This is a genomic window from Sphingomonas sp. Leaf30 (genome assembly GCF_001422525.1).
Classification (GTDB): Bacteria; Pseudomonadota; Alphaproteobacteria; order Sphingomonadales; family Sphingomonadaceae; genus Sphingomonas; species Sphingomonas aerolata.
The window spans coordinates 324,003-379,420 of the sequence record NZ_LMKZ01000002.1 but is presented as its reverse complement, the minus strand read 5'-3'; the positions used below and the strand labels follow the sequence as shown (position 1 = coordinate 379,420).

At 66.5% G+C, this 55,418-nt stretch carries 48 protein-coding genes and 2 riboswitches (1 of these 50 only partly in view); of the genes, 26 read left to right on the top strand and 22 right to left on the bottom strand.

Translation table 11 applies throughout. The annotated features are described in order from the left end of the window. Positions 1-238: 238 nt before the first annotated feature. The 5 genes from ASE89_RS08435 to ASE89_RS08415 all read right to left on the bottom strand — a co-directional run bounded on the left by ASE89_RS08435 (position 239) and on the right by ASE89_RS08415 (position 6,388). On the bottom strand, positions 239-1,834 hold the full coding sequence (locus ASE89_RS08435) for an isocitrate lyase (RefSeq protein ID WP_056676025.1): 1,596 nt from the start codon (positions 1,832-1,834) through the stop codon (positions 239-241). 144 nt (positions 1,835-1,978) lie between these two features. Then, positions 1,979-3,271, bottom strand: a complete 1,293-nt coding sequence (locus tag ASE89_RS08430; protein WP_056676021.1) for a dicarboxylate/amino acid:cation symporter — start codon at positions 3,269-3,271, stop codon at positions 1,979-1,981. A gap of 110 nt (positions 3,272-3,381) precedes the next feature. Beyond that, positions 3,382-3,609 carry a hypothetical protein gene (locus ASE89_RS08425; RefSeq protein ID WP_052380834.1) on the bottom strand — a complete coding sequence of 76 codons (228 nt, stop codon included), beginning with the start codon at positions 3,607-3,609 and terminating at the stop codon, positions 3,382-3,384. Between the two features lie 94 nt (positions 3,610-3,703). Beyond that, positions 3,704-4,693, bottom strand: coding sequence for a cell wall hydrolase (locus tag ASE89_RS08420; protein WP_081874118.1), 990 nt, complete (start codon positions 4,691-4,693; stop codon positions 3,704-3,706). A gap of 60 nt (positions 4,694-4,753) precedes the next feature. Next, positions 4,754-6,388 (bottom strand): NAD(P)/FAD-dependent oxidoreductase, encoded by a 1,635-nt coding sequence (locus ASE89_RS08415; protein ID WP_056676015.1) that lies wholly within the window; start codon positions 6,386-6,388, stop codon positions 4,754-4,756. Positions 6,389-6,543: 155 nt separating this feature from the next. Here ASE89_RS08415 and ASE89_RS08410 point away from each other — a divergent pair, with 155 nt between their 5' ends. Further along, positions 6,544-9,867, top strand: coding sequence for a hybrid sensor histidine kinase/response regulator (locus tag ASE89_RS08410; protein WP_056676013.1), 3,324 nt, complete (start codon positions 6,544-6,546; stop codon positions 9,865-9,867). Positions 9,868-9,885: 18 nt separating this feature from the next. Here ASE89_RS08410 and ASE89_RS08405 read toward each other — a convergent pair whose 3' ends face one another. The 3 genes from ASE89_RS08405 to acs form a co-directional block, all read right to left on the bottom strand. Next, positions 9,886-10,674: a hypothetical protein gene (locus ASE89_RS08405; protein ID WP_056676009.1), complete on the bottom strand. Its 789-nt coding sequence runs from the start codon at positions 10,672-10,674 to the stop codon at positions 9,886-9,888. 82 nt (positions 10,675-10,756) lie between these two features. Continuing rightward, positions 10,757-11,383, bottom strand: a complete 627-nt coding sequence (locus tag ASE89_RS08400) for a response regulator transcription factor (protein ID WP_056676004.1) — start codon at positions 11,381-11,383, stop codon at positions 10,757-10,759. Next, positions 11,380-13,335: an acetate--CoA ligase gene (gene acs, locus ASE89_RS08395; RefSeq protein ID WP_056676001.1), complete on the bottom strand. Its 1,956-nt coding sequence runs from the start codon at positions 13,333-13,335 to the stop codon at positions 11,380-11,382. Before acs ends, ASE89_RS08400 begins: the two co-directional genes overlap by 4 nt. Positions 13,336-13,482: 147 nt before the next feature. Here acs and ASE89_RS08390 point away from each other — a divergent pair, with 147 nt between their 5' ends. Then, on the top strand, positions 13,483-14,910 hold the full coding sequence (locus tag ASE89_RS08390; RefSeq protein WP_156363365.1) for a DcaP family trimeric outer membrane transporter: 1,428 nt from the start codon (positions 13,483-13,485) through the stop codon (positions 14,908-14,910). Positions 14,911-14,960: 50 nt separating this feature from the next. Then, the gene (locus ASE89_RS08385; protein ID WP_056675998.1) at positions 14,961-16,628 is read left to right on the top strand and encodes an MFS transporter; all 1,668 of its coding nucleotides are present in this window, start codon (positions 14,961-14,963) and stop codon (positions 16,626-16,628) included. A 54-nt stretch (positions 16,629-16,682) separates the two neighbouring features. Here ASE89_RS08385 and poxB read toward each other — a convergent pair whose 3' ends face one another. Beyond that, positions 16,683-18,431, bottom strand: a complete 1,749-nt coding sequence (gene poxB / locus ASE89_RS08380) for a ubiquinone-dependent pyruvate dehydrogenase (RefSeq protein WP_056675995.1) — start codon at positions 18,429-18,431, stop codon at positions 16,683-16,685. Positions 18,432-18,959: 528 nt separating this feature from the next. Here poxB and ASE89_RS08375 point away from each other — a divergent pair. Continuing rightward, positions 18,960-21,350: a TonB-dependent receptor plug domain-containing protein gene (locus ASE89_RS08375; protein ID WP_236701676.1), complete on the top strand. Its 2,391-nt coding sequence runs from the start codon at positions 18,960-18,962 to the stop codon at positions 21,348-21,350. A 48-nt stretch (positions 21,351-21,398) separates the two neighbouring features. Here the strand turns inward: ASE89_RS08375 and ASE89_RS08370 are convergent, their stop codons facing one another. Next, positions 21,399-22,691: a glycoside hydrolase family 130 protein gene (locus ASE89_RS08370; RefSeq protein ID WP_056675991.1), complete on the bottom strand. Its 1,293-nt coding sequence runs from the start codon at positions 22,689-22,691 to the stop codon at positions 21,399-21,401. A gap of 278 nt (positions 22,692-22,969) precedes the next feature. Here ASE89_RS08370 and ASE89_RS08365 point away from each other — a divergent pair, with 278 nt between their 5' ends. Genes ASE89_RS08365 through ASE89_RS08355 form a run of 3 tightly spaced genes read left to right on the top strand, consistent with a single transcriptional unit; the run spans position 22,970 to position 25,105 of the window. Beyond that, complete coding sequence (locus tag ASE89_RS08365; protein ID WP_056675986.1) at positions 22,970-23,224, top strand: hypothetical protein; 255 nt, start codon at positions 22,970-22,972, stop codon at positions 23,222-23,224. Continuing rightward, complete coding sequence (locus tag ASE89_RS08360) at positions 23,221-24,774, top strand: PepSY-associated TM helix domain-containing protein (RefSeq protein ID WP_056675983.1); 1,554 nt, start codon at positions 23,221-23,223, stop codon at positions 24,772-24,774. Before ASE89_RS08365 ends, ASE89_RS08360 begins: the two co-directional genes overlap by 4 nt. Beyond that, complete coding sequence (locus ASE89_RS08355; protein ID WP_056675980.1) at positions 24,767-25,105, top strand: hypothetical protein; 339 nt, start codon at positions 24,767-24,769, stop codon at positions 25,103-25,105. Before ASE89_RS08360 ends, ASE89_RS08355 begins: the two co-directional genes overlap by 8 nt. An 85-nt stretch (positions 25,106-25,190) precedes the next feature. Here the strand turns inward: ASE89_RS08355 and ASE89_RS08350 are convergent, their stop codons facing one another. Beyond that, positions 25,191-25,814: a hypothetical protein gene (locus tag ASE89_RS08350; RefSeq protein ID WP_082451340.1), complete on the bottom strand. Its 624-nt coding sequence runs from the start codon at positions 25,812-25,814 to the stop codon at positions 25,191-25,193. Positions 25,815-25,924: 110 nt separating this feature from the next. On the opposite strand from ASE89_RS08350, the gene ASE89_RS08345 reads away from it, so the two are divergent. Then, the gene (locus ASE89_RS08345; protein ID WP_056675974.1) at positions 25,925-26,593 is read left to right on the top strand and encodes a response regulator; all 669 of its coding nucleotides are present in this window, start codon (positions 25,925-25,927) and stop codon (positions 26,591-26,593) included. After that, complete coding sequence (locus ASE89_RS08340; protein ID WP_056675971.1) at positions 26,590-27,906, top strand: sensor histidine kinase; 1,317 nt, start codon at positions 26,590-26,592, stop codon at positions 27,904-27,906. Before ASE89_RS08345 ends, ASE89_RS08340 begins: the two co-directional genes overlap by 4 nt. Here the strand turns inward: ASE89_RS08340 and ASE89_RS08335 are convergent. The 9 genes from ASE89_RS08335 to ASE89_RS08295 all read right to left on the bottom strand — a co-directional run bounded on the left by ASE89_RS08335 (position 27,903) and on the right by ASE89_RS08295 (position 37,390). Further along, positions 27,903-28,745, bottom strand: coding sequence for a glycosyltransferase family 2 protein (locus ASE89_RS08335; protein WP_056676466.1), 843 nt, complete (start codon positions 28,743-28,745; stop codon positions 27,903-27,905). The two genes, ASE89_RS08340 and ASE89_RS08335, sit on opposite strands and share 4 nt — an antisense overlap. Next, positions 28,742-29,320, bottom strand: a complete 579-nt coding sequence (locus tag ASE89_RS08330) for an SAM-dependent methyltransferase (RefSeq protein WP_056675968.1) — start codon at positions 29,318-29,320, stop codon at positions 28,742-28,744. Before ASE89_RS08330 ends, ASE89_RS08335 begins: the two co-directional genes overlap by 4 nt. Next, the gene (locus ASE89_RS08325) at positions 29,304-29,996 is read right to left on the bottom strand and encodes a PIG-L deacetylase family protein (RefSeq protein WP_236701675.1); all 693 of its coding nucleotides are present in this window, start codon (positions 29,994-29,996) and stop codon (positions 29,304-29,306) included. The genes ASE89_RS08330 and ASE89_RS08325 overlap by 17 nt, the downstream gene beginning before the upstream one ends. Continuing rightward, entirely contained in the window at positions 29,993-31,096 is a 1,104-nt protein-coding gene (locus tag ASE89_RS08320) for an acyl-CoA dehydrogenase family protein (protein WP_056675962.1), read from the bottom strand. Before ASE89_RS08320 ends, ASE89_RS08325 begins: the two co-directional genes overlap by 4 nt. Next, positions 31,093-32,016: a glycosyltransferase gene (locus tag ASE89_RS08315; protein ID WP_056675960.1), complete on the bottom strand. Its 924-nt coding sequence runs from the start codon at positions 32,014-32,016 to the stop codon at positions 31,093-31,095. The genes ASE89_RS08320 and ASE89_RS08315 overlap by 4 nt, the downstream gene beginning before the upstream one ends. Further along, positions 32,013-33,125 (bottom strand): glycosyltransferase family 4 protein, encoded by a 1,113-nt coding sequence (locus tag ASE89_RS08310; RefSeq protein WP_056675958.1) that lies wholly within the window; start codon positions 33,123-33,125, stop codon positions 32,013-32,015. The genes ASE89_RS08315 and ASE89_RS08310 overlap by 4 nt, the downstream gene beginning before the upstream one ends. Positions 33,126-33,239: 114 nt before the next feature. Then, positions 33,240-33,881, bottom strand: a complete 642-nt coding sequence (gene maiA, locus ASE89_RS08305) for a maleylacetoacetate isomerase (RefSeq protein WP_056675955.1) — start codon at positions 33,879-33,881, stop codon at positions 33,240-33,242. After that, the gene (gene hmgA / locus ASE89_RS08300; RefSeq protein WP_056675952.1) at positions 33,878-35,176 is read right to left on the bottom strand and encodes a homogentisate 1,2-dioxygenase; all 1,299 of its coding nucleotides are present in this window, start codon (positions 35,174-35,176) and stop codon (positions 33,878-33,880) included. The genes maiA and hmgA overlap by 4 nt, the downstream gene beginning before the upstream one ends. A gap of 87 nt (positions 35,177-35,263) precedes the next feature. Then, positions 35,264-37,390, bottom strand: a complete 2,127-nt coding sequence (locus ASE89_RS08295) for a malate synthase G (protein ID WP_236701674.1) — start codon at positions 37,388-37,390, stop codon at positions 35,264-35,266. Positions 37,391-37,482: 92 nt separating this feature from the next. Here ASE89_RS08295 and ASE89_RS08290 point away from each other — a divergent pair, with 92 nt between their 5' ends. Next, positions 37,483-38,370, top strand: coding sequence for a LysR family transcriptional regulator (locus ASE89_RS08290; RefSeq protein WP_056675949.1), 888 nt, complete (start codon positions 37,483-37,485; stop codon positions 38,368-38,370). On the opposite strand, the gene ASE89_RS08285 is transcribed toward ASE89_RS08290, so the two are convergent. Further along, positions 38,325-38,822 (bottom strand): MarR family winged helix-turn-helix transcriptional regulator, encoded by a 498-nt coding sequence (locus tag ASE89_RS08285; protein WP_056675947.1) that lies wholly within the window; start codon positions 38,820-38,822, stop codon positions 38,325-38,327. The genes ASE89_RS08290 and ASE89_RS08285 overlap by 46 nt on opposite strands. A gap of 88 nt (positions 38,823-38,910) precedes the next feature. Between ASE89_RS08285 and hppD the strand changes: the two genes are divergently transcribed. The 10 genes from hppD to cobO all read left to right on the top strand — a co-directional run bounded on the left by hppD (position 38,911) and on the right by cobO (position 49,923). Beyond that, a complete protein-coding gene (gene hppD, locus ASE89_RS08280; RefSeq protein WP_056675945.1) occupies positions 38,911-39,981 on the top strand; it encodes a 4-hydroxyphenylpyruvate dioxygenase in 1,071 nt (356 codons plus the stop codon). A 16-nt stretch (positions 39,982-39,997) separates the two neighbouring features. After that, entirely contained in the window at positions 39,998-40,429 is a 432-nt protein-coding gene (locus ASE89_RS08275) for a Rieske (2Fe-2S) protein (protein WP_197979416.1), read from the top strand. Positions 40,430-40,497: 68 nt separating this feature from the next. Continuing rightward, positions 40,498-41,664 carry an isovaleryl-CoA dehydrogenase gene (locus ASE89_RS08270; protein ID WP_330219048.1) on the top strand — a complete coding sequence of 389 codons (1,167 nt, stop codon included), beginning with the start codon at positions 40,498-40,500 and terminating at the stop codon, positions 41,662-41,664. Positions 41,665-41,695: 31 nt separating this feature from the next. Next, positions 41,696-43,297, top strand: a complete 1,602-nt coding sequence (locus ASE89_RS08265; RefSeq protein ID WP_056675940.1) for a carboxyl transferase domain-containing protein — start codon at positions 41,696-41,698, stop codon at positions 43,295-43,297. 4 nt (positions 43,298-43,301) lie between these two features. Then, positions 43,302-43,787: a nuclear transport factor 2 family protein gene (locus tag ASE89_RS08260; RefSeq protein ID WP_056675938.1), complete on the top strand. Its 486-nt coding sequence runs from the start codon at positions 43,302-43,304 to the stop codon at positions 43,785-43,787. Further along, entirely contained in the window at positions 43,784-45,619 is a 1,836-nt protein-coding gene (locus ASE89_RS08255; RefSeq protein WP_056676455.1) for an acetyl/propionyl/methylcrotonyl-CoA carboxylase subunit alpha, read from the top strand. The genes ASE89_RS08260 and ASE89_RS08255 overlap by 4 nt, the downstream gene beginning before the upstream one ends. Next, positions 45,619-46,071 (top strand): MaoC family dehydratase, encoded by a 453-nt coding sequence (locus tag ASE89_RS08250; protein WP_056675935.1) that lies wholly within the window; start codon positions 45,619-45,621, stop codon positions 46,069-46,071. The genes ASE89_RS08255 and ASE89_RS08250 overlap by 1 nt, the downstream gene beginning before the upstream one ends. Next, the gene (locus tag ASE89_RS08245; RefSeq protein ID WP_056676452.1) at positions 46,068-46,892 is read left to right on the top strand and encodes an HpcH/HpaI aldolase/citrate lyase family protein; all 825 of its coding nucleotides are present in this window, start codon (positions 46,068-46,070) and stop codon (positions 46,890-46,892) included. Before ASE89_RS08250 ends, ASE89_RS08245 begins: the two co-directional genes overlap by 4 nt. Before the next feature lie 58 nt (positions 46,893-46,950). Further along, a riboswitch (cobalamin riboswitch) is annotated at positions 46,951-47,183 on the top strand. A gap of 182 nt (positions 47,184-47,365) precedes the next feature. Further along, the gene (locus tag ASE89_RS08240) at positions 47,366-49,324 is read left to right on the top strand and encodes a TonB-dependent receptor plug domain-containing protein (RefSeq protein WP_056675931.1); all 1,959 of its coding nucleotides are present in this window, start codon (positions 47,366-47,368) and stop codon (positions 49,322-49,324) included. Next, a complete protein-coding gene (gene cobO, locus ASE89_RS08235; RefSeq protein WP_197979401.1) occupies positions 49,324-49,923 on the top strand; it encodes a cob(I)yrinic acid a,c-diamide adenosyltransferase in 600 nt (199 codons plus the stop codon). Before ASE89_RS08240 ends, cobO begins: the two co-directional genes overlap by 1 nt. Here cobO and ASE89_RS08230 read toward each other — a convergent pair. Continuing rightward, positions 49,920-50,768 (bottom strand): ABC transporter substrate-binding protein, encoded by an 849-nt coding sequence (locus tag ASE89_RS08230; RefSeq protein ID WP_056675925.1) that lies wholly within the window; start codon positions 50,766-50,768, stop codon positions 49,920-49,922. The two genes, cobO and ASE89_RS08230, sit on opposite strands and share 4 nt — an antisense overlap. A 67-nt stretch (positions 50,769-50,835) precedes the next feature. On the opposite strand from ASE89_RS08230, the gene ASE89_RS08225 reads away from it, so the two are divergent. The 6 genes from ASE89_RS08225 to cobS form a co-directional block, all read left to right on the top strand. Then, positions 50,836-51,831, top strand: coding sequence for a FecCD family ABC transporter permease (locus tag ASE89_RS08225; RefSeq protein WP_056675922.1), 996 nt, complete (start codon positions 50,836-50,838; stop codon positions 51,829-51,831). After that, the gene (locus ASE89_RS08220) at positions 51,825-52,610 is read left to right on the top strand and encodes an ABC transporter ATP-binding protein (protein WP_056675919.1); all 786 of its coding nucleotides are present in this window, start codon (positions 51,825-51,827) and stop codon (positions 52,608-52,610) included. Before ASE89_RS08225 ends, ASE89_RS08220 begins: the two co-directional genes overlap by 7 nt. A 21-nt stretch (positions 52,611-52,631) precedes the next feature. Beyond that, a riboswitch (cobalamin riboswitch) is annotated at positions 52,632-52,818 on the top strand. A 97-nt stretch (positions 52,819-52,915) separates the two neighbouring features. Beyond that, a complete protein-coding gene (locus ASE89_RS08215; protein WP_056675917.1) occupies positions 52,916-53,332 on the top strand; it encodes a DUF1636 domain-containing protein in 417 nt (138 codons plus the stop codon). Then, the gene (cobT, locus tag ASE89_RS08210) at positions 53,329-54,342 is read left to right on the top strand and encodes a nicotinate-nucleotide--dimethylbenzimidazole phosphoribosyltransferase (protein ID WP_056675914.1); all 1,014 of its coding nucleotides are present in this window, start codon (positions 53,329-53,331) and stop codon (positions 54,340-54,342) included. The genes ASE89_RS08215 and cobT overlap by 4 nt, the downstream gene beginning before the upstream one ends. After that, positions 54,339-54,917, top strand: a complete 579-nt coding sequence (locus tag ASE89_RS08205) for a histidine phosphatase family protein (protein WP_056675911.1) — start codon at positions 54,339-54,341, stop codon at positions 54,915-54,917. The genes cobT and ASE89_RS08205 overlap by 4 nt, the downstream gene beginning before the upstream one ends. Next, a protein-coding gene (gene cobS / locus ASE89_RS08200) for an adenosylcobinamide-GDP ribazoletransferase (RefSeq protein WP_056675908.1) crosses the window boundary here: on the top strand, positions 54,914-55,418 show its 5' portion. It continues 212 nt past the right edge of the window; 505 of the gene's 717 nt are visible here — the first part of the coding sequence; its start codon is at positions 54,914-54,916; the stop codon falls past the right edge of the window. Before ASE89_RS08205 ends, cobS begins: the two co-directional genes overlap by 4 nt.

The following is a 55,418-nucleotide window of genomic DNA, read 5'->3' as shown; positions in this document are numbered from 1 at the left end:
CGAAGGCCGGGGTCCAGTTAGAGAGGTGGGAGTAACGAAAGGCGACGCCTGCCATAACCGTCCCTCAACTGGGCCCCGGCCTTCGCCGGGGAGGTGTCTTTGGGTAGGCATGCGCGTCTTTACTGGGCGTTGGAACAGGCCAGCGCCGCGGCGAAGCCGCGGCGTCGGACGGGGCTTTTGGCCCCGCCGGCCGGGCCTGACGCTGGTCCGCGCCGGAGCTTGCGCTCCGGTTTGGGCGTCAGGCCGCGAACTGGTTCATCGTGTTGTGGACGCCGCCGGCCTTCAGCGCCGCCTCGCCCGCGAAATACTCCTTGTGATCGTCGCCCAGGTCGGAACCGGACATGTTCTGGTGCTTCACACAGGCGATGCCCTCGCGGATTTCCTTGCGCTGGACGCCCTTCACATAGCCGAGCATGCCTGCATCGCCGAAATACTCCTTGGCGAGATTGTCGGTCGAGAGCGCCGCGGTGTGATAGGTCGGCAGCGTGATCAGGTGATGGAAGATGCCGGCGCGCTTTGCCGAATCCGCTTGGAAGGTGCGGATGCGCTCGTCCGCCTCGTCGCCGAGCGGCGTGCCGTCATAGTCGACACTCATCAGGCGCGTCCGGTCATAGGCCGACACGTCGCGACCCCCTTCGCTCCACGCATCGAAGACCTGCTGGCGGAAGTTCAGCGTCCAGTTGAAGCTGGGCGAGTTGTTGTAGACGAGCTTCGCGTTGGGCACGACCTCGCGGATGCGGTCGACCATCCCGGCAATCTGCTCGATGTGCGGCTTCTCGGTCTCGATCCAGAGCAGATCCGCGCCGTTCTGCAGGCTTGCAATACAGTCCATCACGCAGCGATCCTCGCCGCTGCCGGCACGGAACTGAAACAGGTTGGAGGGCAGGCGTTTCGGGCGGAGCAACTTGCCGTCGCGGTTGAGGATGACGTCGCCATTCTGCGCGGTCGCGGGGTCGATCTCCTCGCAGTCGAGATAGGAGTTATACTGGTCACCAAGATCGCCGGGCGCCTTGCTGACCGCGATCTGCTTGGTGAGGCCAGCCCCGAGGGAGTCGGTGCGCGTGACGATGATACCGTCCTCGACGCCGAGCTCGAGGAAGGCGTAGCGGCAGGCGCGAACCTTGGCGAGAAAGTCCTCGTGCGGGACGGTGACCTTGCCGTCCTGATGCCCGCACTGCTTCTCGTCGCTGACCTGGTTTTCGATCTGGAGTGCGCAGGCGCCCGCCTCGATCATCTTGCGCGCGAGCAGGTATGTCGCCTCGGCATTGCCGAAGCCTGCGTCGATATCGGCGATCACGGGGACGACGTGAGTCTGGTGGTTCTCGATCGCATTGAGCAGGCGCTTTTCCTCGATCGCGTTGCCCGCCGCGCGTGCCGCGTCGACGTCGCGGAACAGCATGCCGAGCTCGCGCGCATCGGCCTGACGCAGGAAGGTGTAGAGTTCCTCGATCAGCGCAGGCACGCTCGTCTTCTCGTGCATCGACTGGTCGGGAAGGGGCCCGAATTCACTGCGGAGCGCGGCGACCATCCAGCCCGAGAGGTAGAGATAGCGGCGGTCGGTCGTGCCGAAATGCTTCTTGATGCTGATCATCTTCTGCTGCGCGATGAAGCCGTGCCAGCAGCCGAGCGACTGGGTGTAGTGCGCCGGGTCGGCGTCATAGGCGGCCATGTCGCGGCGCATGATCCCCGCGGTGTAGCGGGCGATGTCGAGACCCGAGCGGAAGCGGTTCTGCGCGCGCATCCGGGCGACCGATTCGGCGGAAATCCCGTCCCAGGTGCCGTTCCGCGCGGCGATCAGCTGGTCGATCTGGGTAAGGTCGGTCTGGAAGGTCATGCTGCATCCTCGTTCCGCATTTGATGACGGATCGGTACACAACATGACAACGAATCGCCCGGGTCTAGGGGGTGGCTACAGCGTCGCGCTGTCAAACTCCTGCGCGCGCCGAAGTCTTGTTGTCACGTTTGTGACAGCGCGCGGTTATGCCGTGGCGGCCTGCGCCGTGCCGGCGTCGCGCAGTGCCGGGTCGAGCAGGCCCTGCCGCTTGGCGACGATCGTCGGGACGAGCGCCTGCCCGGCGACGTTGACCGCGGTGCGGCCCATGTCGAGGATCGGGTCGATCGCGAGCAGCAGACCTGCGCCCTCGAGCGGGAGGCCGAGCGTCGACAGCGTGAGCGTCAGCATGACGACCGCGCCGGTCAGCCCTGCGGTGGCGGAGGACCCTAGCACCGACACGAGCACGATCAGCACATAGTCGGCGGCATGCAGCGGAATGCCGTAATATTGGGCGACGAAGATCGCCGAGACCGCAGGATAGATCGCGGCGCACCCGTCCATCTTGGTCGTGGCAGCGAGCGGTACGGCGAAGGCTGCATAGGTGCGGGGGACGCCGAGGCCGCGTTCGACGACATCCTCGGTCACCGGCAGCGCGGCGATCGACGAGCGCGACACGAAGCCGAGCTGGATCGCGGGCCAGGCGGCGGCGAAGAACCGCCGCGGGCTGAGCCCGTTGGCGAGCAGGAGCAGCGGGTAGACCACGAACAGTACGATCGCGAGCCCGGCATAGACCGCGATGCTGAACGCGCCGAGCGCCGACAGCGATTGCCAGCCATAGCGCACGATCGCGTTGCCGAGCAGTGCACCCGTACCGATCGGCGTCAACCGTATTACCCAGCGCAGGATGCGGCGGAAAAGCGCGAGCGCGGATGCATTAAAGGCGAGGAACGGCGCGCCCGCATCACCGATCCGGACCGCGGCGATTCCGATCGTGATCGCGATGACGATGATCTGCAGGACGTTGAACGACAGCGCAGTCCGCGCGGTCTCGTCCGTGAGCTTGGTCGACGCCTCGAGCCCGAGGATATTGGCAGGGACGAGCCCGCGCAGGAAGTCGAGCCACGACCCGGCGGTCATCGGCGCGACCGCGCTGGCCGCACTGACGCCCGCGGTCACGCCGGGCTGGATCACCAGCGCGAGGACGATGCCGATCGACACCGCGATCAGCGCGGTGATCGCGAACCAGGCGAGCGTGCTGATGACCAGCCGGCGTGCATTGTCGAGATCGCGCAGCGCGGCGATCGACGCGATGATCGCCGTGAAGACGAGCGGGACGACAAGCGTCTTGAGCAACTGCACGAAGATCTCGCCAACGATGCGCAGCGTCTCAGCAAGGCCCGATCCCACGCCGGTCCCGCGCGCGACGAAGCCGAGCGCGAGCCCGGCGATCATCCCGATCAGAACCTGTAATCCGAACGATCGCCGTAATGTCTGCATGGCCGCTGTCCCGTATGAACCGGACGAAATACAGCTTCTGCATGGTGCGGTGCAACGAAGACGCTGTCCGTGCCGGGATAGCCGAGCTTGTCGGTCGAACGGCTCGTCAATCAGCGGATGATCGGGAATTCCTCGCGGAACCGGTCGACGAGTGTCTCGATCCGGTCGATGTCCTCGGCGCTGCCCGAGGGCGTGACCGACCAGTTGCAATGCGCGTGCGTGGCGGTGGAATAGACCCGGACCTCGCCGACCGCCATGCGCCAGCGACGCCGGTCGCCGAGATGGTCGCGGGTCAGAACGGTCACGAGCCGGTCGCGCAATTCGCTGGCAGTCAGCATCGGGGTCCGAAGCGGGTCATGGGGTAGGGCAGGTGAAGCAGCATGGCACGGGCGATACCGCGCCCGTCGCGTCGTGGCACCCCCCAAAGGGCTATCAGGTCGGATCGCTTTCCTCGGAGATCGAAACGACCGGCAGCGGGGCGCCACCGCCGAGAACCGGGCCAGCATGTGCCGAACCGATATGGATGCGGACGCCCGACGCCAGATGCACGCGTGGTATGGCGGCGGACGACTCCGGCGGTGTCGACAGCGCAGTCTCCACCCCCGGCATGGTCCGGCCGCGATGGACAGTGACGCCGGATCCCGCCGTACCGGGTTCGGTGGAGGCGGACGGGGACGCGGCGAGGATCGTATCGGGCGCAGCAACGCGCGTCGGTTCGACGCCCGCATAGGTCTGGCGGAAGCTCAGCGCGCGCTCCATCGCGCCGCGCCAGCGATAGAAGATATGGGCGCCGACCGCGCCGACCCGGCTGAGGCTGGGCGCCCACCAGGGCAGGATCGAGGCGGCGTGGTAGGAGGTCGACGCGCCGACCGGGGCGAAGACGCTGCCGTCGAACGCGGCGCGCGCGACCGATGCAGCCCTTGCCCAGGCGGCACCGTCGCGGGGGTGGTTCATCGAACCGTCGCAGGTGAAGCTGAACTGGCAGCCGGTGCGCCGTGTCGACCCCTGATAGACGACCCCGCAGACGCTGTGCGGAAAGGCACGGTCGCGCACGCGGTTGAGCACGACCTGTGCGACCGCGCGCTGGCCATCGGTCGGTTCGGATCGCGCCTCGTAATAGACCGCGGCGGTCAGGCAGGCGATCGCGCGCTGGCGGTCGTCGTCACTTTGCGCGGCGCCGGGAAAAGCGGGCGCGGCGGCGAGGGTGCGCGGGGTGTCGTCGGTGGAGGCTGCAGAGCCGGCAAAAGCGCGGTCGAGCGGTTCGGCGGGCGCCTCGAGCGCGAGCCCGGCGAGCAGGTTGCGCGCTTCTGCTGCGTCACGGACAGGGACGTCCGCAAGCGGTCCAGCCACGCGCGTCGACGGGGGAACGCACGAGGTACTGGCGGCGATCGCGGCGAAACCGAGCACTGTTCTCTTGAGCATGGGGTAGATCGCGCGTCGTGACAGGAAGCCTGCGCGTACCACCCGGATGTTAGATAGTGGTTAAGCCCCCGGCGTGGCGCCGACGAGGCTCAGCCCGACTGCCTCGGCGACCTTGATGCCGTCGACGCCCGCAGAGAGGATCCCGCCCGCATAGCCCGCGCCCTCCCCGGCGGGGAACAGGCCGATCGTGTTCAGGCTCTGAAAATCGTCGCCGCGCGTGATCCGGACGGGGGACGAGGTACGCGTCTCCACCCCGGTGAGGACCGCGTCGGGGTGATCATAGCCGGGAATGTCGCGACCAAATACCGGCAGCGCCTCGCGCATCGCGGTGACCGCGAACTCGGGAAGGCATTCGGCGAGGTCGGTGAGGTGGACGCCGGGGCGGTAGGACGGGATGACCGTGCCAAGCGCGCTCGACGGGCGGCCGGCGAGGAAATCGCCGAGGCGCTGCGCGGGGGCCTTATAATCGGATCCGCCCGCGACATAGGCGCGCGATTCCCAATGGCGCTGCAATTCGATGCCCGCCAGTGGATTGCCGGGATAGTCACGCGCAGGGTCGATGCCGACGACGAGTCCCGAATTGGCGTTGCGCTCGTTGCGCGAATATTGGCTCATGCCGTTGGTGGCGACGCGGCCTTCCTCGGACGTCGCCGCGACGACGGTACCGCCCGGGCACATGCAGAAGCTGTAGACGGTGCGCCCGTTCGTGCAGTGATGCGACAGGCTGTACGCGGCAGCGCCGAGATCGGGGTGGCCGGCACAGGGGCCGAACCGCGCCTCGTCGATCCAGGATTGCGGATGTTCGATGCGCACGCCGATCGAGAAGGGCTTTGCCTCCAGGAAGACGCCGCGATCGTGCAGCATGTGGAAGGTGTCGCGCGCGCTGTGCCCCACCGCGAGCACGACATGATCCGCCTCGAGATAGTCGCCGGTATGCAGGTGCAGCCCGCGGATGCGCCGCGTGCCGTCTGCATCGACCGCGATGTCGAGATCGTCGACGCGGTGCTCGAACCGATATTCACCGCCGAGCGACTCGATCGTCGCGCGCATCGCCTCGACCATCGTCACCAGCCGGAACGTGCCGATATGCGGATGCGCCTCGGTCAGGATCTCGGGCGGGGCGCCGGCCTTGACGAACTCGGTGATGACCTTGCGGCCGAGATGGCGGGGATCCTTGATCTGGCTCCACAGCTTGCCGTCGGAGAAGGTGCCCGCGCCGCCCTCGCCGAACTGGACGTTGGATTCAGGATTCAGGACGCTGCGGCGCCACAGACCCCAGGTGTCCTTGGTGCGCTCGCGGACCAGCTTGCCGCGGTCGAGGATGATCGGGCGGAACCCCATCTGCGCGAGGATGAGGCCGGCGAACAGGCCGCACGGCCCTGTCCCCACGACGACCGGGCGCCGCGCGCCCGGCGTCTCGGGTGCCTTGGCGACGTGGCGGTAGCCGGTATCGGGGGTCGTGTTGACGTGACGATCCTTGCGGAACCGCGCGATGATCGTCGCCTCGTTCTTGGCGGTGACATCGATCGAATAGACGAGCTGGATGTCCATCTTGTCGCGCGCGTCATGCGCGCGCCGCGCGACGGTGTAGCGGATCAATTCGCGGGGGGTGATGCGCAGCCGCTTGCAGACCGCGGCGGGGATCGCTTCGTCGGCATGGTTGAGCGGCAGCTTGAGTTCGGTGATGCGGAGCATGGGGCCCTGTAACGCGGGCCGCGGGGTTTCGCCATGAGCTGTGGTACCGAAGCGCGGACCGGGCAGGCCTTGCCCTGGGACGGCCCGGACTGCACGATATCGGCGTCCGGGAACTAGGGAGCTAGCCGATCAACAGCGCCGTCGTCATCGCCGCGATGCTTGCCTATGGCACCGCGTTGTTCGGGATCGCCTGGGTCGTCGATCGGCGCGGGCTTTCGCCGCGCATGGCGCGGATCGCCTATCCCTTGTCGCTGGCCGTCTATTGCAGCAGCTGGACGTTCTTCGGCGGCGTCGGCACCGCGGCGACGCGCGGCTGGGATTATCTGTCGATCTACCTCGGCCCGGCGCTGGTGTTTCTGCTCGCGCCGGGATTCCTGACCAAGCTCGTCCGGCTGGCGCGCGACGAAGGGTCGAGCTCGATCGCCGACTTCATCTCGGCGCGTTATGGTCGCAGCCGGAGTACCGCGGCGATCGTCGCGGGGACCGCGCTGGTCGCGTCGATTCCCTATATCGCGCTGCAGCTGCGATCGGTGACACTCAGCTTCGGCGCGCTGGTCGGGATCGGCGGATCGGTGCTGGTCGGGCCGCTCGTCGCGCTGCTGCTGGCAACGTTCGCGATCAGCTTTGGCGCGCGACGCTATGAAGTGGCGGGGGGCAATACCGGCGTGGTCGCGGCGATCGCGGCGGAGTCGCTGATCAAGCTGCTCTGCTTCGTGGCGCTCGGCGGATTCGCGCTGACGCTGCTCGCGACGATGCCGGCCGCGCGGATCGCGCCGCCGCTGACCGGGTTCGTCGAGGGTTTCGCGCCGGGCGCGCTGACCCCCGATTTCTTCGTCCGCACGCTGCTATCCGCCTGCGCGATCCTCTGCCTGCCGCGTCAATTCTATGTCGGGATCCTCGAAGCGAGCGGCCCGGCGGCGGTGCGGCGCGCGCGCTGGCCGTTCATCGCCTATCTCGCGGTGATCTCGGTGATGGTCCTGCCGCTCGTGCTCGCGGGGCTGGCGGTGCTGCCAGCCGATACGCGACCCGACCTCTATGTGCTGGCGGTACCGCTGGCGCTCGACAACGATCCGATGGCATTGCTCGCGTTCATCGGCGGGTTTTCCGCCGCGACCGCGATGGTCGTTGCCGAGACGATCGCGCTGTCGACGATGGCGACCAACGACCTGCTGGCCCCATTGCTGCTGCGGCGGCAGACCGATGGCGGGGAGGGCGATCTGGGGCGGCGGCTGCTGCGTGTCCGGCGCGTGATCATCGCCGCGATCGTCGCCGCGGCTTTGTGGTACGGCACGAGCATCGGCGATGAGCTGTCGCTCGCATCGATCGGGCTGATCGCGTTTGCCGGCGTCGCGCAGTTCGCGCCCGCGCTTATCGCCACCGTCGGCTGGGGCTTTGCCGATACCCGGGCGGCACGGGGTGGGTTGATCGGCGGCGTCGTCGTCTGGGCCTATTGCCTGTTGATGCCATCGGTATTGGGTGGTTTTGGCGCCAGTCTTGCGAAAGCGAGCGGCGGACTGCTCGACCCCGATGCGCTGATGCGGGTCGCGCTCGGATCGCCGCTGGTCAACGGCACGGTCTGGAGCCTGGGCGTGAATATCGCGCTGATGGCGGGGCTGCACCTGTACGCGGCGCGGCGGCGGGTGTTCGGGGGGCGGCACAGCGTGCTGGATCACGTCACGACCTTTGGCGAACTCAAGATCCTGGTCGCGCGCTTCGTCGGCGATGCCGAAGCTGCAGAGGGGCTGGACCCGCTGTCACGTGATCCGGGCGCGCCGATCGACGGACGCGCCGCCCGTCAGGCGGAACGGCTGATCGCGGGCGTGATCGGCGCACCGTCGGCGCGGCTGATCGTGACGTCGAGCCTGGCGGGATCCGCCATGGAGGTCGGGGACGTCGTCCGGCTGCTCGACCAGCGGGGACGCAGCCTGCGCTTCTCACGGTCGCTGCTGTCGGCAACGCTGGAGACGATCGACCCGGGCGTCAGCGTGATCGACGCCAATCTGAGGCTCGTCGCGTGGAATCCGCGCTATGTCGAGATGTTCGACTATCCCGAAGACTATGTGATTGCCGGGCGGCCGATTGCCGACCTGATCCGCTACAATGCCGAGCGCGGCGAATGCGGCCCGGGCGGCGTCGAAGCGCATGTATCGCGCAGGCTCGCGCATCTCGAACGCGGGCTTCCGCACAGTTTCGAGCGGCTTCGACCGTCCGGGCGGTGGATCAAGACGGTCGGTCAGGCCATGCCGGGCGGCGGCTATGTCCAGAGCTTCACCGACATCACCGCGGAGAAGACCGCGCAGGCGGAATTGGAGGCCCGGGTCGAGGCGCGGACACATGATCTGGCCCAAACGAACACGATGCTCGACGAGGCGCGGCGGCATGCCGAAACCGCGACGCGCGACAAGACCCGGTTCCTCGCGGCGGCAAGCCATGACCTTCTCCAGCCGCTTCATGCCGCCCGGCTCTTCTGCGCGGCGCTCGACGAGGGCAAGGCGCCGCACCAGGCCGACCTGGTCCGCGCGATCGATGGCGCGATCGGGTCGGCGGATACGCTGCTGAGAGCGTTGCTCGACGTGTCGCGGCTCGACGCGGGCGGGGTCGTGCCGAAGATCGAGCAGTTCGTGCTCGGCGACCTGATCGAGGAACTGGCCGCCGAGTTCCGGCCGCTCGCCGGCGAACGTGCGTTGATCCTCGCCTCGCACCCGGGGACGCACATCGTCGCCACCGACCGGTCGTTGCTGCGCTCGATCCTGCAGAACTTCCTGTCGAATGCGGTGCGTTATACTCCGTCGGGGCGGATCTGGATCGGCGCGCGGCGGCGCGGCGGTGACGTCTTGGTCGAGGTGCGGGACAGCGGACCGGGTATCGCGGCGGGTGACCGTGAACGGATTTTCGCCGAGTTCGAGCGGGTGGAGAGCAAGGGCAGCGCGGGCGGCGGTGTCGGACTGGGGCTGGCGATCGTCCAGCGGATCGCGCAACTGCTCGACCTGCGGATCGAATTGCGGTCGCAGCCGGGTGCGGGATCGACCTTCGCCGTTCGCGTTCCGCTGGCGGCGCATGCGACGCTGCCCGATCGTGCCAGGACGGCCCCGGTCCTGCGCGACCTGCCGCCGGGGCTGCGCGTCCTGTGCCTCGACAATGATGCCGCCATTCTCGCGGCGCTCGACGCGGCGCTCCGGTCGCGGCGCTGCGTCCCGCTGCTGGCGGCGACGATCGAGGAGGCGATGACGCTGGCGGCGGACGAGGAGCCCGACGTCGCACTGATCGATTTCCATCTCGAGGTGGCGCAGGACGGACTGGACGTTGCCGAACGCTTGTCGGCGATGGCGCCGGCGCCCGCGATCGCGCTGGTGACCGCGGACCGCAGCGCGGCGGACGATCCGCGCTGTGCCGGGATCACCGTCTTGACCAAGCCGGTGGTGCCACGCGAGCTATGGGCATTCCTCGAACAGGCATCAGCCGCCGCGGCTGCGGTTTGAGGTCCCGGCCCAGCGGGCCTATTTGGTCGGTGCGCTGGTGAAGTCGATCTTGATGCGGACCCAGGCGCCGATCATCTTCTTGCCGCCGACCCGGGGCGGCAGCACGCGGAACTGCCATGCGGCCTGGCGCATTGCGCGGGCAAGTCCCGAGCCGACCGGGGATTCGCCGAGCGACCGGCAATTCTCGACCCTGTAGTTCTCCGCAGTCCGGCAGGCGATCAGTGCCCAGCTGCCCGGGGGTGCGCCATTGGGAACATAGCCTGCAAGTTCGGCATGGCTCGGTTCGGTATACCATTCGGCATTGTAGAGCCGCTCGCCACTTGGACCTTCGCCCGGGCCGTAGGCAGAACCGCTGTCCTTGCCGGCGCCCGCGCCATCGGTGTCGGAGCCGCCCGCCTGGCGATCGCCCGGGTGCGACGGGATCTTCGATATGTCCGCCGAATCGAACAACTCCATGCCGCCCGCCAGCATCTTGGGGAAGGCCGGGGCAGGCGTGACGGGGCGCGGGTCCGACGCCGGCGCGGTCGATGGCGGGCGGGGCGATCTGGGCGAGGCGCCGCCGGCGACCTTCTTCGCCTTTTCGATCACCGGGCGTTGCGGGATCTCGGGTTTCGTCTCGCGGTCGGGTAGCAGGCGGAAGCTGCTGGGCGGGGGCGTCGGTTCGGGCTTGGTCGGCGTTGGCGCGAGCCGCAGCAGCAGGAGAATGACGACGACATGCGCGGCGATCGCCAGCAGGAATGAACGCGCGCGCCGCCAGAGCGGCTGGCGCGATCGGTTCGACGCGGACAGGTAGGACGTCGAAGCCATTGATGGTCGCCTAGACCGCGCAAGAGGGTGTCGCAAGACGTCGATTGCCGTGCGGGTGGTCTCACAAGTGGGAGGCGGTCGGCTAGTCGGCGAAGCGAATGTCGAGCGCGCGCGCGGCAAGCACCGCCTGGGTGCGGTTCTGGACGCCGAGCTTGCGCAGGATCGCGGTCATGTGGCCCTTTACGGTCGCCTCCGAAACGCCGAGATCGAACGCGATCTGCTTGTTGAGTCGCCCCGCGAGAACGCCGAGCAGCACTTTCAATTCGGTCGGGGTCAGGCTGGCGACGCGATTGGAGATGTCATCGGCCGGCAGGGCGGCGACGGGGGCATCGCGGTCGCCCGCCAGCGCGCGCGCGACCGCATTTTCGAGCGTGGCGAGATCGGCGGTCTTCGACACGAAGCCGACCGCGCCATAGGCGCGCGCGCGCGGCGCGGCCTCCGCCTCGTCGGCGGACGAGATGACGACGATCGGCGTGTCGGGACGCTCAGCATGCAGCAGTGCGACACCCGCAAAGCCCTCCGACCCCGGCATCCGCAGATCGAGCAGGACGAGATCGAGGCGGGCGGCGCCGCGCGCCGCCTCGATCGCCTCGCCGAGCTGCCCCGCCTCGAGGATCACCGCATCGGGGGCCGCGCGACCGACCGCCAGCTTCAACGCCTGGCGAAACAGCGGGTGGTCGTCGGCGATCAGGATCGTGCGCGCGGTCATGCGAAGGCGGCGGTGGCCTTTTCGCGACCCGTGATCAGCGCGTCGACGACCGTCGGGTCGGCGAGCGTCGAGGTATCGCCAAGGCCGTCGAGCTGGTTCTCGGCGATCTTGCGCAGGATTCGGCGCATGATCTTGCCCGAGCGCGTCTTGGGCAGGCCACGGGCGAACTGCAGGACGTCGGGCGTCGCGATCGGACCGATCTCGCGGCGGACCCATTGGACGAGTTCTTTGCGCAGCTCCTCGCTCGGTTCGGCATTCGCGTTGAGCATGACATAGGCATAGATGCCCTGGCCCTTCACGTCGTGCGGCATGCCGACGACCGCGGCTTCGGCAACCTTCGAATGCGCGACCAGCGCGCTCTCGACCTCGGCAGTGCCCATGCGGTGGCCGCTGACGTTGATGACGTCGTCGACGCGGCCGGTGATCCAGTAATAGCCGTTCGCGTCGCGGCGGCAGCCGTCACCGGTGAAATACTTGCCCGGATAGGTCGAGAAATAGGTCTGGAAGAAGCGCGCATGATCGTTCCACACGGTCCGCATCTGCCCGGGCCAGCTGTCGGCGATCACGAGATTGCCCTCGACCGCGCCGTCCAGCACCTTGCCGTCGGCATCGACCAGTTCGGGCACCACGCCGAACAATGGCTTGGTTGCGCTGCCGGGCTTAAGCGCGGTCGCGCCGGGGAGCGGGCTGATCATGTGTCCGCCGGTCTCGGTCTGCCACCAGGTGTCGACGATCGGGCAGCGGCCTTCGCCGACGACATTGTGATACCAGTTCCAAGCCTCGGGGTTGATCGGCTCGCCGACCGACCCGAGCAGCCGGAGCGACTTGCGGCTGGTCCGGGTCACCCAGTCGTCGCCTTCGCGCATCAGCGCGCGCAGCGCCGTGGGTGCGGTGTAGAGCGTGCTGACCTGATATTTGTCGACGATTTGCCAGAAGCGGCTGTGGTCGGGGTAATTGGGAACGCCCTCGAACATCACCGTCGTCGCGCCGTTCGCGAGTGCGCCGTACAGCGTATAGGTGTGGCCGGTGACCCAGCCGACATCGGCCGCACACCAGAAGACGTCGCCTTCGCGGTAGTCGAACACATATTCATGCGTCATGGAGGCCCAGACGAGATAGCCGCCGGTGGTGTGGAGCACGCCCTTGGGCTGGCCGGTCGATCCGCTGGTGTAGAGGATGAACAGCGGGTCTTCCGCGTTCATCGGCTCGGGTGCGCAGTCGGTCGACTGGTTTGCGACGCACTCGTGATACCAGCAATCGCGGCCCTCGGTCATCGCGATGTCGCCGCCGGTGCGGCGGACAACGATGACCGTCTCGACGCCGAGATCGCCCTGATCGAGCGCGGCATCGACATTGGCCTTCAGCGGAATCGTCTTGCCGCCGCGCAGCCCTTCGTCCGCGGTGATGACGACGCGGCTGTCGCAATCGTGGATCCGGTTGCACAGGCTGTCGGGGGAGAAGCCGCCGAACACGACCGAATGGATCGCGCCGATCCGCGCGCAGGCGAGCATCGCGAACGCGGCTTCGGGGATCATCGGCAGATAGATCGTGACGCGGTCGCCCTTCGCGACGCCGCGCGCCTTCAGCGCATTGGCGAGCCGGGACACTTCGTCACGCAGTTCGGCGTAGCTGATCGTGCGCGAGTCGGCGGGGTCGTCGCCTTCCCACAGGATCGCGGTCGCATCGGGGCGTGTATCGGCGTGGCGATCGACGCAATTGGCGGCGACGTTGAGCTGACCGTCCTCGAACCAGCGGATGCGGAAATCGGCCTCGTCGAACGACGTGTCCTTGATCTTGGTCGGGGGAACGATCCAGTCGAGCCGCTGCGCCTCTTTCGCCCAGAAGGCATCGGGATCAGTCGCGGCCTCGGCATACATCCGGTCATAGGCGGCGGCATCGATCCGTGCGTCCTTGGCCCATGCTGCGGGAACGGGATAGCTGGCCTCGGTCATCACACTCTCCTTTTGCCGCCGTTCTAGACGGTCGCGCGGTACGCGGCACCCCCAACCAAAGTCAGGGATGATCCCGCCCGGGCGATCCGCCATCGTCGTGTCGCTTGCATCTACGCGTCAGACCAGTGGAGCAACCAGGAGGTTGGGATGAAACGATCGGTATTCACGACGTTGCTGCTTGGCACCGCCCTTGTCGGGCTGACGCCGGGCGCCGCCTTTGGCCAGACCGCGCGAGAGGCGGAACTCGAAGCACGGCTCAAGGCGCTCGAAGCCGCGGTCCAGGACCTTCGCGGTGAGTTGACCGCAGCGCGTGCAACCGCCGCCGCGGCCCCGACTATGCCCCCACAGACCGCCGTCGCTGCGTCGCAGGTGACGGCGCCGGCCGCGTCGCCCGGCGGATCGCCCGGCGCGACTAATGTGGCCCAGGCCAAGCCTGTCGCGACAAATTCGGCACCGACCGACGGTTTTCGCATGGGGAACACGACGGTCAAGCTGGGCGGTTTCGTTCGCCTCAACGCCATTGCCAGCCGCTACAGCGGTGGCGAGGTCGCGGTCGGGGGGCTGGGCAAGGAGTTCTTCCTGCCGCAGCAGATTCCGGTCGGCGGCGGGTTCTCCAGCCAGGACCTGTTGCTCTCCGCGCGCCAGACCCGCCTGCAGTTCAGCACGGCAACCCCGATGAACGGTACCGACATAAAGACGCTGGTGGAGTTTGATTTCGCGCTCGCGACGGCGCCGGTCGGTGCCCAGCGCGCGACCAACCCCTACACGCCCACTTTCCGCCGTGGCTTCATCGAATATGGCAATCTGCTGGTCGGGCAGGAATGGTCCACCTTCCAGAACATCGCGGTGTTGCCCGAGACGACCGATTTCGTCGGACCGCTGGATGGCACGGTGTTCAACCGCCAGGCGCTGATCCGCTACTCCATACCCTTACGAACCGGGCTGACGTTGCAGGTCGCGGTCGAGAATCCCGAAACGGAAACGGCGCTGCCCGCCAATGCGGCGCTGGTCGACACGGATGACGACCGCCTGCCCGACGTGGTGGCACGGCTGAACTGGAAGACGACACTGGGCGATTTCGCACTGGCCGGCATCGCGCGCGAATTGCGCACCGATACGCTGGGCCGCGGCGATACCGCCTTTGGCTGGGGCGTTTCCGGGTCCGGCAAGATCCCGATCGGCAAGCGTCACGACCTGCGCTTCATGGCGACCTACGGCCAGGGCATCGGCCGGTATCTGGGATTGGGATATGTCCCCGACGCGATCTACGGCGGCACCGCGACGCAGCTCGAGCGGATCGACAATTTCGCGGGTTTCGCGGCACTGCGTATCGGCTGGACCGATGCGATCCACTCGACGCTGATGGGCAGCTACCAATCGGCCGATTATCCGGCCGGCGTGATCGTCACGGGGCTGGCCAATGCCAAGTCCTATGGCGGTGCTGCCAACCTGTTCTGGTCGCCCGGCAAGGGCTTCGACATTGGCGTCGAATATCGCCACGCCGTCCGCGAACTGGTCTCGGGTGACACCGGTGCGCTCGACCGCATGGAATTCGCCTTCAAATACGGGTTCTGATCGCCCGACGCTCCAAAAAAACCCATCGCTCCACTTGAGAGGATACCGCCATGGCAACGACAACAGAGGACGCATCGCCCCTTGGTCACGTGAAGCAGAGCCAGCCACTGATCATCATCGCGTCGTCGCTCGGCGCGGTGTTCGAATGGTATGACTTTTATCTGTACGGGCTGCTCGCGACGATCATCACCGCGCAGTTCTTCTCGGGCGTCAACGAGACGACCGGTTTCATCTTCGCGCTCGCGGCGTTCGCGGCCGGGTTCGCAGTGCGGCCGTTCGGTGCGCTGGTGTTCGGGCGGATCGGCGATGTCGTCGGGCGCAAGAACACCTTCCTCGTGACCATGGCGATCATGGGCCTGTCGACCTTCCTCGTCGGTCTGCTCCCGAGCTATGCCTCGGTCGGCGTCGCCGCGCCGATCGCGCTGGTCGTGCTGCGGCTGCTGCAGGGCCTCGCGCTCGGCGGCGAATATGGCGGTGCTGCGACCTATGTCGCCGAGCATGCGCCCGACAAGAAGCGTGGGCTGTTCACCAGCTTCATCCAGACCACGGCGTCGCTCGGGCTGTTCGCAGCCCTGCTGATCGTCATCGGTGTGCGCACGCTCGTCGGCGAGGAGGCGTTCGCGGCCTGGGGCTGGCGTATCCCGTTCATCGTCTCGATCGCGCTGCTCGCAGTGTCGCTCTGGATCCGGATGCAGCTCGAAGAGAGCCCGGTGTTCCAGAAGATGAAGGAGGAGGGCAAGACCTCCAAGGCACCGCTGACCGAGGCGTTCGCCAAATGGGGCAACCTCAAGATTGTGCTGATCGCGCTGTTCGGTGCGGTCGTGGGGCAGGGCGTCGTGTTCTACACCAGCCAGTTCTACGCGCTGTTCTTTCTTGAGAAGAACCTGCGTGTCGACGGGCCGACGACGAACATCCTGATCGCAATCGCGTTGCTGATTGCGACACCTGCGTTCATCTTCTTCGGCTGGCTGTCGGACAAGGTCGGGCGGAAATACATCATCCTGACGGGCTGTGCGCTCGCTGCACTGACCTATATGCCGCTGTTCCACGCGCTGTCGAAGGCAGCCAACCCCGCACTCTATGCGGCGCAGCTGTCCTCGCCGGTCAGCGTCGTCGCCAACCCCGACGAATGTTCGGTGCAGTTCGATCCGGTCGGCAAGAACAAGTTCGACAGCAGCTCGTGCGACATCGCCAAGTCGTATCTGGCCAAGGCGGGCATTTCCTACACCAACGTCGTCGCACCGGCGGGCACAGTCGCACAGATCCACATCGGCGGCGCGACCATTCCGGTCGTCAATCCGGCGATCGTGACAGGGGCCGATCGTACTGCAGCGATCAAGGCGTTCGGGGCCGAGGTGAAGACCGCACTGACCGCGGTCGGCTATCCCGAAAAGGCGGACCCGGCGCAGATCAACAAGCCGATGGTCGTCGCGATCCTCGTCCTGCTCGTGCTGTACGTGACGATGGTCTATGGCCCGATCGCCGCGCTGCTGGTCGAATTGTTCCCGACGCGGATCCGCTACACGTCGATGTCGCTGCCCTATCATATCGGCAATGGCTGGTTCGGCGGGTTCCTGCCGACCGCGGCCTTCGCGATGGTCGCGGCGACCGGGGACATCTATTACGGGCTCTGGTACCCGATCCTGGCCTGTGCGGTTACCGCATTGGTCGGTCTGGTCTTCCTGCCCGAGACGTTCCGCCGCTCGTTGCACGGCTGAACGCAAGTATCGAGCAGTCCCGGGGTGCGGCAGCCGCCGCACCCCGGATCTGTTTCAGAACAGCGTCTTGAACAATCCGGCATTGGTCTTGCCGAGTTCGACGATCGAATCCCCCCGACCACTCATCACCGCTTTCGCCATATAGAGCGTGAAGCCCTTCATCTGTTCGAGCGTGATCTTGGGCGGCATCGACAGTTCGGTGCGCGCCGTGACGGCATCGAGCAGCGCGGGCCCCGGATGCGCGAGCACCTCGCGTACGCCGGCCTTGACCTCGCCAGGGTCGGTGACGCGAACGCCGTGCAGACCGATCGCGCGCGCCATCGCGGCGAAATCGGGATTGTCGAGCGCGACGCCGGTCTCGATCATCCCCGCCGCCTTCATCTCCATTTCGACAAAGCCGAGCGTGCCGTTGTTGAAGACGATGATCTTCACCGGCAAACCGAGCTGCCGAACGGTCAGCAATTCACCCATCAGCATCGCCAGGCCGCCGTCGCCCGACAGGCTGACGATCTGACGGCCGGGATAGGCGGCCTGCGCGCCGATCGCCTGCGGCAGGGCGTTTGCCATCGAGCCATGGTTGAACGACCCGATCAGCCGGCGGCGGCCGTTCATTTCCAGGTAGCGTGCCGCCCAGACGGTCGGGGTGCCGACGTCGCATGCGAAGACGGCGTCGTCGCTTGCCAGGTTGCTGACGACGCGGGCGACATGCTGCGGGTGGATCACGCCGCTGCCCGGGGTGCCGGTCGCGAGCTCGTCCAGGCCTTTGCGCGACTTGGCGTAGTCTTCGCGTGCGTCGCGCAGGAAGGCGCCGTCGCGCTCGCGTGTCAGCAGCGGCAGGACATGGTCGATCGTCGCGCCGACGTCGCCGACCAAGCCGAGGTCGATCGCGGTACGGCGCCCGAGATTTTCGGGCCGCAGGTCGATCTGCGCCACCTTCGCCTTTTCCGGATAGAATTGGCGATAGGGGAAGTCGGTCCCAAGCATGAGCAGCGTGTCGCAAGCCATCATCGCGTCATAGCCCGACGAGAAGCCGATCAGCCCGGTCATGCCGACATCATAGGGATTGTCATATTCGACGAATTCCTTGCCGCCGAGTGCATGGACGACCGGTGCCTGGAGCACGCCGGCAAGCGCGACGAGTTGCGCATGCGCCCCCCGACAGCCGCGACCCGCGAGGATGGTCACCTTGCCGGCGTCGTTCAGCAGCGCGGCAAGGCGGGCGAGCGAGTCCTGATCGGGGATGATCGTGGCCGCTTCGGGCAGCAACGCGATGCGGGATCGGGCGATGAGGCCGGTCGTCGAGCGCAATGCAACATCGCCCGGCATCGCGACGACCGCGACGCCACGATGGCCGACCGCGGCACGGATCGCGGTGTCGAGCGTGCGCGGCATCTGATCCGCATCGGAGATCGTCTCGCAATAGACGCTACATTCGCGGAACAGCGCCTCGGGACGGGTTTCCTGGAAATAATTGGAGCCGATTTCGGCGCTCGGTATCTGCGCCGCAATCGCCAGTACGGGCACGCGGGTCCGGTTGCAGTCGTACAGCCCGTTGATCAGATGCAGGTTGCCCGGCCCGCAGGAGCCGGCGCAGACCGCAAGCTTGCCGGTCAGTTGCGCTTCGGCGCCGGCCGCGAAGGCTGCCGCTTCCTCGTTGCGGACGTGCACCCATTCGATCGTTCCACGCCGCCTGAGCGCTTCGGTGAGACCGTTTAGGCTGTCGCCGACCACGCCATAGATGCGCTCGACACCGGCAAGCTCGAGCGTCTCGACGAACAGGTCGGCGATCAGGGTCTTGGGCATCGGGCGTCTCCGGGTCTCGAAAAAGGGTGAAGGTCGAGGCCTCAACGCGTCCCGGCGGCAAGTGACGCGGCGGAATCGCGGAATTGAACCTGGGAGCGGTACGACCGGATCGTTGCAGAAATGTAACAAGTCTGAATTTTCGGACGGAGAACGCGTGCGGATACGATCTCGTTACCCTGAATCGGTTGCATTCAAAATTTGGAGACCCGAGCATGCGCAACGGATCCCGGCAACATCCCGGGCCCATGACAAAGGATTGATTTCGGCACGGCCAGTATTGCGTGAGCAAACGACGTAAATCGTCGATAGACTTGGGGGAAGGATCCGAAAAGGCGCTCACCATTCGGGGGTAGCCTAATGAAGATCGCTCATCATATTTCGCGTCACGCCTTGATCGTTGCCCTTACCGTTGGAGGGCATGTTTCCGCCAGTGCCCAAGAGCTTGCCCAGACGACAAACCCCGCCACGGTAGGATCGGCCAGCCCGCCGACAAGAGATGCGTCCGACGACATTCCCGACGACATCATCGTGACGGGGACGCGTGCGACCGGCATTACTGCTGCCGAAAGCGCGGCGCCGATCAAGGTGCTTGATGCCGACATGATGAGCCATGTCGGCCAGCCCAATCTGAACCAGATCCTGACGCAGCTGGTCCCGTCGTTCACCGCGCAGGCATTTGGCGGCGACACCGCGAACCTGACGCTGTCGGCGCGGTTGCGCGGGCTGAGCCCCAACCACACACTCGTGCTCGTCAATGGCAAGCGCCGGCATGGCACCGCCAACCTCGCGGTGCTCGGCGGGCCCTATCAAGGGGCCGCGACCGCGGATCTCGACCTGATATCGCCCTCGTCGATCAAGCGGATCGAGGTTCTCGAAGACGGCGCGGCGGCGCAATATGGCTCGGATGCGATCGCCGGGGTGATCAACATCATCCTCAAGGACGGCGATACGGGCGGCGATGGCTATGCGACCGCGGGCGAAAATTACCAGACGGGCGGACGGACCTATGCCGGGACGCTACATCTCGCGACCAAGATCGGCGAGGACGGGTTCCTCAACGTGACGGCCTTTCACCGCTATCACGACTTCACGCAGGTCGGCGGGCTCGACCGGCGGGTGACGGACGGTGATGGCAAATTGCTGACCGGCACGACGTCGCCGGCGCTCAGCCCCCTGCAACAGCAGCTCTACCCGAATATTTCGGGCTTCCCGTACGTCAATCGCATCAACGGTGATGCGCAATCCCGCCTTACCAACCTGCAATTTAACAGCGCCTACGACTTCGGCGCGGCGGAGGTGTATAGTTTCGGCACCTATTCGAAGCGGATCGCCAGCGCGTATGAGAATCTGCGCGTACCGACGCGGGTCTCGCGGACGGTCGGCGGGGTCACGACCTATTTCGATCCCGATGGCGACAGCCCGGTCAACGGCTTTTCACCGCGCGAGAAGATCCGCGAGGACGACATGGCGTTTACCGGCGGGGTTCGCGGGCTGCTGAGCGGCTTCAACTACGACCTGTCGACCAGTTTCGGGCAGGACAAGAACCTGATCTACACTGTCGATTCCGCCAACGCCTCGCTCTACGCGGATACCGGATTTACGCCGACGAGCTTCTATAACGGCTTCTTCAAGGCGACCGAGTTCACCGCGAACGCCGATGTCACGCGCGAGATCGCGGTGGGCATGGCGGCCCCGCTGAACCTTGCATTCGGCGCAGAGTATCGGAAGAACGTGTACGAGATCGGCTCGGGCGATGCCGCATCGATCTACAAGGAGGGCGGGCAATCCTATCCCGGGTTCCGGCCATCCGATGCGGGCGTGAACGGCCGCAACAGCCAGGCGGCCTATGTCGATGTCGCGATGATGCCGATCGACGGGCTGAAGGTCGATGTTGCCGGACGCTATGAACATTATTCCGATTTCGGCAGCAAGTTCATCTACAAGGGGACGAGCCGGTACGATTTCTCGGACGCGTTCGCACTTCGCGGCACGGTCTCGACCGGGTTTCGGGCGCCGACGCTCGCGGAATCCTATTACTCCGCGACCAATGTCTCGCCGACGTCCGCGTTCGTGCAATTGCCGGCCAATTCCGCCGCGGCCAAGCTATTGGGGTTTGCCAATCTCAAGCCGGAGAAATCGACCAACTTCAGCCTGGGTACCGTGCTGCGTCCGGCACCCCGCCTGACGATCACGCTCGACGCCTATCAGGTCAAGATCCGCGACCGCATCCTCGGGACCGGCTCGCTGTACGGCAGCGGTGGTGCGACGAACTTCCCGATCGTGACCGCAGCAATTCGGGCGAACGGCAATATCCTCGACCCGACCGTCAATCAGACCGGGATCAACATCTTCACCAACGGCGCGGACACGCGGACGCGCGGCATCGATCTGGTGGTGAGCTACGTCACCGACCTTGCCGACTATGGCAGGGTGAACTGGATGCTGTCGGGCAATTATAACGAGACCAAGGCGCTCAGGCTGAATGCGGCGCCTGCGACGCTCGGCGGCATCCCGCTTTTCGACGATGAGGCGATCAGCTATCTCGAGACGGCGTCACCCAAGACCAAGGTGATCGGTTCGATCGTCTATGCGCTGGACAAGTTCGGTGCGACGCTGCGCGGGACCGTCTACGGCAAGACGACGGCGTATCTGACCCCGGATGGCGGCGAATATTACAAGCAGACGGTCGGGTCGGCATTCATCGGCGACGTCGAACTTAACTATGATCTGACCGCCGCACTCAAGCTGTCGGTCGGTGCCAACAACCTGTTCAACAAGCGGCCGCCGACTGTCGGGCTGGTGCCGGGGTCGACCAACTCGCTGGTGAACGACGCCAATGTCCTCGACGGGCCGCTGACGTTCAGTCCCTACGGCATCAACGGCGGCTATTATTACGCGCGCTTCAATATCACCTTCTGACGAGATCGGGCGCGGCGCTCGGCGGCCGCGCCCGAACCTGCCTGCACGTCAGGCGGGGGCCATGACCGACAGGATATCATCGACCTGTGCGGTGGCGAACGCGGTATATTCGTCGCCGATCGCATAGGGCAGCAGGATCCGGCGCCCCTGCAACAGCCCGCCGCAGCTATAGGTGACGTTCGGCACATAGCCGCCACGCTGCTCCGCGCTCGGGAACAGGAGTGGGGAGGGCGTGCGCGCCAGCACGCGGCTGGGGTCCGCCTTGTCGAGCAGGCACGCGCCGATGCAATAGCCGCGGACCATGCCGACGCCGTGGGTGAAGACCAGCCACCCCTCGTCGATCTCGATCGGGGATCCGCAATTGCCGAGTTGCACGAATTCCCATGGATATTTCGGTGCCATGATCGGCGTCCCGCGGTCCCAGGTGTAAAGATCGTCCGAGCGCAGCAGCCAGATCGTCTCGCTGTCCTGCCGTCCGAGCATCACGAACTGGCCATCGATCCGGCGCGGGAACAGCGCCATGCCCTTGTAACCGGTCATGGCGCCGGCGAGGGGGCGCATTTCGAAGGTCCGCATGTCGACGCCGCGGAGCATTTCCTGCTGAACCTTGCGTCCGTCGAACGCGGTATAGGTCCCGATGATGCTGTGAACGCCGTCATGATCGGTGAAATTGACGAGGCGCAGATCCTCGACCCCCTGACGCTGGCTGGGCAGGACGGGAAAGATGACCGTTTCCGACGCGTCCTGGCTGTCGTCGCACAAGAGCCGGACCCAGCCATCCTGGTTGCGGTCGATTCGTGGCGGCACACCATGCGGGCTTGCCGGATCGATCACGAGGCGATCGTCGGGGCCCCATTCGCCAGTCCGGAACGTGACCGAGGAAATATGTCCTTCGCCGATGCCGCGCAACGACAGCACGAACTTGACGCCGCCCGTGGCCGATGCGGGTTCGTCGTCGATCCGCGCGATGCTCGGATTGAACAGGGCCGCCGACTCGAACGCATATTCCTGACTAAAATAGGCGCCCAGCAACAGCGCCTCGTCGGCGTCGACGTCGACGTCGCCGATATCAAGCTCGTCTTGAACCTCGGCAAAGCGGCGGCGGAAGACGTCATCGGCATTGCGATGCCGCTCCTCCATCGGTTTCGCCAGCAGTTCGACCATGCGTTTGCGCAGCGCGGGGTCGAGTGCCATCACCCGCTGCGCCACCTTTTGCGCGCGCGATGGACGATCGGCCGCAAATGCCTCCGGATAGCTGAAGCTGAACGGGCGGATCACCGTTCGCGAAGGATCGGGCTTGAGTTCGATCTCAAGCTTCTTGAAGACGTTGGCAGCTTCCATGCGCGGACCTTTCATCGGGCGGCGTCCTGCATGCGCACACCCTTGCCCCGTTCAGCGATAGACCGCGCTTTTATATCCATGGATCGCATCCCCGGGGCGGATTTCCCTATGATCCGCCGCTCACGGCCCTGACCGGAAATCGTCGAACAACTTTGCTATTGATAACCACTCGCAAAATTCTGTAGGGCATGACCATGCAGGCCACTCCGCAGCGCACGCCGGACCTAGGGCGAACGGCAACGTCGCCGCGGCGTCGGTTGCGTCCTGCGGTCGTGCCGATGACTGCCCGGATCGGGACCGCGCTGGTCGGTGGCTATGTTCTTGCCTCGGCGGTCGCCACGCTGATCGCGCGGTTGCTGCCAGTGGACCGTGCCGAGGCGACCAGCTGGGGAATGATCCTCTCGTTCCTGGTCTACGCAATCGCCGCGCTTTGGAGCTTTCACGGGCCACGCGTGATGCGCGTCATGCTCGGCATCTGGGGCGGCAGCGCGGCGATCGGCCTGGCACTGGCCTTGCTCGGGGTCCGCCCATGACGGCTGCCTTGCCGCTGCGGCAGAGCATGGCGTGGATCCATGGGTGGCTGGGACTGCTCGCGGGATGGCTGCTGTTCGCGATGTTCCTGACGGGGACGGCAAGCTATTTCCGGCCCGAAATCACTCAGTGGATGCAACCCGAAATCCGCGCGAGCACGGTGTCGCCTGCGCAGGCGGCGCAAGGCGCGATGACCTATCTGCAGCGGATCGGCGCGGGTGACGACGTCCAGTGGTTCCTCTATCTTCCCGATGCCCGCTCGGCAGTGACGCGCGTGTTCGAGCAGCGGAGTCCGACGTCGACGGCACCGCCACGTCCCGCCGAACTGACGCTCGATCCCCGCAGCGGTGAGCCGGTTCGTGCCCGCGAAACCCGCGGCGGCGAGCATTTCTATCGGTTCCACTTCCAGCTTCAGCTGCCCTATCCCTGGGGGCGCTGGCTGGCCGGACTGTGTGCGATGGTGATGCTCGCGGCGATCGTCTCGGGGGTGATCACGCACAAGCGGATCTTTGCCGATTTCTTCACGCTGCGCTGGAACAAGGGACAGCGCAGTTGGCTCGATGCGCATAACGTCTCGGCCGTGCTTGCGCTGCCCTATCACGCGATGATCACCTATACCGGGCTGATCACGCTGGTGGCGATGTACATGCCGTGGCCGGCGATGGTGAACTACGAGACGCCGCTCGATTACGGGGCGGTCGCATTCGGCATTCCGACCGAGCGCGCGGCGACCGGCATTGCCGCGCCGCTGCTGCCGATCGGGCCGATGATCGAGAAGGCCGAAGCGGTGCTCGGCGCGCCTGCGACCCGGGTCGTGGTGCGCCATCCCAACGACCGCGCGGCGACGGTGACCGTCTATCGACATGCCGGCGTGTCGATCAATGCGCGGCTGCCATCGGTGACCTATTCGGGTAGCACCGGGCAGTTGCTCGAGCGATCGGGCGGCACCGGGCCCGCGCTGATGACCGCGGGGGTGATGCTCGGTCTGCACGTCGCGAGCTATGCGGGTACCGGGCTGCGCTGGGCCTATTGCCTGCTCGGCCTGACCGGCGCCGCAATGGTCGGTACGGGCCTGTTGCTCTGGACGACCAAGCGGCGGCGGCCGGGCGCGGCGCCGTTCCCGGGGCTGACACTCGTCGAGCGGTTGAACATTGCGGTGATTGCCGGGCTGCCGGTCGGAATGGCGGCGTATCTTCTGGCGAACCGGGTGCTTCCCGCCGATGCAGTCGGGCGCGCGGATGGCGAAGTCGCCGCGATGTTCTGGGCCTGGGGCGCGGTCGCAGTCATGCAGCTGGCCCGATCGCCGCGGCGCGCCTGGATCGAGGGCTTCGCGATCGGCGCCATCGCCTTTGCCGCAATTCCGGTCATCAATGCCGTCACGACCGCGCGCGGTCTGCCGGCCTCATTGCGTGGCGACGACCCGGTATTTGCCGGGTTCGACCTGACCATGCTCGCGATCGCCACCGTGCTGGGGATGGCAGCATGGCGTGTCGCGCATCTTCGTCCGGCGGCTCCGGTACGACGTCCTGCCCGTGGAGTGGTTCATGCTTGAAACGATCATCGTCACACTGGCGGGCTGGATGCTGCTCGCGGCCTCCGCGTTTCGCTATCGCCGGGATCTCGGGATCACCGCACCCGGGACGATCCGGCTGTTGCGGATCGCCGCCGCCGCCGCGCTGACGCTGGCGTTCCTGCGGTGCGGGGCGCCGGTCAGCGGCGAACGCGTCGTGCGGTTTCTGGGTGGCGGCTCGATCGCGGCGGTCATCATGGTCGGCACGCTGTCGGTCGCGCCGATGTTCATGCTCCGGCCCGTCGTCCTGATCCTCGGCATGGCGCGTGCCCTGCGGCCTTCGAAGCCGGACCATCGCACCGCTTCGGCCTGACGGCGAAAGCAAAACGGAGTGTGCCAGTCATTAGCGATCGGCCTGAGGGCTCGATCCGCCAACGTCGTGGCGGATCGCAACCATCCTAGCGGTTCACCGCCGCAGCCGGTGCGCGGGGTGACGTTTGGGCGGTGGGTGTGCCGACGGGTGCCGGTGGCGGCGTGATACCGGTTCCGGATGGGGCGCAGCCGGGAACCGTGGACGGCGTCGTTGCACCGGGAGGGGCAAAGTTCGCGCCGCCCGGTGGCGGTGGCGGCGGACCATCGTGGCCGGGACCGTCGGGTGCGCGAGGACCACCGGGGCCATGCGGCGGCGGCCCGCCCGCGGGGCCGGCGGCGACGATCCGCCCATTCGGATCGACCAGATAGGACGCGCGCAGCTCTCCGTTGTCGTAGCGCCCCTGTACCGTCATCGTCGCACCGGCAGTGACGCCATCGCCGTTGCGACCCGCATCGATCATCGTCCGCCCGGTCGCGTCCTGAAGGACGAAGCGGTCACCGAAGATCTCGACTACACGGCCCTTCACCGTCACCACACCGCTGGTACCCGACAGTCGGGCGATCGCGGTCGGCGTGGTGGGTGCCATCTCGATGCCGGGCCGCGTCAGCGATACGGCGCCGGCGCCGCCTGCCACGCCGACTGCGAGCAGGGCGGCAGCGGCGAGCTTCATCCGCGTTCCGCGGTTCATTGTGTCCATCAAACGGGGCATTCATCGTCTCCTCTTCGTGTCGATGACCGGCTTCTAGGCACCGCATCCCCACGCCCCGCTGAACTTCCCCGTTCAGTTTGGGTTTACCGTGCACAGCTAGCGAGGTCGTCATGCGTATATTGCTCGTCGAGGACGATCCCGATCTCGGCCCCGCGCTGGCCAAGGCCTTGCGAGGCGAGAACTGCGCGGTCGATCTTGCCGCAAACGGCGTCGATGCGGGGCATCTGGGCGACACCGAGGCCTATGACGCCGCCGTGCTCGATCTTGGCCTGCCCGGCCGAGACGGCGTCACGATCTTGCGGGACTGGCGTGCGGCGGGGCGCGACCTGCCCGTGCTGATCCTGACCGCGCGCGACGGATGGTCGGACAAGGTCGCGGGGTTCAAGGCGGGCGCCGATGACTTCATGACCAAGCCATTCCGCGTCGAGGAACTGGTCATGCGGCTGCGCGCGCTGGTGCGTCGGGCGGCGGGGCACGGCGCCACACGGCTCGAATGCGGTCCGCTCGCATTCGAGACGCAGACCGGCCAGTTCGAGCTCGACGGTTTGCCGGTCAAACTGACTGCGCTCGAATGGCGGGTGCTGTCGGCGCTGATGCTGTCGAAGGACGCGGTGATCGAGCGCCTGGCGCTGATGGAGCGTGTCTATGAGGGCGATGCGGATGTCGACTCGAACAGCCTTGAGGTGATCGTGGGTCGGCTGCGCAAGAAGATCGGTGCGTCGCTGATCGATACCGTGCGTGGCCGGGGCTACCGGCTCGCCACGCCCACACCCCGATGAGGTTGATCCCGCGGTCGATCCATGGGCGGATGCTCGGCCTTTCACTGCTCGCCACCCTCGTTGCACTTTTGGTCGCGGGTGCGGCGATCGCCGGCGTGCTGCAGCGGTTCGTCACCCAGGGGCTCGACCAGCGGCTCGATGCCGAATTGTCGCTGCTTGCCGGTGCGGTCGATGGCGATGGGCGGATCGACCGGGCGCGACTGACACGGCTTCGTGGCCTGCTCCATGCCGGCCCCGGCTGGCAATGGCAGATCAGCGGTCCGGCACACACAGTGAGTTCCGCCGAATTTCCGACGCTGCGGACGCCCGGCCGGGCACCGCGAGACTCGCTGCGCGGGGAAGGGGAGGCGCGTCCGCAACCACTGGAAGGGCGGAACGGAATCCATGCCCGACGGATTTCGATCGCGACGGACGCGGGGCCGATGGTGTTGACCGCAGCCGCACCGCGCGACGTCGTCGCCCGACCGATCCGGTCGGCGGTGGTGCCGTTGCTTGCAACGCTCGGCATCCTTGGCATCCTGCTGGGCGTTGCGACGCTGGTGCAGGTGCGGATCGGGTTGCGACCGCTGCGCGCGTTGCGCGACGGCGTCGCTGCGATGCGCAGGGGGGCCGCGGGTGTGTCCGAAGCGCAGCCCGACGAGCTTCGTCCGCTCGCGATCGAACTGAACGCACTCGCGCGGGACAACGCGTCGGCGCTCGCGACCGCGCGCGCGTCGGCGGCCAATCTGGCGCATGCGCTGAAAACCCCGGTCGCGACGCTTGCGCTAACGGTGCGTGACGATCCCGCCCAGGCGGCGCAGCTTGCCCGGATCGACGCAACGATCCGGCATCATCTTGCCCGCGCACGCAACATCGCCGGCGGTCATGCGAGCAGCACCGCACTCGCCCCCGCGATCGCCGATCTGATGTCGACGATCCGGCGGCTGAGGATGGAACGCGGCGTCGTGATCGATGCGGCGATCGATCCCGAGCTGCACGTCGCGGTCGATGCCGCGGATCTCGACGAGATGGCGGGCAATCTAATCGACAATGCCGCGCGGCATGCGCGAACGACGGTGCGTGTCGCCGCGAGGGTCGATCAGGGCATGATCCGGCTCAGCATCGTCGACGATGGCCCGAGCATCGCGCTGGCCGACCGTCAGCGGGCGACCGATGCTGGCGTGCGGCTCGACGAACGTGAGGACGGCCATGGGTTCGGACTGGCGATCGCGCGCGAGCTCGCGGCGCTGTATGGCGGCGTGCTGGTCCTCGACGATGCCGCGGGCGGTGGGCTCTCGGCTTCGGTCACATTGCCGATCGGTACCGCGGTCTAGGACTGGCCCGAATGCGCGGCGATCAGGTCCGCGGCGTTTGGACGGCGCAGGATGCGGATGCCGTCATCGCAATAGTCGACGAGCCCCATCGCGACAAAGGCGTCGAGCCAGCCCTGCATCGGCCACCAGCCCCAACGCGCGTGGAATATCGTCGCGTTGCGGACGATGTCGTCGAGATGCTGGACGGGCGGATCATAGCTGTCGTGATATTGATGACAGGCGATCGCACCGCCGACGAAGATCAGCGAGGTTTGTGCATGCTCGGCGCGAAAGCCGAAGTCGGTGTCCTCCGCGCCATAGCCGACAAACGCCTCGTCAAAGCCGCCCAGCGCGTCGAATCGCGACCGGCGGATCGCGAACGCCAGCGACCAGAACAGACCGGGATTGGTTTCGCGCCGCGTGCCCGTTGGGGGAAAACTGCGCACCGGATGTGGCCGCCCCGCCGCCAGCAGGACCTCTTCGTTCCACGTCGAACGCGCGTCGTCGGGTCCGAGATAGCGGATATCCGCGCAGAGCAACGCATCGTCCTCATCGAGTACCGCACCCATCCTGGCGAGACACTGCGCCATCGGGATACAGTCTACGTCGAGGAACAGCAGATTTGCAGACGTCGCGTGCCGTGCTGCAAGGTTGCGCGCGGCGGCGAGCGCGAGGGTGCCGGTCTGAAGCCGATGGACGTGGACGGGGAAAGGCGCCTCCGGCTGCGCGACCGGGTCGCTGCTCATGTCGACGACGATCAGTTCGGCGGGGGCGACAGCGCTCCGTTTCAAGCCCTCGACCAGCTGGATCAGATGGGGTTCGCGGTCCTTGACGAGGGTCAGGACGGAGAGCGGCGTCATCGCAGGGACCACAGGTCGAGGCGGTACGCGTCGGTTCGCTCGCCATACTCGACCGCGATCCCGCCGAGCCGGTCGCGCAGCTTGGTGACGGCTGCGTCGCCGGTTTGTGGATAGTCGGTATCGCCCGTCCAGTGCACGAGTAAGATCCGGCAATCGGGCGTGGCGCTGGCGCGGATCGCGGCGGCTGCGCGCTCGATATCCGCGTCGTCCCAGTAATAAACGACCTCCGACAGCACGACGAGATCGAACGCGCCGTCGGGCGTCTGGGCCGGGAAGCTACAGCGGGTGATCGTGACATTGGGCAATGCGGCGCAGCGCGACCGGGCAAGCTCGACCGCGCGCAGGCTGATGTCGATCGAGGTCAGGATATTGCACAGTGGCGCAAGTTGCGCGGTCAGCACGCCGTGGGCGCAGCCGATCTCCAAGGCCGAACGATAGCGTCGATCGTCGATCGCGGCGATCGTCGCATCAAACTTGGCGGCCTCATACGGGCTCGAAGCGAGCGACCAGGGATCATCGTCGGCGGTGAAGACGTCGTCGAAATAGCGCGCGTCGAGGCTATGGTCGGGTCGCATATCGGCTCGCCAGATAGAGGAGATCGGTTCCCGGCATACGCTGTTGCGCGCGCGGCAGACGAAAGCCGTCGCCCATCAATCCGGTCAACTGGCTGCGGTGCGCGCGAAGCGCGGCCGAGCGCCGGGCGGTCGGCATCGCCGCGGTACGGACGACGCGCTTGCCCGCGGGGCGATCACCCCAGACGGAATATTCGAAGATCACGACCGGCCTGCGCGCGGCGCGCGCGGCATGCACCGCAAGCGTGAAGCACGCGGCATGATCGCAATGCGGCTCACCCGCGGCGGTGGTCGCGATCGCGTCGACCGCGTGCCGGCGCAACAGGGCCGCCAGTTGCCGGACGGACCGCCCGAACGCGGTGCTTCCGGGGCGGTGCGGGTTTGCATCGTGCCAGTCCAGAAACCGCGGGATGATCCGCCGTTCGCCGGTCAGCAGCGCGACGGCGTGCCGTGCCTCACCGCGTCGTCGCCGGATGAGCGTGCTACGGTCCGCCGGCGTCGGGCAGGGATGCGAACCCGATCCGTCGGTTAGGATCATCACACCGGCAAGGCGATTGCGCGCCGCCGTATCGGCGATCAATGCCCCCGTGCCGAGCGTTTCATCATCGGCGTGCGGCGCGAGCACCAGCCACCGCGCGCTGCGCCAGGGACTTCGGCTCAGCGCCGTCGCGGGGGTCACCACAAGCGGTCACCGGCGCCCCAGACGTCGCGGTCGAGCCAGGCGAGCGCCGCCTGATCGCGCGCATAATCAGGGCCTGCCTGACGCAGATAGAGGCTAAGGTCGCGGCTGATCTTGTCCGCACGCTCACCATCAAACGCGCTGCGCGTACCGAGCAGACGGGCGGCGGCTTCCATGACGTCAAGCGCGGCACGCTCGACGACACCGCGCGTCATCTGGACGAAGACGATGGCGTCCGCCTCCTCACGCGCGGCACGTCCCGCAGCCTCACGGACCCAGAGGTAGGCGGTGCGCGCGGCAACTACCGCCTCGGCGAAGCGCGCACGCTGGACAGGGTCGCCGCGCGCGGTGTCGGACAAGGCGCGCCGGGTCTCGGTCAGCAGCCCCTCCATGCCACCAAGCTGGACCGCCAGGAACCGCCATGCCCCCGCGGTGAACCGGGGCTCGCGGTCATAATCGCCCGGTGCACCCAGCGTCTGCATGGCGCCGGCGGGATAATTCGAGCATTCGTAGCGACCGCTCATGCTCGCGCGCATGCCGCGCACGCGCCAGCGGGACGCGTCGGTACGCACGGGATCGTCGGCCGGGATGACGACGATCGGACGCTGCCCCACCGCCGGACGCGCAGTGACGATCGCGTAATCGATACCTCCGGCTCCGCTTGCGAAGTGCTTGGCCCCATCGAGCACGGGACCGTCCGGACCGTCGATCACCGCGACGCCGGGCGGAGGTTCGGTCGCCCAGACGCCGAACCATGCACCGCGGTCGAGTTCGGTATCGAGCCAGGCAAGTTGATCCGCCGATGCATACCAGTCGAACAGCGCGAGCGCGTTGACATGGCCTTCGAACAGCCGCCCGACGCTGAGGTCGCCGCGTCCGACCGTCCGCAACGCATCGAGCAGCTCGTCCGGTGCACCATTGGCCTGGCCGCCAAGTGCACGCGGGGCGAACCGCCGGTGCAGGCCGTGGCGGACCAGTGCGGCCATGCTGTCCGCGGGAAACATGGGGGCGGCATCATAACGCTCGCCGCAGGACGCGAGCGTCTCGACGAGGTCGAGGGATGGCGTCGCGGCGGCCGGCTGTGCAGTCGGGCCACTCATCGGTCGAGCCCCAGCGGCATGTCGCAGCGCATTGGCGGGAGCAGGGGTTCATCGCGCGCGACTCCTGCATCACCGCCCGGCTGGTCGCGCCGCATCCGTCGCCACGCCGCGCGTGCGCGCCACTGATCGAACGACGGCAGAAAAGTGGACTCGCCGCGCGCCACGCGATCGGACAGCGCCTGCATATGGTCCGCCATGCCCCCGGTCGCGCGACCGATGGTGCGCGCGGACACACGGGTCCACACACTTATCGGATGACCGAGCCGACCACCTGCCGCGACCGCCGCCTCGACCAGTGCACGGTCTTCCCCCGCGGGGATTGCGGGAACGCCGCCTGCCGCACGGTAGAGCGGGGCAAGAATTGCCAGGCTTGCGCCGGTATGATCGCCGTGACGGGGCGCCGGATCCCAGCGGCACGGATCGATGTCGTCCTCGATCGCGCGAACACACGCCCAGTAGCGGTCGAGCTTGACCTGCATCGCATCCATGGCCGCCGCGAGCGGTTCGGCATCGTCGACGACGATCCGGCCACCGACGATATCGAGCCCCGCGTCGATCGCGCGAAGCATCGCCGAGATCCAGTCGGACGGCGGCCGGGTATCGGCATCGGTGGAGATGAGAACGCCGCGATCCGGATCGATGCGTGCCAAGCCAGCCTCCATCGCCAGGCGTCGTGCGGTGCCGGCATGCGCGCGCTCGGGGGGAAGATCGTGGCAGGCTACGGCGAGATGCAGTCGCTCGCCCCAGGCGGCCTGTGCCCGGGCCACCGCGGCGACGCTGTCATCGACGGTGTTGTTGATCAAGATCGAGACGCGAATCGGTCCATCCACGTCCTGTCGCGCGAGGGCGTCGAGCAGAATTGGCAGGCGGTCTGCCTCGTCACGCGCGGGCACGCATACGCAAAAGCGGGCGTCCGTCATGCCGCCCCCGCCAACGTGATCGGATAGTCAGACGCGCGGCCCCGTGCGGCGTGGCGTGTCGGCTGGATCATCTCTTCGTATAAATCCTCATAGCGGTCGATCATGACGTCGGCGTCGCAGATCGCCTCCGCGCGCAGGCGGCAGGCGCGGCGGTCGAGCAGCACCGCCCGCCGCGCGGCATCCGCGAGCGATGCGACATCGTCCGCGCGTGCGAGCGTGCCACAGGACTCATCGAGCAGCGCCGGAATCGCGCCGCGCGCAAAGGCGGCGACGGGCGTCCCGGACGCAAGGGCTTCGGCGACCACCAGCCCGAACGGTTCTTCCCAGCGAGGCGTGCAGAGGAACGCACTCGCGCCGCCGACGAGCGCGCCGAGTGCCGCATGCTCGAGATGCCCGACATGCGTGACGTCGGCGCCGAGCCGCGGCAGGATCTCGGCTGCATAGTAATCCGGATCGGAGATCGGTCCGGCGATGCGGAGCGGATAGCCTGCCAGCCTCGCCGCGTCGATCGCCAGATGAAGGCCCTTTTCGGCAACGATCCGCCCATACCAGACAAGATAGCGGTCGGGATTCGCGGCAGGTTGGAAGGGGAAGCTCGCAAGGTCGATGCCGTTCGGGATCGTACGGTCGATCGGCGTCACGTGGCTCCACAGACCGCGGATCGTATCGGATACGGCAACGAAGCGCATCGATGGCGACTTGCAGAGTCGGATGCCGCTTTCCAACCAGCAGAACGGGGGTGTGTGCAACGTCGTGACCATCGGCGTATCGAGCGTTTCCGCCATCGAGACGGGAAGATAGTGAAGCGAGTTGTTGTGGATGACGTCGAACCGTCGATTTCTCAGCATGCTCATCAGCCGCAAATAGGCATGGTGTTCGCGGAAGAACGTCACGTCCTGCGCTTCGGCGGTGCCGGTTTCGAGAAGCGAGGTTTCGTCGCAGATCGCCTCGAGCCCCATTGCCGGATCTGATTTCATCGATGCGAATACTGTGACCGCATGTCCACGTCGGCGTAACGCGGTCGCCAGCAGGTGCGTATGCATCTCGAGGCCACCGGCAAAAGGCTCGCGGATGGCATATTTGAGATGCGCAATAATCGCGATTCGCATTCCGACCCCTTCACCAGCGATCGCGATCTAAGTCGCGTCGATTCGGTGAGAAACGCATCAATTCGGCTTTTATGTCCGCTACTCGGACCGGGTTTGTGCTAATCTATATCAATACTATAGCGGGTCACGGTCAGACTGCATGTCGGGATGTGCAGCGGCGAAGGCCGGCAGGGTCGCTGCATTCGCGGCGGCGGCGGCCAGACGTGGGTAGCGGGCAAGATCGATGGCGAAGCGTTCGGCGGCATAGACCTGCGGCACGAGATAGCAGTCGGCCAGCGTCGGCGTGGCGCCAAAGGCATAGCCGTCGCCGTGGCGAGCGATATGAGGTTCGATCGCGTCGAATCCCGCGGTCATCCACCGCGTGATCCAGGCCGATACCTGATCGGGCGTTGCGGCGAAATCGGTCCTTAGTGTGTCGAGGATGCGCAGATTGTTGACCGGATGAATGTCGCACCCGATCGTCGCGGCAATGCCACGCACGATCGCGGCCTCGGTCGGATCGGCGGGCAATAGCGGCGGCGCGGGATAGGTCGCGTCGAGCCATTCGAGGATGGCGGGCGACTGCGTCAGGATCGTGCCGTCGCCAATGTCCAGCGCGGGCACCAGCCCTTGCGGGTTGAGCGCGAGATAGCGCGCGTCACGCTGTGCGCCGGTCCTGAGATTGTGCGTGCGTTGCTCATACGCGCACTGCTTCAGGTTCAGCGCGATCCGCACACGGTACGAGGTTGTCGACCGCCAATAGCCGTGCAGGATCATGCCGGCAGCACCGCCTTGGGGAAATCGGCCCAAACCGCGTCGTAGTCGAGCTGGGCATGCGCCAGCGCATGCGGCGTCGGTCGGTAGGGCCAGCAGCTCTCCACCATGAAGGCCATGGTGCCGTCGATCTTGTGCGGCTTGAGATCGGCGTTCGTCGCGGCGGTCCAGCTGTCGAGATCGGGACCGTGGCCTGCCATCAGATTGTGTAGGCTCAGACCGCCGGGCGTGAAGCCGGCCGCCTTGGCGTCATAGGCGCCGTGGATCAGACCCATCGCCTCCGACATAACGTTGCGGTGGAACCAGGGCGGGCGGAACGTGTCTTCGGCAACCATCCAGCGCGGCGGGAAGACGACGAAATCGGCATTGGCGCGGCCGGGTACGTCGGAGGGCGAGGTCAGAACGGTGAAGATCGATGGATCGGGATGGTCGAAGCTCACCGTGTTGATCGTGTTGAACCGGGCGAGATCATAGCGCCACGGCGCCAGGTTGCCGTGCCACGCCACGACATCGAGCGGGCTGTACTCGAGCGTCGTGCACCACAGCGATCCCATGAACTTCTGGATCACCTCGAACCGCCTGTCGCGATCCTCGAACCAGGCGACAGGCGTTTCGAAATCGCGTGGATTGGCCAGCCCGTTGGCGCCGACCGGACCGAGGTCAGGGAGGCGGAACAGCGCACCGTGGTTTTCCGCGACATAGCCCGTCGCGTGGCCATCGGGCAGCAGCGCGCGGAACCGGACACCGCGCGGGACCAGCGCGATCTGACCGGGTGCGACCGTGATCCGGCCGAGCTCGGTCAGAAGCTCGAGCCGGCCGGACTGCGGAATGAACAGCAGTTCGCCATCGGCATCGACAAAGACCCGCGCCGTCATGTCGCGATTGGCGGCATAGAGATGCACCGCGACGCCCTCCAGATCCGCAGGATCGCGGGTGGCGAGCATCGTCGTCATGCCGTCGATCAGGTCGGTTCCCGCTGGCGGCGGCGCGCTCGGGTCCCAGCGCAGACGGTTGGGCGCCAGCGGACCGTCCTGCGCGCCCGCCGTGAAACGTGCGGCGCCGTCATATCGTACATAGGGCGGATGTTCGGCGGTCGGGCGCATGCGGTATAGCCAGCTCCGCCGGTTCTCGTGACGCGGTGCGGTGAAGGCCGTGCCCGATAGCTGTTCGGTGTACAGCCCGAAGGGAGGTCGTTGCGGCGCATTGCGCCCGACGGGCAGCGCGCCTGCGACGGCCTCGGTCGCGACATGGTTGCCGAAGCCCGAAATATAGCCGGTGTCGGCCGGGTCATTGGCCATCGTAACACTCTCCTCGCGCACCCCTGTTCGACGTGCCGCGGTGGCCGGGGGTTTCGCTCCGAACGATGGCCCCCGGCTAATATGGTGTCAACTGTTACCAGTTCGTACTGCTTTCGCCTCCTGCCGGAAGCGGTGGAGCAGGGGTTCGGTATAGCCGTTCGGCTGATCAAGCCCTTCGAAGACAAGCGCGCGGGCGGCGCGATAGGCAAGGCTGGTTGCTTCGTGCCCTGCCATCGGCCGATAGTGCTGATCGGAAGCATTCTGCGCATCGACCTTGGCCGCCATCTTCACAAAGGCGGCATCGACCTCGGCGGGCGTTGCGATGCCGTGGAGCATCCAGTTCGCCATATGTTGCGAGCTGATCCGCAGGGTCGCGCGATCTTCCATCAGGCCAATGTCATGAATGTCCGGCACTTTCGAGCAGCCGACGCCCTGGTCGATCCAGCGCACGACATAGCCGAGAATGCCCTGCGCATTGTTCTCAAGCTCGTCGCGGATCTCGTCGGGGGACCAGTTATGGCCGTGCGCCAGCGGGATCGTCAGCAGCTTCTCGAGCGGCGTGACCGGCTCGCTCTGTCGTGCTGCCTGCCGCGCGAAGACGTCGACGCGGTGGTAATGCGTCGCGTGGAGCGTCGCAGCGGTGGGCGAGGGGACCCAGGCAGTGTTGGCGCCGGTCATCGGGTGCGCGATCTTCTGATCGAGCATGTCCGCCATGCGATCGGGCGCGGCCCACATGCCTTTGCCGATCTGCGCGTGACCGCTGAGGCCACAGGCGAGGCCGATCTGGACATTGCGATCCTCATAGGCAGCGATCCAGGCGCTGGCCTTCATCTCGCTCTTGCGGATCATCGGTCCAGCGCGCAGCGCGGTGTGCATCTCGTCGCCCGTGCGATCGAGGAACCCCGTGTTGATGAACACGATGCGGTCCTTCACCGCGGCGATGCAGGCGGCCAGATTGGCCGAAGTGCGGCGTTCCTCGTCCATCACGCCGACCTTGATCGTGTGGCGGTCGAGCCCGAGCAGATCCTCGATCGCATCGAACAGCCGATTGGTGAAGCCCGCTTCGTCGGGGCCGTGCATCTTAGGCTTGACGATGTAGATCGAACCCTCGCGGCTGTTCCGGAAGCGACCGGTGCCGTTCAGATCGTGCAGCGCGATCATCGCGCTCACGATCCCGTCGAGAATGCCCTCGGGCGCCTCCGTCCCATCGGGCAGATGGATCGCGGGTGTGGTCATCAGATGGCCGACATTGCGGACGAACAACAAGCTGCGCCCCGGCAGGACGATCTCCAACCCGTCCTGCGCGGTGTAGCGCCGGTCGTCCTCCAGCGACCGGGTCAGCGTCCGGCCTCCCTTGTCAAACTGCGCCTCCAGATCGCCCTTCATCAGGCCCAGCCAATTGGCATAGGCCGCGACCTTGTCGTCGGCGTCGACCGCTGCGACCGAGTCCTCAAGGTCGACGATCGTCGTGAGCGCGGATTCGAGCCGGACATCGGCGAGTCCGGCGGGGTCGGACGCGCCGATCGGATGGTCGCGATCGATGACAAGTTCGATGTGCAGGCCATTGTGGCGCAACAGGATCGTGCTGCCGGCATGGCCGCGGAGCTGATCCGGTTGTGCCAGCACGGGCGGGCTGCCGTCCCAGTCGGTCCACGAACCCGTCGCAAGCGGCACGCTGGAATCGAGGAACGCCTTGGCCCAGGCGATCACCTGCGCACCGCGGTCCGGATCATAACCCCGACCGGACGGCGTTCCGGGGATCACGTCGGTGCCGTAGAGCGCGTCGTACAGGCTGCCCCAGCGCGCGTTTGCGGCGTTGAGGACGAACCGGGCATTGAGGATCGGCACGACCAGCTGCGGGCCTGCCAGCCGCGCCACTTCGTCATCGACACCGGTCGAGGTCGCGACGAACGGCGCAGGCTCCTCGACGAGATAACCGATCTCACGGAGGAAGCGCGCCTGGGCATCCGGATCGACGGGGCGGCCGCCAAGCGCGCTGTACCAGGCGTCGATCTTCGCTTGCAGCGCATCGCGGCGGGCAAGCAGCGCGCGATTTTCGGGTGCGAAGCGGGCGTAGATGTCGGCCATTCCGGACCAGAAGGCGGACGGGTCGACTCCCGTGCCGGGCAGCGCCTGGTCTTCGAGGAACCGTGCCAGCGGTGCGGCGACACGCAGCCCCGCCTTGTCGATCATGTCGTCTGACGTCGCGGTCATCGCTCTCTCCCTATCTGACGACCATCCTATACGACCGCCAGGCTGTTCGGTAGACGATCAAGTGTTGAAGCTGTCGATCACTGGGGGAATGAATGGATCCGGATGCCGCCTTGTTCGTCGACGTCGTCGCGGCAGGAAGCCTGAGCGGAGCTGCCCGCTTGCGCGGCATCTCCCCGGCGATGGTATCGAAACGGATCGTCCGGCTCGAGACGCGGCTCGGAGTGCGGCTGCTCAATCGTACGACGCGGCGGCTCGAGCCGACGGCGCGAGGCGAGCGATATCACGCGGACATGGTCGCGATCCTTGCCGCGATCCGGGAGGCCGAGGGGCGGGTCGGCGACCGGGCCGCCGGGCCGAGCGGTCCGCTCCGCGTCAGCGCGCCGACGTCGTTCGGGCGCTTGCATATCGCACCTCGGCTCAAGCCCTTTCTCGATGCGCATCCCGACATCGCGCTCGAACTAAATCTGTCAGACGGTTTTTCGGACCTGCTCGGCGAAGGGATCGACCTCGCGATCCGGATCGCGCCGACGGTCGAGCCGGGTTTTGACGCGCACCGGCTGGGCGACAGCCGCCGGGTCCTGTGTGCCGCACCCGCTTATCTCGAAACGGCGGGCATTCCCGACAGCGCGGCGGCGCTGGGTGATCATCGTCTGCTCGCGGCGCGCGGCCAAATGCCGTGGCGGCTGACGGGGCCTGACGGCGATTTCACGATCGATGCCGCGAGCCACGTCCGCACGAATTCGAGCGAGGTCGTGAGAGAACTCGCGCTGTCGGGCGTCGGGATCGCGCTGCGGTCGCTGTGGGACGTCAGCAGCGATCTGGCGGCGGGGCGGCTCGTTCGCGTCCTGCCGGCGATCGAGGGGAGCGCGGATGTCGGGATCTTCGCGCTGCACCCGCGCGGCGCAGTGCCGTCGTCGGTTGTCGCACTGCTCGACTATTTACGGACGCTGTGGACACCGTCACCGCCCTGGGCCGGCTGATCGAGCGCGCTGGTCACCGCGTCGATCCGGCGGAGCATCGCCGTGAACGCGGCGACTTCGGCCGGGTCGAACTGCGCAAAGATCCGCGCCTCCAGATCGCGTGCCTTGGGTGCGACCGCAGCGTAAAGCGTGCGCCCGGCATCGCTGAGCATTAAAAGGTGCGAGCGACGGTCGCTGGCATTGGCGCGCCGTTCGAGGAGGCCGCGCTCGACCAACGCAATGGCCGCGCGGCTTACCGTAACCTTGTCCATGCGCGTACGATGACCGATTTCCGCCTGCGTAATGCCGCCGGTTTCCGCGATGACGGCGACCAGTCGCCATTCGGGGATCGAGAGGCCGAACAGCGATTCATAGCTGCGCGCGATCGTGTCGCTGACGAGGTTCGACGTGAACGACAGCCGGAACGGGATGAAGTCGTCGAGCAGCAGCGGGCGGTCGGATGGGGCGGTCATGGCACGGGATAGTATCAGTTGACACGATCTGCGCAAACGCGCAGTTGGTATCCAACGATACTATAAAGCTGTGAGAGGCTGTCGCATCATGGAGCATATGGACGTCAACCCGATGGGGTTGGATGGTTTCGAGTTCTGCGAGTTCACATCGCCCGATCCGGCGGCGATGGGCAAACAGTTCGAGCAATTGGGTTTCGTGCCCGCGTCCCGGCATCCGACCAAGGCAGTGACCCGCTACAAGCAGGGTCGCATCAACCTTTTGCTCAATGCGGAGCCGACTGGGCAGGCGGCGACGTTCCGCGCCGACCATGGTCCTTCGGCTAATGGCATGGCGTTCCGTGTTGCCGATGCCAAGGCGGCCTTCGACGCTGCGTTGGCACGCGGTGCGAAGTCGGCCGATGCGTCGCTGGGGGCGCTGGGCGACGAGAGCTACGCGCTGGAGGGGATCGGCGGATCGTTGCTCTATCTCGTCGACCGTCATGGCGGCGCGGGCAGCCTGTACGATGCGTGGGATCAGATCCCAGGTGCGGCAGAGGCCGAGGCCGAGAATTCGGTCGGTCTCGATCTGCTCGACCATCTTACCCACAACGTAAAGCGCGGGCAGATGCGGACCTGGTCGACCTTTTACGGTCAGATTTTCGGGTTCGAAGAGCAGAAATATTTCGACATCAAGGGCAAGGCGACGGGCCTGTTCAGCCAGGCGATGATCGCGCCCGATCGCGCGATCCGGATCCCGCTGAACGAGAGCCAGGACGACCACAGCCAGATCGAGGAGTTCATCCGCGATTATAATGGCGAAGGCATCCAGCATCTCGCGCTGACCACCGACGATATCTACACGACCGTCGAGAAACTGCGCGCGCGCGGCGTGCGGCTGCAGGACACGATCGAGACCTATTACGAACTGGTCGACAAGCGCGTGCCGAACCATGGCGAGGATCTCGAGCGGCTGCGGCGCAACCGGATCCTGCTCGACGGCAATGTCGGTGAGGAGGGGCTGCTCCTCCAGATCTTCACCGAACCGCTGTTCGGGCCGATCTTTTTCGAGGTCATCCAGCGCAAGGGTAATGAGGGGTTCGGCAACGGCAACTTCCAGGCGCTGTACGAATCGATCGAACTCGACCAGATCCGGCGTGGGGTGATCACGGTCGACGCGTGACGACGTCATGACGGACATGCAGGGCGAGCCTAGCGACGGCAATGTCGTGAGCGATACTCCGTCGTCGGTGCGGCTGTTCGCCACGCCGGCCGGGATTGCGCTCGGGTCGATCGAGGCGATCGCACCCGGCCAGTCGAGAGGCTATGTCGTGCAGATGCGCGCGGGGCGGTTCCACGGTTTTGCGGTTCGGCGCGGTGACGGGGTCGTCGGCTATGTCGACCGCTGCCCGCACGCCGGACTGCCACTGGCGCGCGCCCTCGACGACTATCTGAGCCCGAATGGCGACTTGATCGTCTGTGGGTGGCATTCCGCACTGTTCAGAATCGACGATGGCCGCTGCGTCGGCGGCCCCTGCGTGGGTCAAGCGCTTGCGGTCTGGCCGATCACGGTCGTAGACGGCGTGATCACGACGCTCGGCGCGACGGCTGCGGTCCCTGACCCCCGCTGAGCGCCAAGCGCGAACGATAATGAGAATAGCCCGGCAAGCCACGGGGATAGAATGGTAAGGAGAGTTTCGTGACGCCAGATTTCGACTTCGCGCTGGGCGAAGCCGCGGACATGATCCGCGACACGACGCAGCGTTTTGCGAAGGAGAAGATCGCTCCGTTGGCGGCTAAGATCGATGCGGAGGATTGGTTTCCCCGCGAGCTCTGGCCGGCGATGGGCGAGCTGGGGCTTCACGGCATCACCGTCGAGGAAGAGTTTGGCGGGCTCGGGCTCGGCTATCTCGAGCATGTTGTCGCGGTCGAGGAAGTATCGCGCGCATCGGCGTCGATCGGCTTGAGCTATGGCGCGCATTCCAATCTGTGCGTCAATCAGATCCGCCGCTGGGGCAATGCCGAGCAAAAGGCGAAATACCTGCCCAAGCTGGTGTCCGGCGAGCATGTCGGAAGCCTCGCGATGTCCGAAGCCGGGGCGGGATCCGACGTCGTGTCGATGAAGCTGAAGGCGGTGAAGACCGAGAACGGCTATGTCCTGAACGGCACCAAGTTCTGGATCACCAACGCGGCCTATGCCGATACGCTCGTCGTCTATGCGAAGACGGGCGAGGGATCGAAAGGGATTACCGCCTTCCTGATCGAGAAGGACATGCCGGGATTCGCGATCGGGCAGAAGATCGACAAGATGGGCATGCGGGGATCCCCGACCGCCGAGCTCGTCTTCACCGATTGCCACGTGCCGTTCGACGCGGTGATGGGACCGGAGAATGGCGGCGTTGGTGTGCTGATGTCGGGCCTCGACTATGAGCGCGCGGTGCTCGCGGGCATTCAGCTCGGCATCATGCAGGCCTGTCTCGATGTGGTCATCCCCTATGTCCGCGAACGCAGGCAGTTCGGGACTGCGATCGGGCAGTTCCAGCTGATCCAGGCGAAGGTCGCGGACATGTATGTCGCGCTGAGTTCCGCACGTGCCTATGTCTATGCCGTCGCGCGGTCCTGCGATGCGGGCAAGACGACGCGGTTCGACGCAGCGGGCGCGATCCTGCTGGCGAGCGAGAGCGCGGTGAAGGTCTCGCTGGAATCGATCCAGGCTCTGGGTGGCGCGGGCTATACCAAGGACTGGCCGGTCGAGCGCTTCATGCGCGACGCCAAGCTGCTCGATATCGGCGCGGGGACGAACGAGATTCGCCGGATGCTGATCGGACGCGAACTGATCGGTGCCGCGCCTAAGGTGATGCAATGAGCGTGCGGATCAGGTCGCGGCGAGGTGAACGGTGAGCGGTCCCGTCCTCGATACGAAGCTGTCGGTCGACGCCGAGACGTTCCAGGCGAATGCGGCGCACAACCGCGCACTCGCCCAGCGCCTGCGCGACGACGTTGCGCGCGTCGCGCTCGGCGGGGACGCCCGGTCGCGCGACCGGCACGTTGCGCGTGGCAAGCTGCTTCCGCGCGACCGGGTCGAGCGCTTGCTCGATCCGGGTTCGCCGTTCCTCGAGATCGGCCAGCTCGTCGCCAATGGGCTGTATGACGATGCGGTGCCCGGCGCGGGGGTGATTGCGGGTATCGGCCGCGTTGCCGGTCTGCAGTGCATGATCCTGTGCAACGATGCGACGGTAAAGGGGGGGACCTATTTCCCACTGACCGTCAAGAAACACCTGCGAGCGCAGGAAATCGCACAGGAAAATCAGCTGCCCTGCATCTATCTCGTCGATAGTGGCGGAGCGAACCTGCCCCATCAGGCGGAGGTGTTTCCCGATCGCGAGCATTTCGGTCGGATCTTCTACAACCAGGCGCAGATGTCGGCGCTGGGGATTCCGCAGATTGCCTGCGTGATGGGAAGCTGCACCGCGGGCGGCGCCTATGTCCCGGCAATGTCCGACGAGACGATCATCGTCCGCGGGCAGGGCACGATCTTCCTTGCCGGGCCGCCGCTGGTCAAGGCGGCGACGGGCGAGGTGATTTCCGCGGAGGACCTCGGCGGCGCGGACACACATGGACGGCGGTCGGGCGTCGTCGATCATGTCGCGGAATCGGACGACCACGCGCTGACGATCGTTCGCGACATCGTCTCGACCTTGCCGCCACAGGTCCCTGTCACGGTGAACCGGCAACCGGCACGCCCGCCGAAATACGACGCCGAGGGGCTTTACGGAGTCGTGCCGTCCGACGTCCGTGCACCGTATGACGTGCACGAAGTGATCGCACGGCTCGTCGATGGCAGCGAATTCCATGCGTTCAAGGCGCTCTATGGTACCTCGCTGGTGTGCGGGTTCGCGCATATCCACGGGCTCCCCGTCGCGATCCTCGCCAACAACGGCGTCCTGTTCAGCGAAAGCGCCCAGAAGGGGGCGCATTTCATCGAGCTCGCCTGCCAGCGCAAGGTACCGCTGCTGTTCCTCCAGAACATCTCGGGCTTCATGGTGGGCGGGAAGTACGAGGCGGAAGGCATTGCCAAACATGGTGCAAAGCTCGTGACGGCAGTCGCGACCGCGACCGTGCCGAAGATCACGGTGCTGATTGGCGGCAGTTTCGGCGCCGGCAATTACGGCATGTGCGGACGCGCCTATTCGCCACGTTTCCTGTTCAGCTGGCCGAACAGCCGGATCAGCGTGATGGGCGGCGAACAGGCGGCCTCGGTCCTCGCCACCGTTCACCGCGACGCGGACGACTGGACGGCGGAGGAGGCGGAAGCGTTCAAGGCGCCGGTTCGTCAGAAATATGAGGACGAGGGAAATCCCTGGTACGCGACCGCGCGGCTGTGGGATGACGGGATCATTGATCCCGCGCAGACCCGCGACGTGCTCGCCCTCGCGTTCGCCGCGACGCTCAACGCTCCCATCGCCGAACGCCCCGCGTTCGGTGTGTTCAGGATGTAAGCCGATGATCCTGCTATCGTTTCTGCTGGCCGCGGGTCAGGTCACGCCGGTCCAGCCGATCGTCAAGGGCACCGGCTTGCCGCCAGCCGTGGTGACCGAGGAGACCGGCGTCATGGTGCCGATCGACGCGATGTTCGCCGCGTTGGCCGCCCGCGATGGCCAGGCACTGCTCGCACAGGTGCGCCCCGAGGGGGGCGCTACGGCAGTGGAGGAAAAGGCCGACGGCACGCGCAACATTCGCCGGACCGGCTGGTCCGACTTCGCCGCCGGTCTGAAGCCCGGACCGGAGCGATATGCGGAACGCCTGACGGATCCCGCCGTGGATATCGATGGCGATATCGCGATGGTATGGTCGCCCTATGTCTTCACCATCGACGGCCGGGTCGCGCATTGCGGGACCGACCATTTCGACATGGTGCGCGAAGCGGGCCGGTGGAAGATCTTCAACATCACCTGGTCCAAGCGGACCACCGGATGCCCCGCGCAATGATCGAATCACTGCTCATCGCCAACCGCGGCGAGATCGCCTGCCGCATCATCCGTACAGCTCGGGCGTTAGGAATCCGCACGATCGCGGTCTATTCCGATGCCGATGCGGGCGCACTGCATGTCCGGCACGCTGACGAGGCGGTGCATATCGGCGCGAGCCCGGCGCGCGAGAGTTATCTGGTCGGCGAACGGATCATCGCCGCCGCGCTCGCCACCGGCGCTGAGGCTATTCATCCGGGGTACGGGTTCCTGTCCGAGAATGCGGACTTCGCGCAGGCCGTGCTCGAAGCAGGGATCCTGTGGGTTGGCCCCGATCCCGACAGCATCCGCGCGATGGGGTTGAAGGATGCCGCGAAGCAGCGGATGATGGCGGCCGCGGTCCCAGTGACACCGGGCTATCTGGGGGAAGACCAGTCGCCCGATCGGCTCCAGCGCGAGGCGGATGCCATCGGCTACCCGGTCCTGATCAAGGCCGTTGCGGGCGGCGGCGGCAAGGGTATGCGCCGCGTCGATGCGTCCGCCGACTTTGTCGACGCGCTCGCTTCGTGCCAGCGTGAGGCCTCTGCGTCGTTCGGCAATACCGACGTGCTGATCGAGAAATATATCCTGTCGCCGCGGCATATCGAGGTGCAGGTGTTCGGCGACCGTCAGGGCAACGTCGTCCATTTGTTCGAACGTGACTGTTCGTTGCAGCGCCGGCATCAGAAGGTGATCGAGGAGGCCCCGGCCCCCGGCATGGATGATGCGACACGCGCGGCGATCTGCGCGGCGGCGGTGCGCGCTGCGCAGGCCGTGAACTATGTCGGCGCGGGTACGATCGAGTTCATCGCCGATGCGAGCGAAGGCCTGCGCGCCGATCGGATCTGGTTCATGGAAATGAACACCCGGTTGCAGGTCGAGCATCCCGTCACCGAGGAAATCACCGGACAAGACCTTGTCGAGTGGCAGCTGCGGATTGCCAGCGGCGAGGCGTTGCCGCTGCAGCAGCATGATCTTGCGATCCGCGGCTGGGCGATCGAGGCGCGGCTCTATGCGGAGGATCCCGCCAAGGGGTTCCTGCCGTCGATCGGCCGGCTCGAGGCGTTCGATCTGGGTGATGCGACGCGGGTCGATACGGGTGTCGAACAGGGGGCGGACATCTCGCCCTATTACGACCCGATGATCGCCAAGGTGATTGCCTGGGGCGACACGCGTGAAGCCGCGCGCGAGACGTTGGCGGAGGCGCTGGACAAGGCGGTCGTCTGGCCGGTCCGGTCGAATGCGGGGTTTCTCGTCCAGGCACTCGATCACCCGGATTTCGTCGCCGCAACGCTAGATACCGGGCTGATTGCGCGCGAGGGGGCGGCGCTGATGCCCCCGGCGCAGCCCAGCGAGGAAGCGCTGATCGAGGCCGCGCGCACGCTCGTACGCGTCGAACCGATGGCGGGCTTTCGCCTCAACGCGGTACCTTTGAAGACGGCGCGGTTCCTGCTCAACGACGACGTCGTGACGATCGATCTCGACGGTCGCGGCGTCCATGAACCAGTCGATGCCGCCCTCGTTTCCGATGCCGGGCAGACCTGGCAGTTGCGGCCCTGGCGTGCGTCTGGCGCGGCGATGGGGGCGGCAGCGGATGGCGCGATCTTGTCACCGATGCCGGGACGGATCATCGCGGTCGACGTGGCTATCGGGGACCATGTCGCAAAGGGGCAGAAGCTCGTGACGCTGGAGGCGATGAAGATGGAGCATTCGCTCATCTCGCCGTTCGACGGGACGGTTGCCGAACTGACCGCGATCGAAGGCGGGCAGGTGAGCGATGGCATGGTGCTCGCGCGTATCGAGAAGGATGACTGATGGCCGGCCGCTATTTCGACCAATGGACGGTCGGCGACCGGATCGTCCATGAGATCCGCCGCACCGTCACGGAGACGGACAACCTCCTGTTCTCGACGATGACGCACAACCCGCAGCCGCTGCACCTCGATGCCGAAGCGGCGAAGGCGAGCGAATTCGGCCAGATCCTCGTCAACGGCACCTTCACCTTCGCGCTGATGGTCGGCCTGTCGGTTGGCGACACGACGCTCGGGACGCTCGTCGCCAATCTCGGTTACGACAAGCTCGTGCATCCAAAACCCGTCTTCATCGGCGACACGATGCGCGCCGAGACCGAGGTCGCCGAGCTTAAGCCCAGCCGGTCACGCCCGAACGCCGGGATCGTCACATTCATGCACCAGCTGATCAACCAGCGTGACGAGATCGTCTGTCAGTGCCTCCGCTCGGCACTGCTGCTGCGGACGCCGGCATGAGGTTGCGCTCGCTGCTGTTCGTGCCCGCAGACCGGCCCGAGCGTTTTGCGAAGGCCGCAGCGAGCGGGGCCGATGCCATCATCCTCGATCTGGAGGATTCGGTCGCGCTCACCCGCAAGGCCGTTGCCCGCGAGGCGGTCCGGGCCGCGTTGCAGGACCACACCGACGTCGTGCGGATGGTCCGGATCAATCCCGTCGACTCGGGGTGGCTGGACGACGATCTCGCTGCCGCGAGGGGCGCCGATGCGATCATGCTGCCCAAGGCGACAGGACCCGCGACCGTCCTCGCGTTGGTCGAGGCTTATGGCGATGACTGTCCGCCGATCCTGCCGATCGCGACCGAAGTGCCCGCCGCGATCTTCACACTGGGCGAATATGCGCGGGTCAACGACCGGTTATGCGGCCTGACCTGGGGCGCCGAAGACCTGCCCGCGGCGATCGGCGCGGCGACCAGTCGGGAGGACGACGGATCCTATACCGAACCCTATAAGCTCGTACGATCGCTGCTGCTGTTCGGCGCACATGCGGCGGACGTCGCGGCGATCGAGACGGTCTATCCCGCAATCGCGGACATTGACGGGCTGGCAGCCTATGCCGCGCGCGGCAGCCGGGACGGCTTTACCGGCATGATGGCGATTCATCCGTCGCAGGTCGCCACGATCAACGCCGCGTTCACGCCGGATGCGGCGACCGTTGCACATGCGCACGCCGTCGTCGCTGCGTTTGCGGCGGCTCCCGAGGCGGGCGCGCTGCAACTCGATGGGCGGATGATCGATGCGCCGCACTTACGTCAGGCGCGGGCGATCCTCGCGCGACTCTAGGCCCATTGGCGGCAGGAAATTTCTGCGCTACCGTCGCCCTGCGAAACCGGTGAAGGCCGGGGTCGCAGATCGCGTCGGTGCCCCTCGGGGCTTCAAAGGGAATGCGGTGCGGGAGGCGATCCTCCTCATGCCGCGGCTGTCCCTGCAACTGTAAGCGGTGAGTGCGGTGCGCATGTCCCTTCATCACGGGGGGACGACCACTAGGCCTGAGCGCAAGCGCAGGGCCCGGGAAGGTCGCGTACCGGGCGTCGACCCGTGAGCCAGGAGACCTGCCGGCGCTCGGTCGCTCTTGCCATGGTCCAGGGGATGACCGCGGCACGGTACTCCGTCTGAGCGACGAACCATGCGGCGGGGGCCGCATCGGTGCGCGTGGCTGGTGCGGTTCGGCGTACACCCCAAGCGTTGCGCCGGCTGTCCGTAGCATCGGACGGCAGGCCCCGGCCGGTCGCTCGTGACGCCGGGGGTATCGTTTCATGACCAGAATTTTCGTTTCGCTTGTGGCGCTCGCCACCGCCACGGCCTTTGCATCGCCGGCCGCGGCCGAGCCCGATCCGGTTACTGCGGCGACGGGCGAGGCGGCAGCGGGCGGCGCTGAGCTGGTGGTTACCGCATCGAGATCGGGCGACGCGGTTCCGGCCGATCAGATCGGTGCGTCGGTGACGGTGCTGGACGCCGCTATGCTTGACCAGCGCCAGACCCGGATCGTGTCCGACGTGTTGCGCGACGTCCCTGGACTGGCGATCAGCCGGACCGGCGCGGTCGGGGGGACGACGCAGGTCCGGATCCGTGGGTCGGAGGGCAATCACGTGCTGGTGCTGATCGACGGGATCGAAGTGTCCGATCCCTATCAGGGCGAATATGATTTCGGCACGCTGATTGCCGACGAGGCGGCACGGGTCGAGGTGCTGCGCGGGCAGCAATCGGCGCTGTACGGGTCCGACGCGATCGGCGGCGTCATCCAGTATCTCACGCTCAGCGGCGCGGAGGCCCCGGGCGTATCGCTGCGGGCCGAGGGGGGATCGTTCGGCACGTTTTCGGGAGGCGCCCGGGTCGCGGGCGTAGCGGGCAATCTCGATTACGCGCTGTCGAGCTCGACCTACCTCACCGACGGCACGCCGACCGCACGGGGCGGATCGCGCGACATCGGCGCGAAGAGCGTCGGCGCGACGGGCAAGCTCAGCTGGTCGCCGACCGACACGCTGAAGGTCACGGGCGTCGGGCGTTACAGCTATACCGATGCCGACAGCAACGACACTGCGTTGAGCGGCCCGCAGTTCGGCACGATCGTCGATACGCCAGGCGCGCGCAGCACGGTCGAGGCATATTACGGGCTCGTCCGGGCCGAGTTGGCGCTGGCGGATGGCCGCTGGACGAATGCGCTCAGCGGCCAGTTTGCCGATACGACACGCCGGGCGCTGGTCGACGATGCCTTGAGCTTTGGTAACAAGGGACGGCGGTACAAGGGATCGTTCGAAAGCGCGTTCCGGTTCGGGACCGATCGCATCCGGCATCGGCTGACTGCCGCGGTCGATGTCGAGCGCGAGGAGTTCCAGACGCTTAGCGCGGCTCCTTCGGAGTTCGTCTTTACGGGACGGCGGCATACCGACAATGTCGGGCTCGTTGGCCAGTATGACGTCGTCGTCGACGATGCGCTCGCAATCGGCGGATCGGTGCGGCGCGACGAGAATAACCGGTTCGATGACACCACCACCTATCGCGCGCAGGCGAGCTATCGCTTTGCGACCGGGACGCGGGTGCGTGGCGCCTACGGGACGGGCGTGAAGAATCCCGGCTATTTCGATCTCTTCGGTTATTCCGACGGTCGCTATATCGGCAATCCGAACCTCAAGCCGGAGAAGTCAAAGGGGTGGGAAGCCGGGGTCGAACAGGCTTTCGGGGGGGATCGTGCGACGATCGGCGCGACCTATTTCGACAGTCGGCTGACGAACGAGATCTTTACCACCTATCCTGCCCCCGACTTCGTCGCGACGCCCGGCAACCGCAATACGCGATCGACGCAGCATGGCGTCGAGGTGTTTGCCACAGCCCAGCCGATTCCGCAGCTGCGCTTCGACCTCGCCTATACCTATCTGAAGGCGCGCGAGGACGGGGGCGTGGAGATCCGGCGCCCCAGCCATATCGGCAGCATCAACATGACTGCGTTCAGTCGCGACGAGCGCGCCTCGGCAACGCTCGCCGTCCGGTATAATGGCCGGCAGCAGGACGATGCCTATACCGATCCGAGCTATGTCCCTGTCCGCGTCTCGCTCCAGGAATATGTCCTCGTCAACCTGAACGCGGCGTACAAGCTGACGTCCCGGCTATCGGTCTTCGGTCGGGTCGAAAACCTCTTCGACGAGCGGTACGAGGAGGTGCTCAGCTATGTCGGTCAGGGGCGCGGTGCCTATGCCGGCGTGAAGGCAGCATTCTGATGCGGAGCGAGGCGGAGCACACGGCGCGGATGGCCAAGAAGAAGGTCGTCCAGGACAAGATCGTCGCGGCCAAGACGATCGAAAAGGGCCTGCTCATGGTCCACACCGGGCCGGGCAAGGGCAAGACCACCGCGGCGCTTGGCATGGCGGTGCGGATGATGGGGCACGGGCGAAAGGTTGGGATCGTACAGTTCGTCAAGGGTGCGATGACGACCGGTGAGAAGGTCATCTTTGACGCCTTTCCCGATCTGGTCGAATTCAAGCCGATGGGCGAGGGCTTTACCTGGGATACGCAGGATCGGGCCCGCGATATCGCCGTGGCGCGCGAAGGGTGGGACGAGGTCCGCCGGATGATCCTCGACCCGAGCTATGCCATGGTCATCGCCGACGAGATCAACATCGTCCTGCGCTACGACTATCTGCCACTCGACGAGGTACTTGCGGGGTTCGCGGCACGACCGGCGATGACGCATGTCGTGGCGACGGGGCGCAACGCGCCCGATGCTTTGGTTGCCGCGGCGGATCTCGTCACCGAGATGGGGCTGGTCAAGCATCCGTTCCGGGGCGGGGTCAAGGCCCAGGCTGGCGTCGAGTTCTAAGGGTTGCGGCGACGAGCGGCCGGACGCGGCGTGCGCAACTGCGCCGCAAGGCTTTGCGCGGCCCGGACATAGGCAGGGCCTCCGCAGACGGTCCACGCCTCGGGGATGCGCAGACGGGGAATCCCGTCGAGAATCGGGTGATGCAGCATTTCGGTGCCCTGATCGGTCACGCGGTCCGTGGCGCTTTCGACTATGAGATAGTCCGGGCGTGCCAACACCATCTGTTCGAGCGAGAGTTGCGAGAGTGCGGGCTTGCCGAGCCGGGTCGCGAGATTGGCAAGCCCGAGACGCTGCATCAGTTCGTCGACGAGCGTGCCGGTACCGGTCAGGAAACCCCGACGCTGATAATAGGCCGCCGTACGACCACCTCCCGGCGCGCGCGGCAATCGTGCGAGCGCGGTGTCCATCCGGCGGATCAGTGTTTCGCCGCGATCGGGGTGCCCGATGGCGGCGGCAACCTGACGGACTTGCCTCACGATCGCGGCATAGCTGTCCGCGGGGGGCAGATCGAGCGTCGCGACGTGCCGTCCGGCAAGCACGGCGGCGACCGTCTGGCGTCGGAACGGCGATGCGATCACGAGATCGGGGCGGAGCACCAGCACGTCTTCGGCGCTGCCACGGCTGACTGGCATGGTACGCGCGGCGTTGGAGGCTGCGGACATGTTCGGATCGCGCGCGAACCGGGTGAGCGCGACGATCTGCGCGGGGTCGGCCAGCGCCAGAAGATACTGGTCAGCGCATAGGTTGAGCGAAACGATACGCGCCGGCGGTCGAGGCGCTGCCGCCGGAGCAGGTGCGCTGGCGGCAGCGATCATCAGGATGGTCAGGAGACGGCGGCCGCGCATGCGCAAAACCCTGCCGCAGCGGCCGCTTATGCGCTAGGCGGAAATCGATGCGGTGGGATCTGGCACTATGGAACGCGTGACGCGTGCGCGATTGGTCGGTGGCCTAGCGCTGCTTGCGCTGCTGGCCGGCGCCGCGTCGGTCGCGGTGGGTAGCGCGGCGATCCCGCTGGCGCATGTCGTGCGGGCGCTCAGCGGGCAGGGCGATCCGATCGAACGCGCGATCCTGTTCGAACTCCGTCTGCCGCGCGCGATCCTCGGGCTGGCGGTCGGCGCGATGCTGGGGCTTTCTGGTGCGGCGCTGCAGGGGTTCCTGCGCAATCCGCTGGCCGAGCCATCGGTGCTGGGCGCGTCGAACGGGGCATCGCTGGGCGCGGTGATCGCGCTGTATTTCGGGCTGGCGGAGCTACATCCGGCGATGCTGCCGATCGTGGCGATCGCCGGGGCGTTCGCGGCGCTGGGGTTGCTGTTCGTGCTGGCGGCCGGGTCGCAAAGCGCCTTGTCACTGATCCTCGCGGGGATTGCGGTTGGAACGCTGGCCGTCGCGGGGGTCAGTCTGGCGCTGAACCTGTCCCCCAACCCGTTTGCAGCGATGGAGATCATGACCTGGTTGCTCGGGTCGCTCGAAGACCGGTCGTTCAGCCATGTCGCGCTGGCACTGCCCTGTATCGCACTCGGCATGGTGCTGGTCGGCTGGGACGGCCATGCGCTCGACGCGCTGACGCTTGGCGAAGACGGTGCGCGCGCGCTCGGCGTCGATCTGCGTCGGACGCGCATGCGGATGCTGGTCGGGGTGGCGATCGGGGTTGGCGGGGCGGTCGCGGTATCGGGCGCGATCGGGTTCATCGGCCTGATCGTTCCGCATCTCGTCCGGCCGATGACCGATCGTTCGCCATCGACGATTCTGCTCCCCTCCGCATTGGGCGGTGCTGCATTGCTGACCTTTGCGGACGTGCTGGTACGCGTGATCCCGACGTCGAACGAACTCAAGCTGGGGGTCGTTACTGCGTTTCTCGGCGTGCCGGTGTTCCTCGTGCACCTCATGCGCGAGCGGCGGCTATGGTAGCCCTCTCCGCGGACCGCCTCAGCGTCCGCCGTGCAGGGCGGGTCGTGGTCGACGATGTCAGTTTCTCGGCAGAGGGCGGCGCGCTCATCGGGATCGTCGGCCCCAATGGGGCGGGCAAATCGACGCTGGTCCAGGCGCTTCTCGGGCTGGTTCCCGCTACTGGAGATATCCTGCTCGACGGGGTTCCGCTGGCGGAGCGCTCGCGACGTGAGATCGCGCGGACGGTCGCGTATCTGCCGCAGGGTCAAAGTCTTCATTGGCCGCTGAGCGTCGAACGTCTCGTCGCGCTGGGCCGGTTGCCCCATCTCGCACCGCTGTCCCGCATCTCACGGGACGACCATGCCGCGATTGCCCGTGCGATGGCGGCGGCGGACGTAACCTCGCTTGCCGCGCGTGTCGCGACCGAGATTTCGGGGGGTGAGCGGGCCCGCGTCCTGCTGGCAAGGGCGCTCGCGGTGGAGGCGCCGGCGCTGATCGTCGACGAGCCGCTCGCGTCGCTAGATCCCGCGCATCAGATCGCAGTCATGGAGATCCTGCGGGCGCAGGCCGCGCGGGGTGTCCTGGTGATCGCCGTGCTGCATGATCTGGGGCTGGCCGCACGCTATTGTGATCGCATCCTCGTGCTCGACTCGGGACGGCTCGTCGCCGACGGCGCGCCTTCGGCAGTGCTGACGCCGGCTCGGCTGCGTGAGACCTATGGTGTTCGGGCGTGGTTCGGATCGATCGAGGGCGTACCGGTCGTGGTACCGCTGACGCGTGACAGCTCGCAGGGCGATTGACCCGGGCCGCTCGCCCGGCCTATCCCTCTGACCGCGACAGGTTCCCCGGCGACGGGGATGAAAAGGGAACGGGAGAACCCCGGCTGCCCCTGCAACTGTAAGCGGCGAGCCATCGTGCCATCATGCCATTGGGATCCCGGTCCCGAGAAGGCGGCGCGAAGGGCTGTGACCCGTGAGCCAGGAGACCTGCCCGTCGCAGTCGTCTTTCGTCCGGCCAGGGTGCGCCGAGCGGACGGGGGTAAACCCGCGCGACGACATAACCAGCCTGCGGCCTGTGCCGCGGGCGCGTATGTCATGGGGTTTCAATGCCAAATCTACTGGTTCCCGCCGAAGACGGTGCGGCCGTCGTCGCCTGCAGCACCTGCCGCGCGTCCACCGATGCGAAGGACGATGCCGAGGGCATGCGCGGCGGTGCGAGACTCGTCGCGGCGTTGCAGGCGGTCCAGGCAAGCGATCCGCGCTATGCCGGGATTGCGGTCCAGGCGATGCCGTGCCTGTTCGCCTGCCAGGACTTCTGCACCATCCACGTCCGCGGGCCCGAGAAGATCGGCTATGTGCTGGGGCGCTTCACGCCGGATGAGGAAGCGGCGCGGGCGATCCTCGATTACGCCGTGCTGCATGCGGAGAGTGCGGAGGGGCAGGTGCCGTTTCGGCAGTGGCCGGCCGGGATCAAGGGGCATTTCATCACCCGGACGCCCCCCGCGGGCTATGTCGCGCAGTGACGCTGTTCCCCACGGTCGCAGCGTTCGAGGCGGCGCTGGAGGCCCTTCCTGCGGCGGACGAAGCCGCGCGAGGGGCGGCATCGCGGCGGCAAACACAGTTGACCAAGCCACCCGGATCGCTTGGTCGACTTGAGGACCTCGCAGTCTTCATGGCGGGCTGGCAGGGGCGCGAGCGGCCGCGGTTCGAGCGCGCGAGGGCGGCGATTTTCGCCGGAAATCACGGCGTTGCGGTGCACGGGGTCAGCGCCTTTCCGGTCTCCGTAACCGCACAGATGGTCGAGAATTTCCGCCATGGGGGTGCGGCGATCAATGCGCTGGCGGATGCCGTCGGGCTCGAGCTGATCATCGCCGACATCGATCTGGAAACCCCCACGGCGGATTTCACGATAGCACCGGCGATGGACGAAGCCGCTTGTCTCGCCGCACTTAACATCGGTGCGGACGTCGTCGTGCCGGGGCTCGACATGCTTGTTGTGGGGGAGATGGGAATCGGGAATTCTACGTCGGCCGCAGCGCTGTGTCTGCGCAGTTACGGCGGAACCGCCGCTGACTGGGTTGGGCCGGGGACGGGGGTCGATGTGGCGGGAATCGCGCGGAAAACCGCGGTGGTCGAGGCGGGGATCGGGCGGCATGCTGATTTCCCGCGGACGCCGTTCGAGACGTTGCGGCGGGTGGGGGGGCGTGAAATCGTCGCGATCGCTGGCGCGGTGGTGGCGGCGCGGCTGGCGGGGGTGCCGGTGGTGCTCGACGGATTCATCTCGTCGGCGGCGATCGCGCCGATTGCGGCGGCGTATCCTGGCATCACCGAGCATTGCATTGCCGGGCATTGTTCGGCCGAGCCGGGGCATGAGCGACTGCTCGGCGCGCTGAATCTCGAGCCTTTACTGAGACTTGGGATGCGATTGGGGGAGGGAAGCGGGGCGGCGGTTGCGGTGGGAGTGATCCGGTCGGCGCTGGCGGCGCATAACGGGATGGCGACGTTTGCCGAGGCGGGGGTGTCGGTGGCGTGAGTGGGGCGTTCCTGCTCCACCTGTTGCGGCATGGTTCGCCTGAACTAACCGGGCGGATGCTGGGGCGGACTGATAGTCCGGTCACGGCGGAGGGTCTGGCGGCCTGTATGGCTCGGGTAAAACCGCTGAATTTCAAGAAGATCGTCTGTTCTGATCTCATGCGATCGCAGGCTGTTGCGGATGCGATCGGGCGGGAGCGGGGGCTGGCTCCAGCGACTGATGCGCGGTGGCGGGAGCTGGATTTCGGGGATTGGGACGGGCTGGCTGCGGCGGAGATCGACGCTGCGGCGTTGCAGCGGTTCTGGGACGATCCGGATGGTGCACCGCCACCGGGTGGCGAGCGGTGGAGTGATCTGATCGCTAGAATTACGGATGCGATTGAGGACCTTAAGCCTGAAACCTCATTGATCGTGACACATGGCGGGGCGATCCGTGCGGCGCTGAAATCGCTGTGCGGGTTCGGGTTGCGCGAGCTCTGGGCGTTCGATTTGCCCTATGCGGCGCTGGTTACGCTACGGATCTGGCCGGACCGGACGGCGCAGATCGTGGCGCTGCAGACGGATCCGGTTTCGTGAAGCGGCTGATCGTCGCCTTCGGCTTCCTGACGCGCGTGCCGATGCCGCAAGTCGCTGCGGACGCTGAGGATTTTGCCGCCGCAATCCGGTGGTACCCGGTCGTCGGGGCAGGCATCGGGATGGTCGTCGCGGCGGCGGGGTGGGTCGGCGCGCTGATCGATCCGTGGACGGGTGCGCTCGCCGCGCTGACAATTTGGGTAGCGATTACAGGGGCTTTGCACCTGGATGGGCTGGCAGATCTGGCGGACGGGCTGGGTGCCGCGCACGGCAATCGCGACCGGCTGATCGCGGTAATGGCGGATCCGCATATCGGCAGCTTCGGCGTTGTAACGATCGCCTTGCAACTCATTGCAAAGCTTGTCTTATTGCACGCCGTCTCCGCGCAGGGATGGGCGGTCGTGATCGTCGTCCCGATGCTCGCGCGGATCGGCCCGTTATGCTGGGCGCGGTGCGTGCCGCTGCTGCGGGAGGGCGGGCTGGGAGGGATGGTGGCAGGGAAGA

Bases quoted from the DNA above. Each gene is read 5' to 3' on its own strand.
- ASE89_RS08435 (WP_056676025.1), bottom strand. From the start codon at position 1,834: ATGACCTTCCAGACCGACCTTACCCAGATCGACCAGCTGATCGCCGCG.
- ASE89_RS08430 (WP_056676021.1), bottom strand. From the start codon at position 3,271: ATGCAGACATTACGGCGATCGTTCGGATTACAGGTTCTGATCGGGATG.
- ASE89_RS08425 (WP_052380834.1), bottom strand. From the start codon at position 3,609: ATGCTGACTGCCAGCGAATTGCGCGACCGGCTCGTGACCGTTCTGACC.
- ASE89_RS08420 (WP_081874118.1), bottom strand. From the start codon at position 4,693: ATGCTCAAGAGAACAGTGCTCGGTTTCGCCGCGATCGCCGCCAGTACC.
- ASE89_RS08415 (WP_056676015.1), bottom strand. From the start codon at position 6,388: ATGCTCCGCATCACCGAACTCAAGCTGCCGCTCAACCATGCCGACGAA.
- ASE89_RS08410 (WP_056676013.1), top strand. From the start codon at position 6,544: ATGCTTGCCTATGGCACCGCGTTGTTCGGGATCGCCTGGGTCGTCGAT.
- ASE89_RS08405 (WP_056676009.1), bottom strand. From the start codon at position 10,674: ATGGCTTCGACGTCCTACCTGTCCGCGTCGAACCGATCGCGCCAGCCG.
- ASE89_RS08400 (WP_056676004.1), bottom strand. From the start codon at position 11,383: ATGACCGCGCGCACGATCCTGATCGCCGACGACCACCCGCTGTTTCGC.
- acs (WP_056676001.1), bottom strand. From the start codon at position 13,335: ATGACCGAGGCCAGCTATCCCGTTCCCGCAGCATGGGCCAAGGACGCA.
- ASE89_RS08390 (WP_156363365.1), top strand. From the start codon at position 13,483: ATGAAACGATCGGTATTCACGACGTTGCTGCTTGGCACCGCCCTTGTC.
- ASE89_RS08385 (WP_056675998.1), top strand. From the start codon at position 14,961: ATGGCAACGACAACAGAGGACGCATCGCCCCTTGGTCACGTGAAGCAG.
- poxB (WP_056675995.1), bottom strand. From the start codon at position 18,431: ATGCCCAAGACCCTGATCGCCGACCTGTTCGTCGAGACGCTCGAGCTT.
- ASE89_RS08370 (WP_056675991.1), bottom strand. From the start codon at position 22,691: ATGGAAGCTGCCAACGTCTTCAAGAAGCTTGAGATCGAACTCAAGCCC.
- ASE89_RS08365 (WP_056675986.1), top strand. From the start codon at position 22,970: ATGACTGCCCGGATCGGGACCGCGCTGGTCGGTGGCTATGTTCTTGCC.
- ASE89_RS08360 (WP_056675983.1), top strand. From the start codon at position 23,221: ATGACGGCTGCCTTGCCGCTGCGGCAGAGCATGGCGTGGATCCATGGG.
- ASE89_RS08355 (WP_056675980.1), top strand. From the start codon at position 24,767: ATGCTTGAAACGATCATCGTCACACTGGCGGGCTGGATGCTGCTCGCG.
- ASE89_RS08350 (WP_082451340.1), bottom strand. From the start codon at position 25,814: ATGCCCCGTTTGATGGACACAATGAACCGCGGAACGCGGATGAAGCTC.
- ASE89_RS08345 (WP_056675974.1), top strand. From the start codon at position 25,925: ATGCGTATATTGCTCGTCGAGGACGATCCCGATCTCGGCCCCGCGCTG.
- ASE89_RS08340 (WP_056675971.1), top strand. From the start codon at position 26,590: ATGAGGTTGATCCCGCGGTCGATCCATGGGCGGATGCTCGGCCTTTCA.
- ASE89_RS08335 (WP_056676466.1), bottom strand. From the start codon at position 28,745: ATGACGCCGCTCTCCGTCCTGACCCTCGTCAAGGACCGCGAACCCCAT.
- ASE89_RS08330 (WP_056675968.1), bottom strand. From the start codon at position 29,320: ATGCGACCCGACCATAGCCTCGACGCGCGCTATTTCGACGACGTCTTC.
- ASE89_RS08320 (WP_056675962.1), bottom strand. From the start codon at position 31,096: ATGAGTGGCCCGACTGCACAGCCGGCCGCCGCGACGCCATCCCTCGAC.
- ASE89_RS08315 (WP_056675960.1), bottom strand. From the start codon at position 32,016: ATGACGGACGCCCGCTTTTGCGTATGCGTGCCCGCGCGTGACGAGGCA.
- ASE89_RS08310 (WP_056675958.1), bottom strand. From the start codon at position 33,125: ATGCGAATCGCGATTATTGCGCATCTCAAATATGCCATCCGCGAGCCT.
- maiA (WP_056675955.1), bottom strand. From the start codon at position 33,881: ATGATCCTGCACGGCTATTGGCGGTCGACAACCTCGTACCGTGTGCGG.
- hmgA (WP_056675952.1), bottom strand. From the start codon at position 35,176: ATGGCCAATGACCCGGCCGACACCGGCTATATTTCGGGCTTCGGCAAC.
- ASE89_RS08295 (WP_236701674.1), bottom strand. From the start codon at position 37,390: ATGACCGCGACGTCAGACGACATGATCGACAAGGCGGGGCTGCGTGTC.
- ASE89_RS08290 (WP_056675949.1), top strand. From the start codon at position 37,483: ATGGATCCGGATGCCGCCTTGTTCGTCGACGTCGTCGCGGCAGGAAGC.
- ASE89_RS08285 (WP_056675947.1), bottom strand. From the start codon at position 38,822: ATGACCGCCCCATCCGACCGCCCGCTGCTGCTCGACGACTTCATCCCG.
- hppD (WP_056675945.1), top strand. From the start codon at position 38,911: ATGGAGCATATGGACGTCAACCCGATGGGGTTGGATGGTTTCGAGTTC.
- ASE89_RS08275 (WP_197979416.1), top strand. From the start codon at position 39,998: ATGCAGGGCGAGCCTAGCGACGGCAATGTCGTGAGCGATACTCCGTCG.
- ASE89_RS08260 (WP_056675938.1), top strand. From the start codon at position 43,302: ATGATCCTGCTATCGTTTCTGCTGGCCGCGGGTCAGGTCACGCCGGTC.
- ASE89_RS08255 (WP_056676455.1), top strand. From the start codon at position 43,784: ATGATCGAATCACTGCTCATCGCCAACCGCGGCGAGATCGCCTGCCGC.
- ASE89_RS08250 (WP_056675935.1), top strand. From the start codon at position 45,619: ATGGCCGGCCGCTATTTCGACCAATGGACGGTCGGCGACCGGATCGTC.
- ASE89_RS08245 (WP_056676452.1), top strand. From the start codon at position 46,068: ATGAGGTTGCGCTCGCTGCTGTTCGTGCCCGCAGACCGGCCCGAGCGT.
- ASE89_RS08240 (WP_056675931.1), top strand. From the start codon at position 47,366: ATGACCAGAATTTTCGTTTCGCTTGTGGCGCTCGCCACCGCCACGGCC.
- cobO (WP_197979401.1), top strand. From the start codon at position 49,324: ATGCGGAGCGAGGCGGAGCACACGGCGCGGATGGCCAAGAAGAAGGTC.
- ASE89_RS08230 (WP_056675925.1), bottom strand. From the start codon at position 50,768: ATGCGCGGCCGCCGTCTCCTGACCATCCTGATGATCGCTGCCGCCAGC.
- ASE89_RS08225 (WP_056675922.1), top strand. From the start codon at position 50,836: ATGGAACGCGTGACGCGTGCGCGATTGGTCGGTGGCCTAGCGCTGCTT.
- ASE89_RS08220 (WP_056675919.1), top strand. From the start codon at position 51,825: ATGGTAGCCCTCTCCGCGGACCGCCTCAGCGTCCGCCGTGCAGGGCGG.
- ASE89_RS08215 (WP_056675917.1), top strand. From the start codon at position 52,916: ATGCCAAATCTACTGGTTCCCGCCGAAGACGGTGCGGCCGTCGTCGCC.